This window comes from Streptomyces sp. NPDC090798 (genome assembly GCF_044768965.1).
GTDB lineage: Bacteria > Actinomycetota > Actinomycetes > Streptomycetales > Streptomycetaceae > Streptomyces.
In genome coordinates this window covers 111,494-166,772 of sequence record NZ_JBIVXA010000022.1, presented here as the reverse complement: position 1 = coordinate 166,772, position 55,279 = coordinate 111,494, and the positions used below count along the sequence as shown (strand labels likewise).

General features: G+C 69.4%; 52 protein-coding genes and 5 pseudogenes (2 of these 57 cut by a window edge). 26 read left to right on the top strand and 31 right to left on the bottom strand.

Annotation, left to right across the window (positions count from 1 at the left end; translation table 11 throughout):
• A protein-coding gene (locus tag ACIQTP_RS36465; protein ID WP_403408043.1) for a trimeric intracellular cation channel family protein crosses the window boundary here: on the bottom strand, positions 1-491 show its 5' portion. Its footprint begins 184 nt before the window's first position; the window shows 491 of its 675 coding nt (coding positions 1-491); its start codon is at positions 489-491; its stop codon lies off the left edge, out of view.
• A gap of 581 nt (positions 492-1,072) precedes the next feature.
• On the opposite strand from ACIQTP_RS36465, the gene ACIQTP_RS36460 reads away from it, so the two are divergent.
• Positions 1,073-1,273: a DUF6207 family protein gene (locus tag ACIQTP_RS36460; RefSeq protein ID WP_403408041.1), complete on the top strand. Its 201-nt coding sequence runs from the start codon at positions 1,073-1,075 to the stop codon at positions 1,271-1,273.
• A gap of 21 nt (positions 1,274-1,294) precedes the next feature.
• On the opposite strand, the gene ACIQTP_RS36455 is transcribed toward ACIQTP_RS36460, so the two are convergent.
• Positions 1,295-1,732, bottom strand: coding sequence for a hypothetical protein (locus ACIQTP_RS36455; protein ID WP_403408039.1), 438 nt, complete (start codon positions 1,730-1,732; stop codon positions 1,295-1,297).
• Positions 1,733-1,796: 64 nt separating this feature from the next.
• A complete protein-coding gene (locus tag ACIQTP_RS36450) occupies positions 1,797-2,804 on the bottom strand; it encodes a hypothetical protein (RefSeq protein ID WP_403408037.1) in 1,008 nt (335 codons plus the stop codon).
• Positions 2,805-2,895: 91 nt separating this feature from the next.
• Here ACIQTP_RS36450 and ACIQTP_RS36445 point away from each other — a divergent pair, with 91 nt between their 5' ends.
• Positions 2,896-3,234: a DUF6233 domain-containing protein gene (locus tag ACIQTP_RS36445; protein ID WP_403408035.1), complete on the top strand. Its 339-nt coding sequence runs from the start codon at positions 2,896-2,898 to the stop codon at positions 3,232-3,234.
• A 22-nt stretch (positions 3,235-3,256) separates the two neighbouring features.
• Here ACIQTP_RS36445 and ACIQTP_RS36440 read toward each other — a convergent pair.
• Positions 3,257-3,387, bottom strand: a pseudogene (locus tag ACIQTP_RS36440) (Ku protein); the annotation flags it as partial.
• A 131-nt stretch (positions 3,388-3,518) separates the two neighbouring features.
• On the opposite strand from ACIQTP_RS36440, the gene ACIQTP_RS36435 reads away from it, so the two are divergent.
• A complete protein-coding gene (locus ACIQTP_RS36435; protein WP_097224270.1) occupies positions 3,519-3,794 on the top strand; it encodes a hypothetical protein in 276 nt (91 codons plus the stop codon).
• 179 nt (positions 3,795-3,973) lie between these two features.
• Here ACIQTP_RS36435 and ACIQTP_RS36430 read toward each other — a convergent pair whose 3' ends face one another.
• Complete coding sequence (locus tag ACIQTP_RS36430) at positions 3,974-4,318, bottom strand: cytochrome C oxidase subunit I (RefSeq protein ID WP_403408033.1); 345 nt, start codon at positions 4,316-4,318, stop codon at positions 3,974-3,976.
• 16 nt (positions 4,319-4,334) lie between these two features.
• Complete coding sequence (gene ctaD / locus ACIQTP_RS36425; RefSeq protein ID WP_403408031.1) at positions 4,335-6,038, bottom strand: cytochrome c oxidase subunit I; 1,704 nt, start codon at positions 6,036-6,038, stop codon at positions 4,335-4,337.
• Between the two features lie 242 nt (positions 6,039-6,280).
• Here ctaD and ACIQTP_RS36420 point away from each other — a divergent pair, with 242 nt between their 5' ends.
• Positions 6,281-6,436, top strand: coding sequence for a hypothetical protein (locus tag ACIQTP_RS36420; RefSeq protein WP_403408030.1), 156 nt, complete (start codon positions 6,281-6,283; stop codon positions 6,434-6,436).
• Positions 6,437-6,906: 470 nt separating this feature from the next.
• Here the strand turns inward: ACIQTP_RS36420 and ACIQTP_RS36415 are convergent, their stop codons facing one another.
• Both ACIQTP_RS36415 and ACIQTP_RS36410 read right to left on the bottom strand, forming a co-directional pair.
• Complete coding sequence (locus ACIQTP_RS36415; protein WP_403408028.1) at positions 6,907-8,199, bottom strand: phosphatase PAP2 family protein; 1,293 nt, start codon at positions 8,197-8,199, stop codon at positions 6,907-6,909.
• A 787-nt stretch (positions 8,200-8,986) separates the two neighbouring features.
• On the bottom strand, positions 8,987-9,742 hold the full coding sequence (locus tag ACIQTP_RS36410; RefSeq protein ID WP_403408026.1) for a helix-turn-helix domain-containing protein: 756 nt from the start codon (positions 9,740-9,742) through the stop codon (positions 8,987-8,989).
• Between the two features lie 237 nt (positions 9,743-9,979).
• Between ACIQTP_RS36410 and ACIQTP_RS36405 the strand changes: the two genes are divergently transcribed.
• From ACIQTP_RS36405 to ACIQTP_RS36380, 6 genes are all read left to right on the top strand, one after another.
• Positions 9,980-10,645 carry a DUF4097 family beta strand repeat-containing protein gene (locus ACIQTP_RS36405; RefSeq protein ID WP_403408024.1) on the top strand — a complete coding sequence of 222 codons (666 nt, stop codon included), beginning with the start codon at positions 9,980-9,982 and terminating at the stop codon, positions 10,643-10,645.
• A gap of 156 nt (positions 10,646-10,801) precedes the next feature.
• Complete coding sequence (locus ACIQTP_RS36400) at positions 10,802-11,617, top strand: alpha/beta fold hydrolase (RefSeq protein WP_403408022.1); 816 nt, start codon at positions 10,802-10,804, stop codon at positions 11,615-11,617.
• A gap of 405 nt (positions 11,618-12,022) precedes the next feature.
• Positions 12,023-12,646, top strand: coding sequence for a LysE family translocator (locus tag ACIQTP_RS36395; RefSeq protein ID WP_403408020.1), 624 nt, complete (start codon positions 12,023-12,025; stop codon positions 12,644-12,646).
• A gap of 273 nt (positions 12,647-12,919) precedes the next feature.
• Positions 12,920-13,309 carry a glycine cleavage system protein GcvH gene (gene gcvH, locus ACIQTP_RS36390; protein WP_403408018.1) on the top strand — a complete coding sequence of 130 codons (390 nt, stop codon included), beginning with the start codon at positions 12,920-12,922 and terminating at the stop codon, positions 13,307-13,309.
• Positions 13,310-14,343: 1,034 nt separating this feature from the next.
• On the top strand, positions 14,344-16,200 hold the full coding sequence (locus ACIQTP_RS36385; RefSeq protein ID WP_403408016.1) for a glycosyltransferase family 39 protein: 1,857 nt from the start codon (positions 14,344-14,346) through the stop codon (positions 16,198-16,200).
• Positions 16,201-16,436: 236 nt separating this feature from the next.
• Complete coding sequence (locus ACIQTP_RS36380; protein ID WP_403408014.1) at positions 16,437-17,456, top strand: trypsin-like serine peptidase; 1,020 nt, start codon at positions 16,437-16,439, stop codon at positions 17,454-17,456.
• Between the two features lie 429 nt (positions 17,457-17,885).
• Here ACIQTP_RS36380 and ACIQTP_RS36375 read toward each other — a convergent pair whose 3' ends face one another.
• Positions 17,886-18,443 carry a TetR/AcrR family transcriptional regulator gene (locus ACIQTP_RS36375; RefSeq protein ID WP_403408012.1) on the bottom strand — a complete coding sequence of 186 codons (558 nt, stop codon included), beginning with the start codon at positions 18,441-18,443 and terminating at the stop codon, positions 17,886-17,888.
• Positions 18,444-18,535: 92 nt separating this feature from the next.
• On the opposite strand from ACIQTP_RS36375, the gene ACIQTP_RS36370 reads away from it, so the two are divergent.
• Entirely contained in the window at positions 18,536-19,585 is a 1,050-nt protein-coding gene (locus ACIQTP_RS36370; RefSeq protein ID WP_403408010.1) for a zinc-binding dehydrogenase, read from the top strand.
• A gap of 34 nt (positions 19,586-19,619) precedes the next feature.
• On the opposite strand, the pseudogene ACIQTP_RS36365 reads toward ACIQTP_RS36370, so the two are convergent.
• Both ACIQTP_RS36365 and ACIQTP_RS36360 read right to left on the bottom strand, forming a co-directional pair.
• A pseudogene (locus ACIQTP_RS36365) lies at positions 19,620-19,903 on the bottom strand (transposase); the annotation flags it as partial.
• A 122-nt stretch (positions 19,904-20,025) separates the two neighbouring features.
• A pseudogene (locus tag ACIQTP_RS36360) lies at positions 20,026-20,342 on the bottom strand (dihydrofolate reductase family protein); the annotation flags it as partial.
• Between the two features lie 133 nt (positions 20,343-20,475).
• Here ACIQTP_RS36360 and ACIQTP_RS36355 point away from each other — a divergent pair.
• Positions 20,476-21,216 (top strand): SDR family NAD(P)-dependent oxidoreductase, encoded by a 741-nt coding sequence (locus ACIQTP_RS36355; protein ID WP_403408066.1) that lies wholly within the window; start codon positions 20,476-20,478, stop codon positions 21,214-21,216.
• A gap of 332 nt (positions 21,217-21,548) precedes the next feature.
• On the opposite strand, the gene ACIQTP_RS36350 is transcribed toward ACIQTP_RS36355, so the two are convergent.
• Positions 21,549-21,962, bottom strand: a complete 414-nt coding sequence (locus ACIQTP_RS36350; protein WP_403408008.1) for an SRPBCC family protein — start codon at positions 21,960-21,962, stop codon at positions 21,549-21,551.
• A 29-nt stretch (positions 21,963-21,991) separates the two neighbouring features.
• The gene (locus ACIQTP_RS36345) at positions 21,992-23,002 is read right to left on the bottom strand and encodes an aldo/keto reductase (RefSeq protein WP_403408006.1); all 1,011 of its coding nucleotides are present in this window, start codon (positions 23,000-23,002) and stop codon (positions 21,992-21,994) included.
• A gap of 147 nt (positions 23,003-23,149) precedes the next feature.
• Here ACIQTP_RS36345 and ACIQTP_RS36340 point away from each other — a divergent pair, with 147 nt between their 5' ends.
• Positions 23,150-24,049: a LysR substrate-binding domain-containing protein gene (locus tag ACIQTP_RS36340; protein ID WP_403408004.1), complete on the top strand. Its 900-nt coding sequence runs from the start codon at positions 23,150-23,152 to the stop codon at positions 24,047-24,049.
• Positions 24,050-24,226: 177 nt separating this feature from the next.
• A complete protein-coding gene (locus ACIQTP_RS36335; protein WP_403408002.1) occupies positions 24,227-24,598 on the top strand; it encodes a hypothetical protein in 372 nt (123 codons plus the stop codon).
• A 149-nt stretch (positions 24,599-24,747) separates the two neighbouring features.
• On the opposite strand, the gene ACIQTP_RS36330 is transcribed toward ACIQTP_RS36335, so the two are convergent.
• Entirely contained in the window at positions 24,748-25,902 is a 1,155-nt protein-coding gene (locus ACIQTP_RS36330) for a Gfo/Idh/MocA family protein (RefSeq protein ID WP_403408000.1), read from the bottom strand.
• Positions 25,903-26,291: 389 nt separating this feature from the next.
• Between ACIQTP_RS36330 and ACIQTP_RS36325 the strand changes: the two genes are divergently transcribed.
• Together ACIQTP_RS36325 and ACIQTP_RS36320 are read left to right on the top strand one after the other, a co-directional pair.
• Complete coding sequence (locus tag ACIQTP_RS36325) at positions 26,292-26,708, top strand: Mu transposase domain-containing protein (protein ID WP_403407998.1); 417 nt, start codon at positions 26,292-26,294, stop codon at positions 26,706-26,708.
• A 145-nt stretch (positions 26,709-26,853) separates the two neighbouring features.
• Positions 26,854-27,168, top strand: a pseudogene (locus ACIQTP_RS36320) (ATP-binding protein); the annotation flags it as partial.
• 17 nt (positions 27,169-27,185) lie between these two features.
• Here the strand turns inward: ACIQTP_RS36320 and ACIQTP_RS36315 are convergent.
• Positions 27,186-27,851 (bottom strand): nitroreductase, encoded by a 666-nt coding sequence (locus ACIQTP_RS36315; protein ID WP_403407996.1) that lies wholly within the window; start codon positions 27,849-27,851, stop codon positions 27,186-27,188.
• 202 nt (positions 27,852-28,053) lie between these two features.
• Positions 28,054-29,028 carry an Lrp/AsnC family transcriptional regulator gene (locus ACIQTP_RS36310; protein ID WP_403407995.1) on the bottom strand — a complete coding sequence of 325 codons (975 nt, stop codon included), beginning with the start codon at positions 29,026-29,028 and terminating at the stop codon, positions 28,054-28,056.
• A 114-nt stretch (positions 29,029-29,142) separates the two neighbouring features.
• Between ACIQTP_RS36310 and ACIQTP_RS36305 the strand changes: the two genes are divergently transcribed.
• Positions 29,143-30,609, top strand: a complete 1,467-nt coding sequence (locus tag ACIQTP_RS36305; RefSeq protein WP_403407993.1) for a carboxylesterase/lipase family protein — start codon at positions 29,143-29,145, stop codon at positions 30,607-30,609.
• A gap of 168 nt (positions 30,610-30,777) precedes the next feature.
• Here ACIQTP_RS36305 and ACIQTP_RS36300 read toward each other — a convergent pair whose 3' ends face one another.
• The gene (locus ACIQTP_RS36300; protein ID WP_403407991.1) at positions 30,778-30,999 is read right to left on the bottom strand and encodes a hypothetical protein; all 222 of its coding nucleotides are present in this window, start codon (positions 30,997-30,999) and stop codon (positions 30,778-30,780) included.
• A gap of 350 nt (positions 31,000-31,349) precedes the next feature.
• On the bottom strand, positions 31,350-33,080 hold the full coding sequence (locus tag ACIQTP_RS36295) for a hypothetical protein (protein ID WP_403407989.1): 1,731 nt from the start codon (positions 33,078-33,080) through the stop codon (positions 31,350-31,352).
• Positions 33,081-33,359: 279 nt separating this feature from the next.
• On the opposite strand from ACIQTP_RS36295, the gene ACIQTP_RS36290 reads away from it, so the two are divergent.
• Positions 33,360-33,854 (top strand): GNAT family N-acetyltransferase, encoded by a 495-nt coding sequence (locus tag ACIQTP_RS36290; protein WP_403408064.1) that lies wholly within the window; start codon positions 33,360-33,362, stop codon positions 33,852-33,854.
• Positions 33,855-34,367: 513 nt separating this feature from the next.
• Here the strand turns inward: ACIQTP_RS36290 and ACIQTP_RS36285 are convergent.
• From ACIQTP_RS36285 to ACIQTP_RS36270, 4 genes are all read right to left on the bottom strand, one after another.
• Entirely contained in the window at positions 34,368-35,645 is a 1,278-nt protein-coding gene (locus tag ACIQTP_RS36285) for a TolB family protein (RefSeq protein ID WP_403407987.1), read from the bottom strand.
• A 69-nt stretch (positions 35,646-35,714) separates the two neighbouring features.
• Complete coding sequence (locus tag ACIQTP_RS36280) at positions 35,715-36,974, bottom strand: TolB family protein (RefSeq protein WP_403407985.1); 1,260 nt, start codon at positions 36,972-36,974, stop codon at positions 35,715-35,717.
• A 350-nt stretch (positions 36,975-37,324) separates the two neighbouring features.
• Entirely contained in the window at positions 37,325-38,188 is an 864-nt protein-coding gene (locus tag ACIQTP_RS36275; protein ID WP_403408063.1) for a hypothetical protein, read from the bottom strand.
• Positions 38,189-38,694: 506 nt separating this feature from the next.
• The gene (locus tag ACIQTP_RS36270) at positions 38,695-39,258 is read right to left on the bottom strand and encodes a hypothetical protein (protein ID WP_403407983.1); all 564 of its coding nucleotides are present in this window, start codon (positions 39,256-39,258) and stop codon (positions 38,695-38,697) included.
• 496 nt (positions 39,259-39,754) lie between these two features.
• Here ACIQTP_RS36270 and ACIQTP_RS36265 point away from each other — a divergent pair, with 496 nt between their 5' ends.
• Positions 39,755-40,177 (top strand): hypothetical protein, encoded by a 423-nt coding sequence (locus tag ACIQTP_RS36265; RefSeq protein WP_402032813.1) that lies wholly within the window; start codon positions 39,755-39,757, stop codon positions 40,175-40,177.
• 111 nt (positions 40,178-40,288) lie between these two features.
• On the opposite strand, the gene ACIQTP_RS36260 is transcribed toward ACIQTP_RS36265, so the two are convergent.
• Positions 40,289-41,209 carry a helix-turn-helix domain-containing protein gene (locus ACIQTP_RS36260; protein WP_403407981.1) on the bottom strand — a complete coding sequence of 307 codons (921 nt, stop codon included), beginning with the start codon at positions 41,207-41,209 and terminating at the stop codon, positions 40,289-40,291.
• A gap of 222 nt (positions 41,210-41,431) precedes the next feature.
• Between ACIQTP_RS36260 and ACIQTP_RS36255 the strand changes: the two genes are divergently transcribed.
• Positions 41,432-41,929, top strand: coding sequence for a peptidoglycan-binding protein (locus ACIQTP_RS36255; RefSeq protein ID WP_403407979.1), 498 nt, complete (start codon positions 41,432-41,434; stop codon positions 41,927-41,929).
• On the opposite strand, the gene ACIQTP_RS36250 is transcribed toward ACIQTP_RS36255, so the two are convergent.
• Both ACIQTP_RS36250 and ACIQTP_RS36245 read right to left on the bottom strand, forming a co-directional pair.
• Complete coding sequence (locus ACIQTP_RS36250) at positions 41,904-42,875, bottom strand: helix-turn-helix domain-containing protein (protein WP_403407977.1); 972 nt, start codon at positions 42,873-42,875, stop codon at positions 41,904-41,906. The genes ACIQTP_RS36255 and ACIQTP_RS36250 overlap by 26 nt on opposite strands.
• Positions 42,876-43,471: 596 nt before the next feature.
• Positions 43,472-44,065 carry a TetR/AcrR family transcriptional regulator gene (locus ACIQTP_RS36245; protein WP_403407975.1) on the bottom strand — a complete coding sequence of 198 codons (594 nt, stop codon included), beginning with the start codon at positions 44,063-44,065 and terminating at the stop codon, positions 43,472-43,474.
• A gap of 118 nt (positions 44,066-44,183) precedes the next feature.
• Here ACIQTP_RS36245 and ACIQTP_RS36240 point away from each other — a divergent pair, with 118 nt between their 5' ends.
• Both ACIQTP_RS36240 and ACIQTP_RS36235 read left to right on the top strand, forming a co-directional pair.
• Complete coding sequence (locus ACIQTP_RS36240) at positions 44,184-45,194, top strand: NADP-dependent oxidoreductase (protein ID WP_403408062.1); 1,011 nt, start codon at positions 44,184-44,186, stop codon at positions 45,192-45,194.
• Positions 45,195-45,655: 461 nt separating this feature from the next.
• Positions 45,656-46,468: an acyl carrier protein gene (locus ACIQTP_RS36235; protein ID WP_403407973.1), complete on the top strand. Its 813-nt coding sequence runs from the start codon at positions 45,656-45,658 to the stop codon at positions 46,466-46,468.
• Positions 46,469-46,585: 117 nt separating this feature from the next.
• Here ACIQTP_RS36235 and ACIQTP_RS36230 read toward each other — a convergent pair whose 3' ends face one another.
• A complete protein-coding gene (locus ACIQTP_RS36230; RefSeq protein ID WP_403407971.1) occupies positions 46,586-46,990 on the bottom strand; it encodes an actin-binding ADF family protein in 405 nt (134 codons plus the stop codon).
• A 452-nt stretch (positions 46,991-47,442) separates the two neighbouring features.
• Positions 47,443-48,114: an oxygenase MpaB family protein gene (locus tag ACIQTP_RS36225; protein WP_403407969.1), complete on the bottom strand. Its 672-nt coding sequence runs from the start codon at positions 48,112-48,114 to the stop codon at positions 47,443-47,445.
• Between the two features lie 123 nt (positions 48,115-48,237).
• Between ACIQTP_RS36225 and ACIQTP_RS36220 the strand changes: the two genes are divergently transcribed.
• Positions 48,238-48,993 carry an alpha/beta hydrolase gene (locus ACIQTP_RS36220; RefSeq protein ID WP_403407967.1) on the top strand — a complete coding sequence of 252 codons (756 nt, stop codon included), beginning with the start codon at positions 48,238-48,240 and terminating at the stop codon, positions 48,991-48,993.
• Entirely contained in the window at positions 48,990-49,844 is an 855-nt protein-coding gene (locus ACIQTP_RS36215; RefSeq protein ID WP_403407965.1) for an alpha/beta fold hydrolase, read from the top strand. The genes ACIQTP_RS36220 and ACIQTP_RS36215 overlap by 4 nt, the downstream gene beginning before the upstream one ends.
• Positions 49,845-49,869: 25 nt before the next feature.
• Here the strand turns inward: ACIQTP_RS36215 and ACIQTP_RS36210 are convergent, their stop codons facing one another.
• The gene (locus ACIQTP_RS36210; RefSeq protein ID WP_403407963.1) at positions 49,870-50,628 is read right to left on the bottom strand and encodes a peptidoglycan-binding protein; all 759 of its coding nucleotides are present in this window, start codon (positions 50,626-50,628) and stop codon (positions 49,870-49,872) included.
• A gap of 219 nt (positions 50,629-50,847) precedes the next feature.
• Here ACIQTP_RS36210 and ACIQTP_RS36205 point away from each other — a divergent pair, with 219 nt between their 5' ends.
• Positions 50,848-53,265: a SpoIIE family protein phosphatase gene (locus ACIQTP_RS36205; RefSeq protein ID WP_403408060.1), complete on the top strand. Its 2,418-nt coding sequence runs from the start codon at positions 50,848-50,850 to the stop codon at positions 53,263-53,265.
• A 24-nt stretch (positions 53,266-53,289) separates the two neighbouring features.
• Here ACIQTP_RS36205 and ACIQTP_RS36200 read toward each other — a convergent pair whose 3' ends face one another.
• From ACIQTP_RS36200 to rpmF, 3 genes and pseudogenes are all read right to left on the bottom strand, one after another.
• A complete protein-coding gene (locus tag ACIQTP_RS36200) occupies positions 53,290-53,682 on the bottom strand; it encodes an SCO5389 family protein (protein WP_403407961.1) in 393 nt (130 codons plus the stop codon).
• 67 nt (positions 53,683-53,749) lie between these two features.
• Positions 53,750-54,711: pseudogene (locus ACIQTP_RS36195) on the bottom strand (ATP-binding protein).
• Between the two features lies 1 nt (position 54,712).
• Complete coding sequence (gene rpmF / locus ACIQTP_RS36190; protein WP_403407959.1) at positions 54,713-54,883, bottom strand: 50S ribosomal protein L32; 171 nt, start codon at positions 54,881-54,883, stop codon at positions 54,713-54,715.
• A gap of 208 nt (positions 54,884-55,091) precedes the next feature.
• On the opposite strand from rpmF, the gene ACIQTP_RS36185 reads away from it, so the two are divergent.
• Positions 55,092-55,279 carry the 5' portion of a DUF6445 family protein gene (locus ACIQTP_RS36185; RefSeq protein ID WP_403407957.1) on the top strand. It continues 493 nt past the right edge of the window, so only the first 188 of its 681 coding nucleotides appear in the window; the start codon lies at positions 55,092-55,094; its stop codon lies off the right edge, out of view.

The window sequence follows — 55,279 nt, the reverse complement described above, 5'->3', positions numbered from 1 at the left end:
GAGCAGAGCACCGTGACCGCGGCGACCAACAGGGCGACGGTGGCGTACAGGCCGTTGCCGCCGAACACGGCGGGCACCCGGCCAAGGATGACGTCACGCAGGGCGCCGCCGCCGACGGCGGTGAGGGTGCCCAGCAGGATGGCCGGGAGCCAGCCCAGACCGACCGCCAAGGTCTTGTTGGCGCCCGCGACTGCCCAGAACCCGATCACCGCGGCGTCGAGAGCGGTGAACAGCCGCGTCCAGGACTGTTCACTGACCTGGATGAGGAAAGCGACCGCGGCACCGGCGAAGGAGACCGCCAGGTAGGCGTAATCGGTCAGCGCGACCGGCGTGCCGTGCTGCAGCGGCACATCCCTGATCATGCCCCCGCCCAGGCCGGAGACGATGCCGACCACCAAGAACCCGAACAGGTCCAGGCCCGCCCTGCGAGCCACAGCACCGCCCAGCAGCGCGCACGAGCAGACGCCGGCAAGGTCGAGGTATCGCGTCACTGCATCGATCCCGGCAGGGATCAAAGAAGCTGACATAACGGACGCAGTGGACACGAGGCGAGCATAGTTGAGGCATCACTCTCAGTCATCGCAACGAACGCAAAGTGTGACGGACGTTGACAGCGTGCCGAATTAACCGCGACCCGTGGGGCGAACGATGCCCCCGCAGGCCCCCGACCACGTCCGTGCAGGCCCCCGACCACGTCCGCACGGGGTGGCGACCTGCGCACACAGATCGAACAACAGTGCCAGTCGGGCCGATATTCTGTGGGTGAGGTGACCGGAAATCGTCACCCAGAACAGGATCCATGATGACAACGCCCATACCTCCGATCACGGAGCCCGACCCGTCTGCGCTGACCTGCCCTGGGGACCGGGTCGGCCTCTGCGCCGGGTGCCAGCGCAAGACACACAAGTACGGCAGTGGCGGCAGTCCGCTGTGCCAGTGGTGCATGGCGCCCGTGATGGAACGGTGGGGTCCGACCGTGCGCTACGTCAGCACGCGCACGTAGCTGCACACCGGTCGGGTGAAGCCGCTCGGGCAGGCGAACCTCCGGGGGCGTCGGCACGTCGTGCCAGACATGAGGCAGATCAATGACGTGCATGTGGCGGAGCCGGGGCTGGCCGTCGTGGAAGTCGCGGCCGCCGACGACCAGACAGCTTTTGCCCTGCAGGAAGTACTCGCCACGCGATGGGCGACCGCGACGGCGGACCGTACGACACGCGTGCCCGGCGTACGGCTGCGCTGCTACCTGGACCTGCGACAGGAGCTCGGCACGTAGAGGTACCCGCCCCCGAAGGGGTCAATGCCGCGGCGTCGCAGGCCTCTTCGCCTGCTCAGCGCGGACGGCACGCGTCGATCGCGGCCGTACCGCGTCCGCCTGCGGCCACTCCTCTTCGTGTACTTCGGCAGGCGGCCGTCCGGTGTGTACGAGGGAGTCGGCCGCGGCGGCGACCGCCTTGGGTGTCGCGTAGACGCGCCGGAGTGAGGTGACCGGGCCGCGGGGGATGGAGTATCCAGGGCCGACGTAGGCGTACGCCCAGCCCGTCTCCTCGTCCCAGAGGAGACGGATTCCGCCCGGGCCGACGCAGCGGCTCACATCCCACCGCAGCCGGATGCGCATCCGCTCGTCCGGACGGCCGCCCAGGCCGACGCGGACGGTGCCCGGCGGGACACCGCGGTCGACGAGCGCCTGGTCGACCGCGGTGGCGTACGGCCAGTGCGGCAAGGTGTGGGGCAACAGGCCTGGAAGCCCTGGCGGTTGGAGCAGCACGGCTCTCGCCTCCACGGTGGGGTCGGACGGGTCAGGAGACGCGCAGAAGTGTGGTGGCGGGGCGGATCGCGCCGGGCCCGAACCTGGCGCGGATGCGGTCGCTGACCTCTTCGGCGACCAGCCGGGCCTCGCGCGCACCGTCGAAGCTGATCTGCTCGGCAACCTGGCCGGCGCCGACCAGGTCCTCGCCCTTCAGCGTGATCCCGGTGAGGCGGCCTCGCTGAAGTCCTGCCGCATCGATCAACCGGTAGGCCAGCGTGCGCAGATCGTCATCGTGTGCGGAGGCCTCCGGGAGCCGACGGGTCATCTCCCACGTGGTACCTCCGGCGAAGCGCAGCGCCAGTGTCAGGCCGCGGGCCGCCTGGCCACGACCACGGAGCTGGGCGGCGAGGGTGACGACCAGGTCGAGCAGGGCCGCGCGGACGGCGGCGCCATCCAGGGTGTGCCGGGGGAAGGCGCGGCTCACGCTCGCGGAGGCGGGCAGAGCGCGCGGTGCTACGGGGCGGGGGTCGATGCCGCGGGCCCGGTCGGCCGCCTGGCGTCCGGCCCGGCCGCCCAGGAGGCGCTGCACGGTAGCGGGCGGGATCGCGGCGAGCAGGCCGACGCAGTGCACGCCGTAGTCGCGCAGGGTCTGGGCCTGGCGGGGGCCGATGCCGTGGAGGGCTTCGACGGGCAGCGGTCCGAGCCAGTCGGTGACCTGGCCGGGGTCGACGGCGAGGACACCGCCCGGCCCGGTGATCTGGCCGGAGGCGGTGGCCGCGACCGTGACGGTCGGGCCGATCCCGACCCGCACGTCGACACCCAGCCGGGAGATGGTCCGCACCCGCAGCACCTCCCCCAGCCGCCGCGCATCCACGCCGTGGTAGCGCAGCGCTCCCTTCAGCTCCACCAGGGCCGCCGTCGGGGGCAGCGCCTGGACGACCGGGGACAGCTCCGCCAACTGCTCCAGGACCTGCCGGTAGACGTCCTCCGGCAGCCGGTCCGGGCAGCGCACATGCATCACACTCGCCACCCGCCGTGCCTCCGTCCCTGCCTCCATGACACCCACCTCCTCCACCCCACATTATCGAACTAGAATTCGAACACGCGAGATGGCGAACCCTATCGCCCGCGGATCTAGAATCGGAAACATGTTCGATGACCTGCCGCCTGACCTGGCACGACTGCTCACCCTGCGGGTGTGGCACGCCATGTGGCTACAGCGCATCGACACCAAGATCGCCGCCCTCCAGGAGCGGAACGCCGAACAGGAACAGGGCCGGAACAACCGGCCGCAGGAGCCGGACTGGATCGTCGAACTCGGCATCGGCAACGGACGCCCGCCCATCGAGGTCCACGTGGGCGACTGCTACGCCGCGGGCAAACGACGGCGCCCCGCCCCGCGCGACGAAGCACGTCGGCTCCTCACCTCGGGCGTGCGCGCCTGCACCCACTGCAAGCCCGACGCCCAGCTCCGCATCCTCGACTGACAGCCACAGACGACACCGCGCCGCGGACCCTGGCCATGTCGTCGAGGTGCACCTAATGGAGCGGATGGAGCGATCTTCGGTGGCACTCACGACGTGAATCGGCACCGTGACCAGGCCAAAGCTGATGGCGCCACTCCAGACGGTTCGAGGCATAGCGCCGCGATAAGCCCCGAGAAGGCCAACGAGCCCGCACAGAAAGCGGCATACACGGCAAAAAGTCTGAATAGGGCATGTCGGTCTGGGAACTTCGTCCAGGGAAAGCCATCCATCGAACGGAGCACGTCATGATCATCAAATCAATGCACGACATGGGCATCCGCAGCGAACACGCCTACCTGGCTGGTATGGCATCCATCGGCCTCAGTGTCGCCGCCTGGGCCACCTCGCTTCAACTCGAACCCGGCCTCGGCCTCGCCCGCGCCGACCGGTGGGGACTCTTCGTCGGCGAATGGGCCCCCACCTTCTTCGGCCTCGGACTCGCCCTCTCCCACTACGAACAGCAGGATGGCACCCTCAACGCCACCGTCCACGAAATCCGCGAACAGCACAAAGCCGGCTGAGGACACGCGACCGGTACCGCCGCAGCACAGCCGCGTGGCCTCCGTGGGGAGCGGCTGGCCCCGCCACCGTGGGCGTGTCCGTGGACGGCGAGGTCGGCACACGCTGTGTCGGCCACTTCCGTGAAAACGTCGGCTGTGACCACTTTCAGTTGATCCCGTCGGAGCAGCCAGCCGGTCCGTCAAAGGGCCGACAACAAGGTAGCCACCGTGGTGAGCACAGCGCAGACAGTCAGCGTCAGCGCCAGGCAGCGGCGCCGCAGCTGCTGGTAGCGGCGTTCGTACTCAACACGCAGGGACAGACTTCGGGCCGCGATGCGCTCAAGGTCCCGTCGGGCGCGCTGAAGACTGTCGGCCACATAGTGGCGCTCGATCTCCGTGCGCTGCGACGTTGTCAGCCACTCCATCGGCCGGACGAACATTTGCGCCCGCCGCTCCGCCTCCGCGATCCGGGCCTGCCACAGCAGGTAACCCTCCACCGTGTTGCCGAGCTCGCCGTCGGCTCTCCGCTTCGGCAGACCATTCAACGCGTGCCTCGGCCGGTCACACGCGGCCGCCGTGGGTGACCTCGGCCGCCGCGATCTCGGGGTGGTGCAGGTCGAACGCCGGGGACTCGCTGCGGATCCGCGGCAGGGTGAGGAAGTTGTGGCGCGGCGGCGGGCAGGACGTGGCCCACTCCAGCGAGCGGCCGTAGCCCCACGGGTCATCGGCCTCGACCTTCTTGCCGTACCTGGCGGTCTTCCACACGTTGTAGAAGAACGGCAGGATCGACAGGCCGAGCAGGAACGAGCTGATCGTCGAGATCGTGTTCAGCGTGGTGAAGCCGTCGGCGGCGAGGTAATCGGCGTAGCGACGCGGCATGCCCTCGGCACCGAGCCAGTGCTGGACCAGGAACGTGCCGTGGAAGCCCACGAACAGCGTCCAGAAGGTGATCTTTCCGAGGCGTTCGTCGAGCATCTTGCCGGTGAACTTCGGCCACCAGAAGTGGAATCCGGAGAACATCGCGAACACGACCGTACCGAAGACCACGTAGTGGAAGTGCGCCACCACGAAGTACGAGTCCGAGACGTGGAAGTCCATCGGCGGCGAGGCCAGGATGACACCGGTCAGACCACCGAAGGCGAAGGTGACCAGGAAGCCGATCGCCCAGAGCATCGGCGTCTCGAAACTCAGGGACCCCTTCCACATCGTTCCGATCCAGTTGAAGAACTTCACGCCCGTCGGTACGGCGATGAGGAACGTCATGAAGGAGAAGAACGGGAGCAGTACGCCGCCGGTGACGAACATGTGGTGCGCCCACACCGTCGCGGAGAGGCCGGCGATCGACATGGTCGCGGCGATCAGGCCCATGTAACCGAAGATCGGCTTGCGCGAGAAGACCGGGATGACCTCGGTGACGATGCCGAAGAACGGCAGCGCGATGATGTACACCTCCGGGTGGCCGAAAAACCAGAAGAGGTGCTGCCACAGCAGTGGGCCACCGTTGGCCGCGTCAAAGACATGGGCGCCGAACTTACGGTCCGCCTCCAGGGCGAACAGCGCGGCCGCCAGGACCGGGAAAGCCAGCAGCACCAGGACGGCGGTCAGCAGGACGTTCCAGGTGAAGATCGGCATCCGGAACATCGTCATGCCGGGAGCGCGCATGCAGATGATGGTCGTGATGAAGTTGACCGCACCGAGGATCGTGCCGAAGCCGGAGAAGGCCAGACCCATGATCCACATGTCGGCGCCGACACCCGGCGAGCGGACCGCGTCCGACAGCGGACTGTAGGCGAACCAGCCGAAGTCGGCCGCGCCCTGCGGGGTGAGAAAGCCACCGACCGCGATGAGCGAGCCGAACAGGTAGAGCCAGTAGGCGAACATGTTCAGCCGCGGGAACGCCACGTCGGGCGCGCCGATCTGCAGCGGCATGATCCAGTTCGTGAAACCGGCGAACAGCGGCGTCGCGAACATCAGCAGCATCACCGTGCCGTGCATCGTGAACGCCTGGTTGTACTGCTCGTTCGAGATCATTTGCAGACCAGGCCGGGCGAGTTCGGCACGCATGAGCAGCGCCATCACGCCACCGATCAAAAAGAACCCGAACGACGTGGTCAGGTACAGCGTGCCGATCGTCTTATGGTCCGTGGTCGTCAGCCACGTCACCACCAGATTGCCGGGCCGCCTGCTCCTCACCGGCAGTTCGTTCTGGTACGAGTCCTCGGCTGCCGCAGCACCGTGGGGTTGCGGTTCGTTAAGGATGCTCACAGATCGTCCGTCTCCCGATGCTCGCGGTCCGCTCACGCCATGCCGACAGTCACCGGCCATCCTCGCTGTGCGAGGACGGCGCCCAAGCCCGGAGCGGTCGACGCGCGGCTGATCGGGTGACGAGTACACCCAGGCGGAGCAGCGAGTGAGGACGGCGAAGCCGGGCTGGGCCAGGACCACGCCGGCCAGCAGCCACGCGGCGGTGAAGACCTCGAGGTCTGGACGCGTAGGCGATGGCCCGCATGGCGACAACGCCCAGGACGGAGCCGGTGGTCATCACGGCCCGCGGACCGCCGCAGTCGAGGATGCGCCCGACAAGGATGCCGGTGAGGGCGGCGACCAACAGCGCGCCCGAGAAGGCGGCGGTGGCGGTCGCCGACCACCCCTGGCCGCCGTGATCTGCGGGTTCAGCATGGGAAGGCGTACTAGACCATCCCCAACTGGTGATCTGTGAGCATTGCTCTGTCCATTGCACCGAACAATGTCGGGACGCCTGCGCGGGTGGGATGCCGTCGGCCAGGGCCAGAGTCAGCATGACGCCGTTGGCGCTGACGGCGGTGGTGACGACCTCGAGCGGTGTGCCGGTCGGCCGAGACCGTGAGGAAATGCCACGTTCGTGAGACTGAGGCGGCTGCGCCACCGGCCTGAGCAGCGGACGAGCAGCTGGTCAGCGAGCACGGCCTGTGCCACGGAGCGGCGGCACCGTACAAATCGACCGCTTCGCTCGATCTGTTGGGCACCGCCGCTCCGTGGCGGACGTTCCGCCGATACAAGGGTCGCAAGGCGTTGCTCGAGGACCTCCTGATCGGCGACGACGCAAAGTCACGTGATCTACGAGTCGCGCCTGGAGCCCGCACGCCTCCAGATGTCACAGGCCTCGAACTAGCTCGGGTTGCGGTTCCGGATGCCGCGCTGGTGCGGCCTTCGGTTCCCACACTTTGGTGGTCCGTACGTAGCCGTGGACCACTGAGGTCATCGCCAGAATGAGAAGTGGCCCAGACACCAACGGGTGTTTGGCCATCTCCATCGGCAGATAGCGATACGACATCAAGAGCGCAGCGAAGACCGCGGCCCCGTGGGTGACCAGCTGGATTCCTGACCGATCCCAGCCCCGGTCGAGCGAGCGCAGCGCTGACTCGATCGTGAGCGCGAACACCACGCCGGCAACGAGATCCACGCCGTAGTGGTAGCCGAATCCCAGCGTTGCGCCGAGCGTGGCAATGAGCCAGAACGCGCCTGCGAATCGCAGAATCCAGGGGCCTTTGCGGGAGTGAAGGAAGATCGCGGTAGCCCACGCTGTGTGCAGGCTGGGCATGCAGTTGCGTGGGGTGATCTCGTCGAATGGCATCTTGTGCGGGGTATTGAGCGGCGGCGGCGTGTCCGGCCACAGGTTGGCGGCTGCCCAGTGCCCGCCGTCGGCGCCGTAGGCAAAGATCGGTCCGACCACCGGGAAGATCATGTAGATTGCCGGCCCGACGAGGCCTATGACCAGAAAGGTGCGCACCAGATGATGGCCCGGGAAGCGGCGCTCGACCGCCACGTTACGCAGCTGGTACAGCGCGACGATGACCGCGGCCACCGCAAGCTGAATGTAGACGTAGTCGAGAACATGGGCGCCGATCGGGCCGGTGGCCTTGACAATCCGACCCACCAGCCACGACGGGTTGCCCAGCGCGTGATCGGCGGTTGCCACGTACTGGTCGAGCACCGCCGGGCGGGTCTTCGACGTGATGAGTAGCCAGGTATCGCCAGTCTTGCGACCGGACACGAGCAGCAGGCCCAGCCCGACACCCTTCAGCAGCAGGACACGTTCCCGGCCGGTGCGGCGCGTGACAGCGATGACCGCGTAGCCCAAAATCACCCACAACGCGCCGTTGCCGAAGGAGTGGCCGTTGGTCACCTCGGCGTCGATCGCCCACCGCACCAGCGAGAAGGCGACGTCGATGCCGATCGCGGCACCAGCCGCGATCAACCGTTGCCGCCAGGTGAGCACCACCATCATCAACGCCATACCGGCGTACAACAACGGACCCGATTTGGGGGCGAATATCACTTCTCGCGTCTGGTTGGTGATCGGCCCCGGCATGCTGTAGCGACGCGCGGCGATCTCCAGCATGATCAGGAATCCGAGGACAGCCACACCTGCCATGGCCCACAGCATCGCTCGCGGTTGACGCCACGCGGCGAACGTAGTCCTGCCATTTATTCGCGAAAACACCCGCGATGCTCTAGGTATCAATTTTTTGGCCGATTTGTTAGGCGTTGGTTAAATAGATCACTATTCGCACCGGATAGCGTGACTTTCCGGTGAAGGGCGGTCGATCAGGGCACTCGTCGTGAGTTCGATCATGTTAGCGGAGCGGTGCGGGTGGATTTGGCGAGTCACGGGTGATGCGAAGGTCACTCGATCCTGCGCTCGTTGGTCCGGTATCACGGGAATGACCACGAAACTCCCCATGCCTGGCGGGCATCGAGGACGTCACGGTTTGCCCAGTGGCTCTAAAGCGTGTGCACGGGGCCATGAACTGGTAAGCCCGCGCGGGGATGTTGGTAGTCCGCCAACACGCCCAATACAGCGACCAGTCCCCCTGACGACGCAGCCTGGAACAACGGGCACCTCGGCTGGGCCGTCACCAGGTTCGTCCCTCGGCCACAACTCCCAGCCGCCCGGACCCGACGCCTGCTCCAGGGGCAGTTGGGCGGCGTCCGCGACCAGGGAACAGGCGTAGCACAGCGCTCCGTGGACGTAACCGACGCGCAGTCGCTCGAACTTTCGCCGGGCCGGCTGCGCCACGTCACCGGGCAGGACGAGGCCGGCGATCAAGTGCTGCTGATAGTCCTTCCGACGCGAAGACTCACCGAGCCTCATCGCCGCTGGCCGCACTCCGCCGTCCGACACCCGCTGGTCAGCCAGTGGACCGCGCGCTGTCGCGGACGGCCGCCGCTGTCTATCCGTGGTCGGGACTTGGTCGGGCGGTGTCGTTCGAGGTTGTCTCGGGTTTGGTGTGGAGGACTTCACGGGCCTGTTCGGCGGCGCGGGTGATGCTTTCGCTGATGAAGTCGAGGAAGCGGGCGATGTTCTCCAGACGGGTGGCGGCGGGGGTGTGGGGGCCGAGGATGGCGACGCCTTGGCGTGCGGTTTCGACGAGCTGATCGTTGGATCGGGCGCTGGCGATCGTCGCCTGGTAGAAGAGTTCGTCGTCGACGACGTAGCGGTCGCGGCGGCGCTCGTCGCGTTCTCGGCGGACGAGGCTCTGGCTCTCCAGGAAGGCGATCGCTTTGGAGATGGACGCCGGGCTGACCTGGAGGCGCTGGGCGAGCTGGGACGCGGTGAGGCTGCCCGCGTCGGTGGTGAACAGGCAGGTCAGCACCCGGGCCGTCATCTTGGTCAGGCCCGAAGCCATGAGGACGGTGGTGAACGTCTCCTCATACTCGGCCACGGCCTCGGCGTCGCGTCCGTGCGGCTGGGGGACCGACTCCGGCCCTTGGGAGGAGGCGGGCCTGCGCCGGTGGGCGCGGCGTTCGGTGGCACGGTGGGCCAGGTCGGCGCGGTAGGCGGTGGGCCCACCGTTGCGCATCACCTCACGCGTGATCGTCGAGGTCGGACGGTCGAGGCGTCGCGCGATCTCGGCGTAGGGGAGGCTGTCGACCAGCCCCAGCGCGATCTGCTGGCGTTCCTGCTGAGTGAGTCTGCCTCCCGGCATCGCGATCTCCTTGGTGATCCCTCATGGCGGTCCCTGATCCCCCCACCATAGCGTTCACTTCTCATCCATTGCAACGACAGAGCAACCGTCGTTGCGTTACCCTCAAGACCATTGCAATAGTTATATGGCATCTAGCTGCACAGATGTCATTTCTATGCAACGAGTACGTTGTCGAATCATGGAAAGCAACGTAGCGTTTCCGGTGTCAGAAACAACGAGCGAGCACAGGAGAGCACGATGCAGAAGTTCGACACCCCCGCCCCGATCTCCGCCGTTCTGGACATCCCCGCCGGACGCGTCCAGTTCATCGCCGCGGACCGCTCCGACACCACCGTCGAGGTCCTGCCCGCCGACCCCTCCAAGAGCCGCGACACCAAGGCCGCTGAGCAGGCAGAAGTCGCCTACGCCGACGGCGTCCTGCGGATCACGGCCTCGGCCCCCAACAACCAGCTCTTCGGCCCCTCCGGATCCCTGGAGGTCACCGTCCAGCTGCCCGCCGGCTCCCGCATCGAGGCCAGGGCCGCCAGCGCCGAGTTCCGCGGCGTCGGACGTCTCGGCGACATCGCCTTCGAAGGCGCGTACCGCCAGATCAAGATCGACGAGGCCGCGAGCGTCCGCCTCACCGCGATCGACGGCGACGTCGAGATCGGCCGGCTGGGCGGCCCCGCGGAGATCAGCACCGCGAGGGGCGACATCCGGATCGCCGAGGCCGTGCGCGGCACGGTCGTGCTCCGCACCCAGTCCGGCGACATTTCGGTCGCCGCCGCCGCCGGCGTCTCGGCCGCCCTGGACGCCGGCACCGACTACGGCCGCGTCAGCAACGCCCTCAAGAACGATGGCGCCGCCGAACTCGACATCCGCGCCACCACCTCCCGCGGCGACATCACCGCCCGCAGCCTCTGAAAGCAGCAGGACCAGGACTATGCGGCCGGGTCCACCGCGATCGGGATCCTCTCGGTCGTCGCCGAGGACCCGGCCGTCCGTCCCGAGGGGCCTGCGACCCACGTGCAGGGCCTGGACAAGTCGCACAAGACGCTCTCACTCGACCAGGGGGAACACATGACGAAGAACAGCACTTCCTCGACCAGTTCGAAGTGGACCGGCATGGTGCCGGTCGACGATACGGCCCTTGCCGTCACCGACACCGGCGGTCCCGGTATCCCTGTGGTCTACCTCAATGGCCAGTTCGCCACTCAGGGGTACTGGCGGCGGGTCATCGCCGAACTGGGGACGGGGTGGCGGCACATCACCTACGACGAGCGGGCCCGCGGCAAATCGAAGCGTTCGGCGGACTATTCCTTCGAGGCAGCCGTCCGGGATGTCGATGCCGTGCTCGCGGCCCGGGGTGTGGACCGGGCGCTGGTGGTGGGCTGGTCCTACGGGTCGGTCGTCGGGGCGCACTGGGCCGGCCGGAATCCGGAGCGTGCCTTGGGCGCGGTCCTGGTCGACGGCGCGTTCCCGTACGACTGGCTCGACGAGGCCATGGAGCAGCGGATCCGGAAGCTGTTCGGGCGGATGAGCTGGTTCCTGCCGCTGCTGCGCCCGACGGGCCTGGCCCCGCGGATGACCGCCGAACAGCAGGCGAACAGCAACATCGAGCTCGGCAGGCTCTCCCGCGAGCGCGAGTTGGGCCCCGTGCTGGACAGCATCACCGTCCCGGTGCGGTACGTGGTCGCTTCGGGAACGTCCTTCGGCAGCCGCGGCGACGAGCAGGAACGGATACGCGCCAGCCTCGATGCGGTGACCGCCCACAACCCGAACATCCAGATCGGCGCGAAGGTCGCCAGCAACCACGGTGCGATCCTCAAGAAGGACTTCCCGGCCGTCGCCGGGGCCGTACGCGATGTCGCCGCCCTCGCCCGCGGGGGGCGCTGAAGTCACGATCAGCGGACTCACGACAACTACACGTCCTCGCCACCATCGTCATCGTCGTCCGGCTCGATTGCGTCCGGGTCGCGCGGGCACCGCAGTCCCTCGCGCGGGACGGACGCCGTGTCCAGCCTCGTCGGCAAGGCCTCCACCTCCCGCATCGTTCAGTTCTGACTGCCGCACACGCCTGGTAGGGGGTGCCCCCGTCTCGCGTTCCGGTGGCCGGTGAGCGCCCTCGCCTGCCGGCCCCCGCACCACCGTGCGCAGCCGCTCCGGCCGTTGGCGGACAAAGGTCCCTCGGCTGAGGGCCGAACCGGGCTGTGCACGACGCCGCGCTGAATCCTGGAGCCAGGTCACGGCCACAACCCGTAGGGGGTTGTGAGGCAGCCGAACGCTCGTCAGGCTGACCCAATGTTGAGTTCCGCAATCGCGTTCGCCGGTGCGGCTTTTCTGATTGCGATGGTCCCGGGGCCGAGTACGGCCGTGATCCTGCGCCGTGCGGTGATGAACGGGCGCGGAAGCGGTATCGCCACGGTCCTGGGCAATGAGTGCGGGGTGCTGCTGTGGGGCCTCGCGGCGGCGTTGGGGCTCTCCGCCCTCCTGCTGGCTTCGCAGGTCGCCTACGACGCGATGCGGATCTTCGGCGCCGCGCTACTGGTGTGGATGGGGGCGCGCGCGTTGTGGCGGGCGCGGCGGCCCGGCGGGCCGGACGAGGAACCTGCGGAAACGACGGCGGTGTCGCACCGACGGGCGTACTGGCAGGGACTGGTCACCAACTTCGCCAATCCCAAGGCGGGCGTGTTCGCCGTGTCCTTCCTGCCGCAGTTCGCGCCGCAGGGAGTTCCCGTACTGCCGACCCTGCTCGCCTTCTCGGTGATCTGGGCCGTGATCGACCTGCTCTGGTACCTTCCGCTGATCTGGCTGGCCGGACGGGTCCGCGGTGTGCTCCAGCGGCGGTCGATTCAGCGCCGGATGGAGCAGATCGCCGGGGCTGTCCTGGTCGGGCTGGGGCTGCGCCTGGCGATCGAGTCGTAGCAGTCGTAGGCAATCGGAGCAGCTCGGACAGCGACGCCCGGCCTGCGACGAGAGCGCCGAAGCAGTGCGGCAGTGACGGCTGGTGACTCCCGCCAGTCGGCGATCCGTCGGCATCGCATGGGTACACGCCGGCCGCGAGGCACTTCTGCCGGTCCTCTGCCAGACGTGCCGGCGCAAGGGACTCGAAGCCGGTGGGAGGAATTCTCCAGCCGACACCTCTCCGACATGTCGAATTTATTACCTTATGCGCGCATTCTGTAGCAGCCTTGGGGCGTGACGAACATCCCCAAAGACCTCAAGTACACGAAGGACCACGAATGGGTCCTCACCATGAGCGGCGGCAAGGCCCGCGTCGGCATCACCGACCACGCCCAGAAGCAGCTCGGTGACCTCGTCTATGTGGAGCAACCCAACGTCGGCGCGCAGTTCGAGGCCTACGAGCCGTTCGGCACTGCGGAGTCGGTGAAGGCTGTCACCGAGCTCTACATGCCGGCCGCCGGTCAGGTGACCGCACGCAACGACCGGCTGAACGACGAGCCCGAGCTGGTCAACACGGATCCGTACGGCGACGGATGGTTGATCGAGATCAGCCTCAAGGACCCGAGCTCCGACGGCCTGCTGAGCGCGAAGGAGTACGACGCCTACATCACGTCCGAGGATTAGCCCCCACGCGTGGCGGGGCCCGGCCAGGCCCCGCCACGTCCCTCGCGGTCAAGGGCGGCATCCGGGCGGCGAGGACGTGCCACAACTGTGGGTGTATTCCAGCCATAACTCTGTTGTCTGGCCGATTCCAGTGCCATGCTGTGACGGCGGTGATCCTCTCGTCTGAGGCGGAGGCCCCCGCCCCTGGCCTCGTCCGTGTGCTGTCACCGTGGCGGGCCCGCGCCGTCCCTCCCGGCCTCCCCACGGGAGGGCCGACGGCTGCGCACACGCCTCGTTGCGGCACGGGCTCCGGCCAGAAGGGGACGGGCAGCCAGATTGACGGACGGGCGGACGGGCGGTCCCGACAGCGGTCGGTGCGTGACCGCTGTCCTCGACGCTCATCCAGTACCCCTGCGCCGCGAGAACCGCATGAAGCGCGTCACGCATGACGTCCTGCCGCGTGCGCCGCACATCACCCAGCATGGGGAGGGGCCGATACCGTAGCCACTCGGCCCGCTGACCTGCTCGACGAACGTCTTCCTGCAGCAGGAGGAGCGGTCGCGGCAGGAGATGGGCCGCACTTGCAGTCCGACCTGCACCTTGCAGTCCGACCTGCAACTTGATTCCCCGTCAGTGGCCGCTCGGCAGCCGGGACACTGCGGGGCCGGCCCGCATGCCACAGCAGCCACGACCAGAGCCTCCGCGGTGAAGTCCTCCCGCTCCAACCGCACATCGTTTTCCGGGAACAGCACGACTTCCGGCGAACAGACCCCCACAGCCGAGAGGTGCCCTGCCGACGCGTTCCCGCACACACCTCGCTGCCCTGGGAGTTCACGGAACTCCGGTCAGAGCCGTTTTCGCAGGGCCCCGACAACAGCCGCGCCGCCTCGGTGACGCCCGCCGCCTGACACGCCCCTGCGGTTCCCGGCGGCCCTGGCACTGGAGGACTACGTCCAACGGCCGCATCCGGGTCCGCCGTAGTTCCCGCGGCGGACCCCCTGGGTCGTCATCGCAGGTGACGACCCCGATCCCTCCCGCCGCCTAGCGTGCTGCACATGATCGGGATCGTCCGGCGACTGCCTGGCGTTCCGCTCGCCTCCTCCTTCACGCCGATCCAGGAATTTGTCATGCCCACAATAAAAACCGATGCGGTCGGTCCGGCAGCCCTCACCCTTCTCCTTGGTCTGTGGGGGATCAGGCGCGAGAACAGCATGTGGCGCGACGAGGCGGCGACATGGCAGGTGGCCCACAGGACCGTTCCCGAGATCTGGCACCTGCTGGACCGGGTCGATGTCGTCCACGGCCTCTACTACCTGTTCATGCACGGCGTTTTCGCCGTCTTCGGAGACAGCCTCCTCGCCCTGCGACTGCCCTCCGTTCTGGCCATGGCCGGCACCGCCGCCCTGGTCACCCTCCTGGGTACCCGACTGGCCGACCGGTGCACGGGGCTGGCCGCGGGCCTGGCTTTCGCCCTGATCCCCGCGGTCCAGCAGTATGCGCAGGAGGGACGTCCGTATGCTCTGGTCGCGGCTTGTGTGGCGCTGGCCTGCGGGCTGCTGGTCGCGGCGGTCGACAGCCCCGACGCCGGCCGCTGGGTCGCGTACGGCCTGGCTGTGCTGGCGGGTGCACTGCTCAACTTGTTCTCGCTCCTGGTGCTGTTCGCTCACGCGGTGACGATCGCCCTGGCCCGGCCGCCCCGCGCGACCGTCCTGCGATGGGCGGTCGCCTCGTCCGCCGCCGTGATCGGCACGCTGCCCCTCGTCGTGGCCAGCAAGGCACAGTCGGCGCAGGTCGCCTGGATCCCCCCGATCAGCCAGAGCACACTGCTCGGCCTCCTACTGACACTCCTCGCGGGCGCGCTCTGCGCATGGCTCGCACGCCCGAGGGGGGACCACCGCACGCCCTGCGGCGCCCGACTCCCGCTCACCGCGGTTGCCCTGCCATTACTTGTCCTTCCTCCACTTCTCCTGCTCGCCGTCTCTCTTGCCCATCCCCTCTACCTGGCCCGCTACGTCCTGTTCAGCCACCTTGGGCTCGCCCTCCTCATCGGCGCGGCGTGCCGCGCACTCGCGTTCCGCCTCCGCATACCACCTCGCCGACTGATCGTCGTAGTCATGGCTCTCGCCTTCCTCGGGCTGCTTCCCGTCGAGCTGTCACTGCGCAGTGCGGCCGGCCGAGTCGACGACGTGCTGTCCACGGCCGAGAACGTCGCTGCGGTCCGTGCGGCGGGTGACGGGGTGCTGTACATCCCCGCGGCACGTCGTGACACCGCCCTTGTCTCCCCCGCCGAATTCACCGGGATCAGAGATCTGGCGCTGGTCCGCGGCCCGCTGGAATCCGGCACCTTGAACGGCGTGGAGGGCACCCCGGAACAGATAGCGGACGCCATGCTGGCCGTACACCGCATTGTCGTCGTCGGCGACGAGAACGCGCCATCCGCCACCACAGATCGCGACCGGGCCAAACAACGTGTCCTGCGGGCGCACTTCGTCCGCTACTCCGAAACCAACGAACGCGGCCGCCGGGTCACGGTCTACCAGCGGCGCCACAGTCGGCACGATGAACTGGGGGTGCCCGACGCCAGGTATCGCGCTCCCCGAAAACAAGCTGCTGTCAGAATCTGCGAACCCGTGGGCTTCCGCGTTCGATCTGCTGCGGCTGTCCGGGACCGACACGACCGCCTGGTCGCACCGGTCGCCGCCACCCCGCTCCTTCCAGAGCAGGCCGCCGATCATCTCGGGGTGCGGCGAGTCGAGTTCGGCCACATGCGGACCCTGGGGTGGATCAAGCCCAGTGAGCGGCTGGAGGTGCGGTTCGGCACGTCTCTGGCCGGGGCGGTCGACGTGCCGATGTTCACCACGGTGTGCTGCTGGCCGTTCGGCCCTCTCCAAGACGGAAAGACACCTCGTTGAGTTCCAGTTCCAGTTCCAGATGGATTCCGGTCCTAGCGCTCGGTCTGTGCGCGGGCATGCTCGGTACGGGCCAGGCGCTTGCCTCGACCGGTACTCCGGTGCCGTCGGCGGTGTCGCCTGCCCCCTCGGTGACGCCGACACCCACGCAGCCCAGCCGCCCGCCTGTCTCCCCGGCCTCCTCCGGCAGCCCGAGCCCGAGCCTGAGTGAGGAAGAGAAGTACTGGACAGCCAACCGCATGGACAACGCGGTCCCGCTCGACAGCCCACCGGGCCGGGCTCCCGCAGCCTCGGCGCCCGCCATCGGCGCGCGCACCACGCCGCCGGCCGGCACGCCTCATCCCGAGCACTTCGGCGGCCACCCGATGGTGGGCACGTTCTTCTATGACGGCAAACCCTTGGGCGGCAAGAACACGTACTGCACGGGCAGCGTGGTGCACACGGCTGCCCATGACATCGTCCTGACCGCCGGGCACTGCGGCCGCGGTCTGGAGAAGGCTACCCATCGCATCTTCGTGCCGCAGTACCGCGACGGCCTGTCCGCCGCGAACCAGCCGCGCGGCGTCTTTCCGGTGTCGCGGATGTACATCGATCCGCGCTACGCGGCTAACACCAAGGAGCCCACCTCCGACCTGGACCTGTCCTTCGCACAGGTCGATCCCAACAGCCGGGGGGAAGTGGAGGATGTGACGGGTGCTCTGACGTTCACGTCCACCACCAACTACACCCACAACGTCACGGTCATCGGGTATCCCAGCTCCAAGAGCGTCAATGCGAAGCACCAGGCGATCCGCTGCCCCGTCACCACCTCGCGCCTGCCCGGTTATCGGCAGGTGCGCATGACCTGCACCGGCTTCTACGGAGGGGTCTCCGGCGGCCCGTGGATCGAGAACTACGACCGCACCACCGGCACCGGCAAGGTCATCGGCAACACCGGCGGGTACAACGGAGGCGGCAACGACGCCAACGACGACTGGGTGACGTACGCACCCATCTATGGCAAGGAAGCCCAGGCCCTGTTCAACGACGCCGCCGCCCATCGCACAGTGGGCGCGAGACCGCCCTACCATCCTCGACGGACAGCCCGGTCCTGCCCGACTCGGCGGGCCCTCCCATCGATCAGGTCGTCTCCCCTTTCGCGGTCACGGTCCGTTCTCCGCGCGGCCCTGCCGTGCCAGGACAAAGCCGATGACCTCTACGGCATTGAACGCTCCCAAGGGCACCGCGACCAGGCACCACCACGGGGAGACGGCGCCTGAGGCGCCCGCGATCAGCAGCCCCACGCACCCCACACCTGAGGAACCCGCCACGAACAGCTCCAGCCATCCGTTCGCGCGGAGCCCGTACAGCAGGCTCGGGGGCTTCGACCTCATGCTCACTCCGTCAGTGCGGGGCCGGTGTGTCTGGTCGAGCCTCGGCGCAGTGCGTTCTGAACCGGGCCCGATACCCAACAACCGTACGGTTCCCGCGAGATCACGGCATCCGGGAAACTACGCAGCGGGACACCCAGGGCCTGTCTTCAGCCGTGATCACATCCGGATTTGGCGGCCCCGGCGGGCACACGCACCTCGCCGTGTTGTCGCAATTGCCCCCGTACACCCCGTACGAGGACGATCCTCCGCCGTTCGATCGCAGGCACCGGGCGCCGTCCTGCCTGGCCGAACGGGCAACACCTTGCCGAAAACGCTCTAGTGGCGGGGCGATGCGCTGGCCTGAACCAGGGCTCGTGCCAGGTCAGTGATCTCCGGAAGGCTGTCGAGCGAGAGGGGCTGCGTGGCGACGGCACCCTCATGCAGCACGAGGAGTTGGGTGGCGAGGGTGGCCGGGCGCGAGCAGCCCGCCGTGACGGCGAGTTCCTTGAACAGGTTCAGCAGCCAGAGCTTCTGGTTCGCGGCGATGCGGTGTGCTGGATGCGAGGGGTCCGGGAGTTCGGCGAGTGCGTTGATGAAGGCGCATCCGCGGGTGTTGGTCTCGCTCCAGGTCCGCAGCGCCTCGAAGGGTGCGGTGACGGCCTCGGCAGGAGTGTCGCTGGCGTCGACGGCGGCACGGACGAGTGACCGCCAGCGCTGGTCGCGGCCCGTGAGATAAGTCGCCACGAGGTGATCTTTCGAACCGAACTGGTTGTACAGGGTCCGCTTGGTCACCCCTGAGTGCTCAGCGATCAGATCCACGCCGACCCCTGTGATTCCGCGGTTGTAGAACAGCTCCTCTGCGGCTGCCACGATGCGGCGGCCGGCCGGCGTCATAGGCCGCGATTCCTGCACTGCGAGCCCCTTCACTGATCGGTGTACTGTGAGCGATGTTCACAGATCAGTATACCTGCGAGGAGGTTCAAGCGATGAGTGCGTCCCAGTTCATGCGAGCGGTGCGAATCACAGGGCACGGAGGACCGGAGGTTCTTGAGCTGACGGAGGTCGCCGTCCCTGCCCCGCGGGCTGGAGAGGTGCTGGTCCAGGTCAGCGCGGTAGCCCTGAACAACACCGACCTGTGGACTCGGCAGGGCGCTTACGGCCGTCCGGGAGACCCGAAGGCGATGTCGGGCTGGCGCGGCCCGATCGGCTTCCCGCGTATCCAGGGCGCCGACGTGGCCGGCCGCGTCGTGGCCGTAGGGTCCGGAGTGGAGGGGAGCCTCGTCGGACGCCGAGTGGTCGTCGACCCCGCGATCTACGACACCGAAGGGCCGGACGCCAACCCGGTGGGCCTGATGGGGAGCGAACGCGACGGCGGATACGCCGAGTACGTGACGGCGCCGGTGGAGCGTGCGCACGACGTGACGGAATCCCCGCTCACGGACGACCAGCTCGCGGCGTTGCCGACCGCCTATGGCACGGCACTGGGCATGATCGAGCGAGGCCGGCTACGGAAGGGGGAAACCGCCCTGGTCTCGGGAGCGTCCGGCGGCGTCGGGCTCGCGCTGGTGCAGATCGCCCGTGCGCGCGGCGCAAGGGTGCTCGCCATCAGTAGCGGACCCAAGACCGATGCGGTGCGCGAAGCAGGCGCGCACGAAGTCATCGACCGCGCAGGAGACGTCGCCGAGCAGATCCGCGCTGCCGCCCCGGAGGGCATCGACGTCACACTCGACGTCGTGGCCGGCGAGCTGGTGGGTGAGGGGCTGCCGCTGCTGCGCGAAGGGGGCCGGTGGGTCATCGCCGGCGCGCTCGGTGGATACGACGTGACCTTCGATGTGCGCCGTCTCTACCTGCACAACGCCCAGGTCATCGGGTCCTCGATGCACACGCCCACACACTTCGACCTCCTCATGGACCTGGCGCGTCGGGCCGAGGTCCAGCCCGTCGTCGCCGCGACCTTCCCACTGGACCAGGCCGCTCGGGCGCAGGAAGAACTCTCCCGCAGGGGGCACGTGGGAAAGATCGTCATGCACCCCTGAGCTCCATCTGACGGATCGCGGGCGGAGCCACAGGCGGACCGCCGTGACGGCGACGGTTCCCTGGAAGACGCAGGCCCTCTTCTGGGGCCCCGGCCGCGTGCTGACGGGCACGGCAAGACGTCGAATCGACACTGACCATGCTCCAGTCGATCCGGCCGGCCAGATCGGCACCGCCTGCACCGCCTGCACCGCACGCAGGATCCGGTCCCACGTGCCGTCCGTGGCCCAACGCCGGTGCCGCTCGTAGATGGTCTTCCAGCTGCCGAAACGCTCCGCGAGATCTCGCAAGGGCATGCCCGTTCGCACCCGGAACAAGATCATCCGCCGGACACGGTCTAGACCGCCGAAGGACTTCGGTCCCGGTAGCAGTAGCGGGCCACCGGGACCGAGCTCCATCCGTGCCGCCGGTTCACTTCACGAAGCGCTACTTCAGGTGGGGGGGCGAGGGGTGTGTCGACCACCCTGACCGGCTCAAGGTTCCGTCGCCCGGCGCCCAGTCCTCGAAGAGCCGTAGCCCCTCGCCGAGGAGCACGGGCACCACGTGCAGCCGCAGCTCGTCGATGAGCCCCTCCCTGAGGTACTGCTGCACCGTGCTCGCCCCGCCCGCGATGTCGACGTGTCTGTACCCAGCGGCGGCCTTCGCCTGGTCGAGCGCACTGTGGATGCCGTCGGTGACGAAGGTGAAGGTGGTGCCGCCCTCCTTGACCAGGGCCGGCCGGGGGCGGTGGGTGAGCACGAAGACCGGGGCCCTGAAGGGCGTCATGCCGGTGTGTTCGACATCCCGGCGACACTCGACAGTCCCCGCCCGCCAGAGGGTGCCTTCCCGGCGGTTGAACGCGAGGTCGGATTCCCGCCAGCTTCCGGCACTGGCGTCGGCAATGCTCAACGTCATGAACCGACTTGAAGGAAACGTGGCCTTGATCACGGGCGGAAGCCGGGGTATCGGTGCCGCTGTGGCGTTACGACTGGCCGAAGAAGGCGCCGACCTCGTCCTGACCTATGAGAACAGCGCGGAGCGCGCCGGCGAGGTCGTGGAGCAGATCAAGGCCCGAGGGCGCCGGGCCCTTGCCATCCAAGCCGACAGCGCGGCTCCTGAGGCACTCACCGCCGCGGTGGACGAGGCCGCCGCGATGTTCGGCAGACTCGACATCCTGGTCAATAACGCCGGTGTCTTCCTCGTTGGCCCACTTGAAGACCTGGGGTCGGCAGAGATCGATCGCACTCTGGCGGTGAACGTCCGGGCGCCGTTCGCGGCGTCCCAGGCGGCAGTGCGTCATATGGACCAGGGCGGCCGCATCATCAGCATCGGCAGCAACGTGGCCGAGCGTGCCGTCTTCCCCGGACTGGCGCTGTACTCGATGAGCAAGACGGCTCTGGTCGGGATGACGAAAGGCCTGGCCCGAGAACTCGGCCCACGTGGAATCACCGTCAATCTGGTGCACCCCGGCCCCACCGACACGGACGCCAACCCCGCCGACGGGCCGAACGCCGAGACGATCGCCGGCTTCACCGCCATCGGCCGCTACGCGGAAGCCGCCGAGATCGCGGCCACAGTCGCCCATCTGGCAAGTGCGGACGGCGCGTACATCACCGGAGCCTCGATCCATGTCGACGGCGGCTTCACCGCCTGACGCGCGAGCTCGGCTTCGCAACCAAGCTGAAGGCCCAGCCCATCACTGGGGGTGATGCCGCATTTCGGTCAGCGCAGGTGCGCGAGATGTGTGCCGGATCGACGTGCACCACCGACAACTCGGCTCAGTGTGTGAGCCGTTGTATGCGCGCAGGTAGACCTTGGCAGGTCCGCTCATGTTGCTTCGCCTTCCAGGAGTCCGGCCGGCTGGGGCTGGGCTGGGATGACGGGCAGCGGGACGGAACCTGCAAGGTCCCGCCCCGTGGGGTCAGTTGACGCCCATCGGGCACCATGCGACGCCGGACGGAGCCACCGAACAACCCGTGTCAGTGTTCACGCGTCGAGTGTCTTCTTCAGTGCGGCCAGACCCTCGGTGTAGATGCCGTGGAACAGGGTGATCGCTTCTTCGTCGCTTGTCCCTGCCGGTGTGAAGGTGCCGGACCACTCCACACGGCTCTGCCCGCCGGACACTTCGTGCACGGCGAGGGTGGAGCGGTAGCCGGTGACAGGGAACGGGGCCTGGAGAATGGAGTAGCTGTACGTGCGCGCCTGGTTGTCGAACGCTTCGAGGCGTTCGACGATGACGCCGCCGTCCTCGTTCGTGAGGCTGCGGACGCGGCCGCCCTCGCTGAGCTTGCTCGTGGGAATGTAGGACAGCCAGTCAGGCAGGGAGTCGAAGCCGCCGATGAGCTGCCAGACCCGCGCGGCGGACACGGGGATGTCGATGGTTGCGGTCGTAGTTGCCATAGTCGTCTCCTGAACAGGTGCGATGGAGGTCAGGCGCCGGGTACGGGCGCGTCCTGAGCGATCAGCCCCTCCGCGCGCAGAGCCGTCCAGAAGGCCGCCGGGACCCTCTCCCCGAGTGCGGCGGCGTCCTCCACGATCCGGCTCGGCCGGGAGGCGCCGGGGATGGCCGCGGCAACCGCGGGGTGAGCAAGGGAGAACTGCAGCGCCGCCGCCTTGATGCCGACGCCGCGCTGCCCTGCGAGTGCCTTGATGCGCTCGACCTTGGTGATGACCGAGGCGGGGGCCTTCTGGTACTCGAAGTGCTGCCCGCCGGCCAGAATGCCGGAGCTGTACGGTCCGCCGACGACGACGTCGACGTCCTGCGCCTGCGCGGCCGGCAGCAGCCGCTGCAGGGCGCGCTCGTGGTCGAGAAGCGTGTAGCGGCCGGCGAGGAGGAACGCGTCCGGCTTCGGCTCGTCGAGGTCCAGCGTCAGCTCCAGGGGCTCGACCCGGTTGACCCCAAGGCCCCAGGCCCTGATGACACCTTCGTCGCGCAGCTTCTGCAGCACCCGGAATGCGCCGGTACGGGCGGTCTCGTATGCGGCGAGCCACTCGTCGCCGTAGAAGTCCTGCGCGACGTCGTGCACCCACACGATGTCGAGGCGGTCTGTCTTCAGTCGCTTGAGGCTGTCCTCGATGGAGCGCAGCGTGGCGTCGGCCGAGTAGTCGTTGACCATCTTGTTGGGGCGTCCGTGTTCGAACAGTCCGCCCTTCTCGCCCAGGTCGCGGGCGGAGGGGTCCTCGATCTCGTCGAGGATGACGCGGCCGACCTTCGTACTCAGAACGAACTCGTCGCGGGGGCGGTCGGCCAGGGCCTCACCGAGCCGGATCTCCGACAGGCCGGCTCCGTAGAAGGGCGCGGTGTCGAAGTAGCGGATGCCGTTGTCCCAGGCAGCGTCCACGGTGGCCGCGGCCTCCTCGTCGGGTATGGCCCGGAACATGTTGCCCAGCGGTGCGGTGCCGAAGCCCAGGCGGCCGGGCAGGAAGGACGTGATGGACATGATGCGGATCCTTGCTGTGCGAGTTGCGACGGATGTGCCTTATGCGCCGTTCGCGCGGTCCGTCGGTCTGACACGTTCGAGGCTAGGATCTAGACTTGAGACTGTCCAAGACTTACTTGGACACACTTGAGTCCCTAGAGGTCTAACATGCTTGACCTGCGGCAACTCCGCTACTTCGTCGCCGTCGCCGAGACCGAACACGTCGGCCAGGCCGCCGAGCGGCTGCACATGTCCCAGTCACCGCTCAGCCGGCAGATCGCGCAACTCGAGCAGAATCTGGGCCTTGCCTTGTTCGAACGCGGCCAGCAACGCATCCGGCTCACCCGGGACGGCCAGGTGTTCCTGGCCGAAGCCCGCGCGCTGCTGCGGCATGCGGATCGTCTGGAGAACCTGGGTCGTCGGCTGGGCCGTGGCGAAGAGGGCGGCCTGTGCATCGGCTACGTCGCAGACGCCATGCACACCGGTATCCTGCCCGGCGCACTACGCGCTCTGCACAACGAACGCCCCGGCATCCACATCGCTCTGTACAACCTTCCGCCCACCGAGCAGTTCGAAGGTCTGCGGCAGCGCAGCCTCGACATCGCGCTCGTCCATGAACCTCCGACCGCGGATGACCCTGACCTACTGGCCGCGCTGCTGCTCGAGGACCCGCTGCTCCTCGCCCTGCCCGCCGGGCATCCACTCGCCGGCCAGGAAAAGGTGAATCCCGGGGACCTCGATGGTCAGCCGTGGATCGCAGTCGAGAATGCCCAGGACCCCGCCTGGCGGGACACGTTCGTCGCCGCCTGCACGGCAGCCGGCTTCACGCCCGACATCCGCCTCGACGCCGCCGAACCACTGACCGCGCTCGGCCTGGTCGCCTCCGGGCTCGGACTCGCACTCGTGCAAAAGAGCATGGTGCGCGCCACCACCGAGGATGTCGCGGTGCGCGAGCTTCCCTGGCACGACACATGTATCCAGCTGTGGGCCGCATGGCACCGAGTCGACCTGCGGCCCCTGGTGACGTCGTTCCGCGCCACAGTCCTGCGTACGAGCAGCACCGCCTAGAGCCTGTCCGACAGGTCCATGTCCTACCTGAAGGTGACCCCTCCGACTCCTCGGTCACTCGGAGCGGCCTGCTCAAGCACCTGGCCGTGGTCGAGGACGGCACGTGGGCCATGCCGACGTCATCCGGGAGTCGGTGGACGGGATTGTCGGGGACGACCCGCCGGGCTGAGGGCGGCGGTGAGCCTCACGCAGGTTGTACGTGATCCGGCCTCGTGCCAGGTGCCCGCCGCCCGGCCGGGGAACGCGACCGCGGTCCAGGAGTTCGATCATCCGCGGGCATCGCCCCATCGCGCTGGTGTCACGAACCGCTGCGGCACGGCCGAGGACCTGGAGTCGGCGGACCGCCCGGAGCCCGAGATGACTCCGGGCGCGGCCCTCGTGCGCGTGATCGCCACGGGCGTCGATCCCGTGGATCAAAAGCTCACGCAAGGCGACCTCGACTCCCTCATGGGTGTCGGCTTCCCGCTGATCCGGGGCTGGGGCTTGGCCAGGCTCGTCGAACGCTCTTCGAGTGGGCGAGCCGCGCAGCGTGATGCCTGTGTGTGGTGACCGTCGAAGGAGTGCTGACCGCCCGGCCGGAGCTGGCCGGGTTCTACGACCTGACCGTCTTCGTCGCCCCCCGAGCGAGTTGTGTCCGCGCCGCGTGGACGCCCGCCCCAACCGGCGGCCGCAGCGCGAGGCGTTGTTCACTCCGGGGCCTACGAGCCTTGCTCTGTGAGGGTGACCTTCCGGCCGACGTGTGCCGCCTCTCGGATCCGATCCAGCAGGCCGTGCAGCCGCACGGCGTGCCGGAAGTCGGGAACGCCGCGCGTGTCGGGGGCAAGGCTCCCGGTGATCTGGTCGCGCAGAAGCGCGTACTCATGGGCGACGCCGCAGGCGGGGTCGGCGGATCGCTCGGTCCATCGCGTCAGCGAGCGCTGATAGCGGGCGGGAACCGGAAGTTCGGTCAACGCGCCTTCTTCTCCCCGGGCGCCGTACAGCTGTGTCCCCCCATACCACCACTGAGCCCGGTCGGCCTTGACGACGAGATCACCCTCCGTGCCGTTGATCTCCCAATGAAACGCGGTGGCGCGGGACGTCCCACCGCGGAAGTGCATCGCAGCCACGGCCCCCGACTCCAGCACACCGGTGACGGCGATCTGGTCCTCTGCGCTCTTGGCCGCGACCTCCCCGCTCGTGATGTTCGTGACCTCCGGGCGCAGGTTCTCGATGAGAGCCGACACCTCGCGGAACTCCCCGAGCACCATGGTCAGCGCGTCGACCGAGTGCCCGAAGGGGATCGCCAGCAGCGTGGCGCCGCTCGCGATGTCCAGCACGTACGCATAGTTGTCGTCGTAAGTGGCGCCCCCGATCCAGCCCGATCCGAGCATGCTGGTCGACAGCACCCGCCCTACGTACCCCTCAGCGACCAGGTCCCGCAGATACCGAAGCGGCGGAGCCGACCGGGCCTGCAGCCCGACAGCCGTAAGCACACCCCTGCGATGCGCGAGATCGGCCAGTTCCTCGGCCTGCGCGAGGTCGGCACCGAGCGGCCACTCGCTGAACACCATCTTCCCCGCTTCCAGCGCGGGTCGGATGAGCTCCAGGTGATGCGGAACCTTCACCGTCACCACCACGAGATCGACTTCCTCACTGCGGGCCAGCTCCTCTGCACTGGCGAAGACGAGCGGCACCGCATACTTCTCGCCGGCCGCGCGCGCGGATTCGGCGCTGCTGGCGCTCAGCGCCCGCAACTCGTATCCGTCGAGCCCGGCCAGCGCCGGCACATGGGCGGTGGCCGCCCATCCGCCGCTCGCGCTCAGACCTACGACACCGACGCGAATCGGCTCCCGGTCAGGGGAAGTGGACGTCATGTGCACCCCAGCGTTCGCGGCGGGTCTGCTCTCTCACCTCAAAACGGCCAACAGCCATGAAGGACACGGTCTGAGCCATGTCATGGTGGTCTCTCGCCCGGTGGGCCGCAGCTCGTTTTCGTCGGACCCCGCCGAAGCTCACGGCGGTCACACGCCGTCATAGATTCAGAAGTGTCGGCGTACACCTTTGGCTGCTCCCCGGCGCACAGGTGAACGTGCTCAGGGGTGAATGGGTTGGCCGGGAGGCCGGGTGGGGTCGTAGTGCGTGCGGGCGAAGGTGTCGTTCGCGTGGTGGACAGTGTCGGGTTGCGGCGGTGCAGGCCAGACGCTCAGAAAGTGCTCTTCCGCAGGGGTGTCGCCTTCGTGTGCATCGCCTTCATCGCGTCCGCGTGCCTGAACGCGGACGCGATAGAATTCGCCGGGGAACAGTCGTTGCTGAGGCCGCTGCCGACACGACCGTTCGAGACGGCCGGCTGTGCGCACCGCGGGTGGGCCGCTACAGCCAGATCAGCGTCCGCACCAACCACTGCTCCGTGCCGATACGGCTGATCGGAAGGCGGGTATGGGTGATGCCGCACGCCTCTGAGCTGGTGGTCCATGACGACCGCGTCGAAATCGCCCGGCACGAACGGCTGATGACCAAAGCCGACTCGCGTCTGGTGCCGGACCACTGTCTCGAGGCGCTGGTCCGCGAACCAGAAGCTCTGCCCGGGTCGACCGCGCTGGAACAGGCCCGCTCGGCGGGGAAGTTCACACCGGGCCTTTCGAGCCGGACCCGTTCCGGCAGCCGAGTGTCGCGTCCCTGACCGAGCGGAGGCCGGCACACCTGCCGCCGGACACCCGGCCGCTGCCCTCGGTGGCCGTCTACGACCCGTTACCACGACGACGCCGACCGGGCGGCCGGGCCAGCCCCGAGGGAGAAGAGCCGTACCCGTCAATCGCCACCGTGGCCTGACCGAGCAGGCCGCCGACGTGGCCATCGAAGCATCCAGCATGGCCCTGCGACTGCCCCCGATCCGGGGCCGGTTCGCCGGCATCGCCACCGAAGCGGCCAAGGGCCAGACGATCTACCGCGGCTTCCTGGCGGAACTTCTGCTCGCCGAATGCGACGACCGGGCCTGCCGCTCCGCCTCACAGGAGACTCTGGCACCGGGAAGTCTCACCTGCTGATCGCGCTGGGCACCGAGGCCGCGACGGCGGGGCTACCGGGTGAAGTACGTCCTGGCCATCATGCTGGTCAACGCGCTGGTCGAGGCCGCCGACGAGACTCACTGGTCAGCGGGTCATACTCCGATGAATCTCACCGTTTCTGTCATGTCCGCTCGCCCAGTACGCAGCCGTGGCACGCCTTTCTTCTCGAATCCCACAGCGACACCACAGAACAGCATGAGCCCGTCATCGGCTCCGACCATCTGGCTGACGGTCTTGCGAAACATCGTCCACATCACCTGGGGGCAGCTGTGCAACCCTTCCGCCCTCAGCAACAGCATGACCGTCTGCAAATACATCCCCGCGTCCCCCCACTGCCCTGGCCCCATCGTCCGGTCGAGGTAGCAGAACAGCACGACCGGCGCCCCGAACGCCTCCGAGTTCAAGGCGGCGATCCTCTTGGGCCTGTCGAGGTCATCGCGCTTGATTCCCAGCGCCTCGTACCGCTGGGCAGCCGCGGCGGAAAAGCGGTCCAGATACGGTGAGGTCAGCTCGGCCGGGTACATCGGATACTCCCGCTCATCACCCGGGTCTCCCGCCAGTGCCCTGGCCGTCGCGCGTTTCTTCAGTTCGGCCAAGGGCTCGCCGGTGACGACGTACACATGCCACGGCTGGAGGTTCCCACTCGACGGCGCCCGCGTTGCCGCAGCCAGCACACGTTCGAGTACCTCTTTGGGTATCGGCTCGTCACTGAACGCCCGCACGGCCCTGCGACTGTCCACGGCTTCATACACATCCACGTCTTCTCGTCCTCTCATTCCACACTGGAAGACCCAAGCCCTCGTCCAAGCTGTGGCCGGACGCCCGTTCATCTGGCTCGACGACTCGATCACCGATCTCGATCGGGCTCCACCCTGTTTCGGCGTCGCCGCGCCCGGTACCCCGATCCGAGGGTGTGCGTGCGGCCCCCGCCGGTATCGTCGGATTACCTGGTTCACGGATTCAGATACTGCCCGGGCGGACCAGTCCGGTCCGCTTGACGGTGGTCAGGATGGGGGTGACCTCGATGCCGGTGATGTGCTCGAGAGCGCCGATCGAATCGGTGAGGAAGGTGTAGAGAGCGTCGAGGTCGGCTGCGGCGGCGGCCACCAGGAGGTTGCTGGACCCGGTGGTGGCGGCGGTGAAGCGGACCTGGGGGTGACGGCCAAGTTCCTGTCCGGCCTGTTCGAGGCCGCCGGGCGCGACGGTGATCCACAGCAGTGCTTCCGCGTGAACGCCGAGCAGGGCAAGGTCGATCTCGGTTGCGAGCCTGAGGACTTGGCCACCTGTCAGTGTGTCCAGCCGGCGGCGGGCGGTAAGGGCCGTGGTGCCCGTCCGGTGCGCCAGTTCGGTGTACGTGGCGCGCCCGTCCTCGATCAACCCGTCGATGAGCGGACGATCGATGGGCAGCGGCTCGGGAGCAAGGGCGAGCGGCTGCGCGTCGTCCATGAGGCTCACGAATTCCTTCGGCAGCAGGCCGGCGTTCCAGGCGAACCCGGCCGGGAAGACGCGCAGCAGCGCATGTGAGGTCCAGCTCTGAACAGCGGCTGTTGCGGGCAGGTCACGCAGCAGGAGGGCGTTGCGTGCGGCGGCCCCGTCGAGGAAGAGGACGGTGCAGATTTCGTCTCCGCCGCCCAGCACGTCCACCCAGAGCGTGTCGGGGCGGCGTGCCAGAGTCGTGGCCACAGCGGCGATGCGGTGGGGGCGGCAGCGGATGCGCAGCGCCATCGGCACCATGTCGGGGAAGCAGGCCGGATTGCGTACGGCCGTGGCACGCAGTGTGCCGTCGTGGTACAGCGGGGCGGCGCGGCGCACGACGGTGCGTTCGGAGATGCCGAGGGCTTCGCCCACCGCACGCCAGGACGCTCGCGGCGAGGACATCAGGACCGCGGCGATCTTCCGGTCCGTTTCGTCGAGAGAATGGCGGTCTTTCTGCACTTTGGACTCGCCTACTGTCCTGTTTCCGTGTCCGCATGTGCCATTTCTGGCTGCTTGTTGCTATCTCACCGTACAACGGTTGCAGAGCACGTCGCAGGATGAGAGGTAGGAGCGATGACGCAGCGGAACCGACCGATCGTGGCCACGGACAAGGGCAGAGTGCACGGTGTCATCGAGGGCGCGGTGGCATCCTTCCGCGGTATCCCCTACGCCGCCTCTCCCGTCGGGAAGCTGCGCTTTGCGCCGCCGCGGCCGCACCCCGCGTGGAGTGAAGCGCGGGAAGCCGTGCGGGCGGGCCCGGCCGTGCCCCAGGGGCCGTCCAGGCTCGAGCTGGTCATGGGCAACCGGAAACAGAACGGGGATGAAGACGGTTCGCTCACAGTGAATGTCTGGAGTCCGCAGCACGCGCTGGGCAGCAACGCTTGCCTACCGGTCCTGGTCTGGTTTCACGGCGGCGGATTCAGCAGTGGTTCGGGCGGCTGGGACTGGTACGACGGGGCCCGACTGGCCGCGCTGGGCAACATGGTGGTGGTCACCGCCAACTACCGGGTCGGTCCGCTCGGCAACCTCCGGCTGCCGGAGATCGGTGCCGACAACCTTGGCGTCCAGGACCAGGGCGCGGTGCTGCGCTGGGTGAGGGACAACATCGCGGCCTTCGGCGGCGACCCCGGGACCGTGACGGTCGGCGGCCAGTCGGCCGGTGCCTTCTCCGCCTTTCAGCTCGCGGTCGACCCGGGGACCGGCAAGATGATCCGCCGGGTGATCGCCGAGAGTGGTCCGTGGGGCCTTGAACCGCAGGACCCCGAGCTGGCGGCCGAGAACACCGAGGCCTACCTGCGCATCTTGGGTCTTGAAGACACGGCTGACCTCGCCCGGGCGCTGCGCGAGGTGCGTGTCGAGGAACTGCTGGCCGCCTACGCGAAGCTCATGGTGGACAAGGCCGAGTTCGGCCGCGTCGCGCCGCCGATGTACCCGGTGCTCGGCGGATCGGGCATCCCTTACGCGTGGAGGCAGGCACTCGAGGCAGGCGCCCTGGCCGGCAAGGACCTGCTCATCGGATCGACGCGGGACGAGATGACCGCCTTCTTCGGGTTCAACGAGCGGATTCAGGCCTTCACGCCTGAGGAAGCACTGAACTTGCTTGTCAGCCTGCACGGTGGTGACGCCCGGGCACTCTACGAGCGGCACGAGGCACAGCGTCCCGGAGCAACTCCCGCACAGGTCGTGACGGACGTGGAGACCGAGGCGGTCTTCCATGGGGGCGTGACCGAGGTCGCCGCGCGCCACGCCGCCGACGGCAACAACGTGTACGTCTACCAGTGGGACTTTCGTCCCGAGCCCGACGTGGCCGACCTGGGTGCCACCCACTGCGGGGAACTCCCCTTCCTCTTCGGCACGTTCGACAGCTACCCGGACAGCCCCATGCTCGGCCGCATCGGTGTTGAGACCGAGGCGCTCTGGCGGTCCTTCGCGGGTGCACTGGCTTCATTCGTGACCACCGGCTCCCCCGATGGGGAGAGCCTGACCGACTGGCAACCGTACGTCGCTGGATCGAACTCGCGGGTCCTGCACTTCGGCTGACCCGGGCGCGGAGCGGCCACAGCACGTCCACGGCACGGCCGCCTGGCTGTAAGAGAGCCGTTCGGATCGCCCTCACCGTGACGCCGATCCGAACGGCTTTCAGAGCGGGGAGACCCCTGACGGCCGGGCCTCGCCCATCACTTGACGTGAGACGTCACGCGCAGCCGTTCAGAGGGTGACGCAGATGTTGTCCTCGATGGTGCGGCCGTCGCGCTCCAGGCCGCCGCAGACGAGACGGTTGGACTGCTCGTAGCCCACCGTCCACTTGTGGGATGCGGCGCTGACTCGAGGGGAGCGGAATTCGCCCCAGTAGGCACGCAGAATCCCAGGCAGGCCGTCCTTGGTGTAGACGGTGATGTCCTGGACGAACTTGTTCTGATGTGCAGTCATGACGCAGATGTACCTGCCGCAGTGGGAATCGACTCCGCGCGTCGCCGCGCTGGCCGGCACTGCGGCTGCAAGGGAAGCGACGGAGAGCGACGCTGCAAGGATGAGGCCGGAGCGAGTGATCTTCATGCCCGGCCCAACGCCCGAAGTGGTCGGCGGTCACGCACACGTCACCCTCCGGTTCACTGTGGCGCCGCCGGCTGTGGCCGCTCCCACAGCTGGCCACAGCGTTCCCGCGCGTCGGGTCCACCCCGGCCGACGCGGGCGGCAACCTTGCGGGGCAGCAGCAGGTCCGTCCCTTCAAAAGGCCGGCGAACCTCAACGGCATCTCTCGATACAGGGCCCCTGTCCTCTCACCCCTCCAGGTCCGCCGCCAACTCCGTCCTCCAGTGCGCGGACATCCGCCGACTCAGGATCGTCGCGGCAGCCGCCGGCGCCCCCGCATGGACGAACTCGCGCAGTGCGCGGGCCGCCTCCACGCGCAGGGCCCACGCGCTGAAATCGGGCTGCGTCACGGGGCCGTTGTCGTCGCGCCAGGCGCGCTGCCCGCTCACCATCTGCCGGGCCGCCCACGCCTCGGCGGTGAGTGTGCGGATACGCGCGTCCAGGGGGCTGTCCGGGGTGAGGTCGACCGCCTCGCCGCGGGCGGTGCGGGCCAGCGCGTCGCTCACCTCGTCGTACATGTCGAACCGGGTCTCCGCCGCCAGTCGCCCCAACTGAGCGGCCATCGCCGTACGCAGCCGGGCCGGCGGTGTCCTTTCGATCAGTGCGGCCAGGTCGAAGTTCCGGACCTCGCCGACGTACCGGTTCGCGGCCCGGTCGACGTCCTCCAGCACGGGCAGGAGGAGAGCGCTGGTCAGCTCCGCGCCGGTGTCGTCGTCCGGCCGGTAGGTGATACCGAACTCCCCCTCCAGTTCGGCCAGGAAGCGGGCGTACGCCGCCGTCGACCCGGGCCAGAAGTCACCGCCGCCCTCACGCGGTGACAGGACATGACGCACGTCCTCCGGCCCCGGTACGCCGTCCTCCGCGACGGTGACCTGGACCTCCGGCCCCCGTCTGGTCAGGGCGACCGCGCGCGTGTCCGCGGACACCCTGCGCAGCACCTCCGGGCGGGTGAACTGGGCGGCGCCACCCTCCTGGGTCGCGTAGGCCCATCCGCCGGCGCTGCCCGCGCGGACCATCGGACGGTGCGCCGCCCACGGCGAGTCCGCCGCCTTCTGGGCCCGGGCACGCGTGCGTGGGTCGATGGTGTCGGGGATCGCGCCCAGCCTGCGCAGCAGTTCGGCCGGGGTGAGGTGCTCCGCGAAGACGACGTCGGGCTGGGTCGGCGGGGGCGGTGGAGCGGTCCTGTGCCGGACCATGACCAGGTACGCGCCGTTCGGCCGGCCTACCGGAACGAAGGGCGGCTCCGAGGGAGCCGGCGGCTCCGGCTCCGGTTCGGCAGTCTCGGCGGCCAGCGCGAGCGGGGAGACCGGGTCGGGGACGGCGGTCGTCTCGTGCTCCCACAGCAGGGCACCCTCGTACGCCAGCGGTGTCCGGCCGTTGAACGGGCGGCCCCTTTCCAGGGCGTCCGCGAGGTCGGCCAGTGCGTGGCGCAGGGACGCCCATCCCGTGAAGGAGGGAGTGTCCTCGTCGAAGTAGCGGCCGAGGCGGCCCCAGTTGCGGCCGGGGTGGCAGGAGAGGAACAGGCCGTCGGAGGACTGCCAGCCGATGCCAAGGGTGATGAGCAGCCAGTCGTGATGCCAGTACGTGGCGAGTTCGTCGTCGTCCCCGTCGAGTTCGTCGTCGTCCTGGACGTCCGCGCCGATGCCGCGCAGGAACGAGGTGCTCTTGCCGATGTCCGCGACGCAGGACGGCGGACCGTAGTACGCCAACACGGGTGCCCCCGGCTGGAGTTCCACACCGTCGTGGCAGCTCAGCGAGGCCACCAGGTCGGAGTGGAAGCGGACCCCGAGCGCGCGCTCGGCGGCCCTGATGGCCGACGGCGGCGCCGGCGGGCGCAGCAGGGCGTGGCTGACGGGCGCGTGCCGCAGCAGCCACGCGTCGATACGGCCCCACGAGTCCTCAACGGCGGCAATACTCATGATCGGACCATACGTGCCGCCACTGACAACGGGCCCGGGCGAGGCACTGGCGGCCTTCCAACGGGGCGTGACGGCCCTCGCGAACCGGTGTCCGGGGAGCTGGGGTGTGGGTCTCGAAAGCACGGCGATGGCAGAACGGTCGCAAGGCGACATGGGCCGGACACGGGTGGCGTGAGGTGAGAACGCCGGGCCGCTTATGATCAGTTGGTGACTGCCCCCGTCGTACTCAAGGTGGCCGCGACGCCGGTCTCTCCCGCTCTCGTTCTTCGCCCCTGGTGCATGGAGGACGTTCCCGCTTTGGTCGAGGCGTACCGGGATCCCGGAATGCGCCGATGGACGAGCCATGTCGTGGACAGCGATGCTGACGGGGCGCGGTGGGTGCAGGCCCAGCAGCGGAGCTGGACAGCGGAAGACCGGTTCAGTTTCGCCGTCCTTGAAGCACAGTCCGGTCCCGTGCGCGAACAGTTGCTGGGCAACGTCGTCCTCAAGGAAGTCGCCTCCGGCAAACCGGCGGCCGAGGTGGGCTACTGGACCGCGGCGCACGCTCGCGGGCGGGGAGTGGCACCCCGCGCTCTGGAGGCGCTCACCAGCTGGGCCTTCGGCACCTTCGAAGCCGACGGGCTGGAGCGTCTCGAACTCCTGCACCGGGTGGACAACCTGGCATCGTGCCGGGTCGCGCAGAAGAGCCGGTACGACTTCGACAGCGTCCTGCCCGCGGCGCCCCCCACCTTCCCTCGCGATGGCCACCTGCACATACGGCGCACGGATGCCTGAGGTCCCTGCGTCTTCTCCACGGTGCCGACCGCGACGGTGACCTTCCCCGGCTGATGAAAGCCGTTGCGCACCACCAGTCCCCGTCCGCTCTCGTCCCACTGGCCGGCTGGCCTCCGCCGCCAACCCGCCACCCTCACCAGGGGGTTGGAATATCGACTCGTGGGAGGATGCTCGAATGCGTGCGTGGATGCTTCGCTCTGTCGCGAGCCTGGTCTTCTTTTTTCTCGGGCTTGGCGGACTGTTCCTCGCGACGTGGGCGGACAGTCTCCGTATGACCTGGCTTGGCATCGTTTGCTCCGTGCCGAGCTGCTGCGCCATTGGCGTAGCGGCTGTCCTTGCGAGCGCGGACGGACTCCCGGCTGCTTGGCGACGGATGCTCTTCCCGAACTGGCCTTCGATACTGCCCTGGCGCAGTTCGGGTCACCAACGACGCCTGTAGGGCTTCCGCTCGTCGGGTGCCGGGACTGACGGGGCCTCAGGCCTGACTCACTCATGGGCCGGTCTGACTCTGTCTCATGATCTCGGCCCCACAAAGACATCGACGGAGTCGTTGGTGTCGCCGCGGACGAGGTTCGTCGCCGCTGAGGAGAAGGCGATCCGGTGGTCGCTCAGCGACGTGGAACCCACTGCGGGCCGGTCCGACTCGGTGCCGTCGGCCGCCACGCTCACCCGCTCGACGGCTCCGGTCCTCAGGTCCTTGACGAAGACGTCGGCGACGCCGTTGGTGTCGCCGCTGACGAGGTTGGTGGCCGCCGAGACGAAGGCGACGCGACGGCCGTCCCCGCTCAGGCTCGCGGCGGAGCTCACCCCGTCGGCCTGGGTGCCGTCGGCCGCGGTGCTGACGCGCACGGTCGTCCGCGTCTTCCGGTCGAAGGCGAACACGTCGGTGACCTTGTTGGTGTCGTCGGGCACCAGGGAGGCGACGTTGGAGGAGAAGGCGAACATCCGGCCGTTCGCGCTGATCGACGAGTCGAACGAGCTCTCCTTGTAGACGAAGCGGGTGGGCCGGCTGATCTGCTCCGTCGTGCCCTTCAGCCGGTCGCGGACATAGACGTTCCTGGCGTGCGTCCAGTCGTGGTTCGAGTCCAGCTGATCCGCCGTCTCGAAGGCGACATAGCGACCGTCGGCGCTGAGCGACGCGAAGAGGGCGTCGCCTTCGCCGAGGGTGCCGTCGGTGCGGTACTGGACCAGTTCGTTCTTCCCCGTGCGCCGGTCGTGGACGATCACGTCGTCCCGGCCGTTGGTGTCGCCGGGCGCGGCGTCCGGGGTCGCGGTGGTGTACGCGACTATCCGGCCGTTCGCGCTGATGGCGGGTGCGGAGTTCAGCTCGCTGCGGGGCGGGGCGTCCTGGTGACCGTGGCTGATGCGCTCGGTCCGGTGGGTGCGGCGGTCGTAGAGGTAGATGTCGTCGAGGCCGTTGTCGTCGTCCTCGGTGAGCGCGGCCGTGGTGGCGAGGACCACGTGACGGCCGTCGCCGCTGAGCGCCACGCCCGTCGCCGGGCCCTCGGCGACGCGCTGGGTGCGGCCGGTGCGCAGGTCGTGCACGAAGACGTCGGCGACGCCGTTCGTGTCCCCCCGGACGAGGTTGGCGGCGGTCGAGACGAAGGCGACGTAGCGACCGTTCGCGCTGAGCGCGGGTTCGGCGGAGGCGCCGTCGGCCTGTCGCCCGTCGGTGGCCACGCTGGCCCGGGCGGGGCCGGGCGAGGAGTGCTGGGCGGCGGCCGGCAACGCGGTGCCGGCGAGCGCGGCCACCACGGCGGCGCCCAGAGTGGTGCGGCGTGCGAAATGCATGGAAGGCCCCCTGTTGTTCCGTGCGAGTTCCTTGCTGCTCCCCGCAAGTTCCGTGAAAGACAGGGGAGTTCAGCGGAGGCGACGCATGAAGCCGTCGTAGTGACCGTTGGTGTCGTCCGGGACGAGCTGGGCCGATTCGCTGCCGAGGCCGATGCGCCGGGCCCCCGCGCTCACCGAGTACACCGCCACGGAGATGTCCGTGACGGGGTCACCGGTGACGGACTTGCTGACCAGACGAGTGGTGCCGGTGCGCAGGTCGCGGAGGTAGACGTTGGCCGGCCCGAGCCGCCCGTCCGCCAGACGGGGATCCGCCTGATAGGCCAGGTACCGGCCGTCCGGGCTGAGCTGGGGCTCGCGCACCCGGTTCTCGTCGGCGGGACCGGCGTTCACGCGCCGGGTGACGTCCTCGCGCAGGTCGCGGACGTAGACGGTGGAGCCGGCACTGGGGGTTTCACCCGGGACCAACTCCTCATCGCCCCAGTAGTCGAACGCGATGGTCCGGCCGTCCGCGGACAACGAGGCGGGCATCGCGTACCGCTGTGCCGGGGTGCCGTCCGGTTTGACGTTGACCTGTTTCTCGGTGCCGGTGCGACGGTCGTGCACCCATGTGCGACCGTATGAGCTGCGCGGCACCAGCTGCGTGTACGCCACGTAGCGGCCGTCGGCGCTCAGACCCTGCAGGATCGCGGGGTTGTCCGGGCGGTTCCGGTTGGTGATCCGCTCCACGACGCCGGTGCGGCGGTCGAGGACGTACACGACTCCGAAGAGGTCGCCGGGGTCGGTCTCCATCCGGTCGGCCTTGGCGTTGAAGGCGATGTAGCGGGCGTCCGCCGACATGGTGGCGCCGGCCGCGAAGGCGGAACCTCCGTCGAGGGCGACGCTGATCCGCTCCGTGGTGCCGGCGCGTCGGTCGTGCAGGTAGATGTCGTCCGCCGCGGCGTTCGTGGGCAGGTTGTCCCAGCGGACAAGGTTCCTGGCATTGGAGCGGAACAGTATGTACCGCCCATCGGCACTGACGGCCTGAGCGGACGACTCGCTGTCGGCCTGTGCGCTGTCGGAACTGACGCTGACCCGCTCCACTGTCCCCTTGCGCAGATCGCGCACGAACACGTCACCGAAGCCGTTGGTGTCGCCGGGCACCAGGTTGGACGCGTACGCCGTGAAGACCGCGAAACGGCCGTCGGCACTGAATTGCGGTCCGTACGAGTCGTCGTTGCCCTGCTCTCCCGTCGCCGACAGTGTGATCCGCTCGGTCTCCGGCTTCGGCGCCGGCGTGGCCGACGTCGCCGACAGCGCGACCATCGCCCCCGCGAGCATCGCGACGGACACCCCACGCATGGTTCTGAACACGAGTCCCCCTGTGTTTCCCCGTTGACGCATCTCCCCCGGCCCCGCGCCGAGGGCTCTCTTCGAGGCAAGCGCACCACCATGCACAGGGTCAATCCCTAGAATTGAGTACAACTCGGGCACAACTTCAGGCGTCCGCGAGGAGACCCTCGTACCGGACGTCCCGTACATGGCCGAAAACCCACGCCCGGTCCGTTGTCATGGGGCGCCGGCCGGGGACCGCGCGGGTGAGCTGCCGGCGGATCACCGGCCGGCCTGGACGCTGCCCCCGTAGCCAAGGGTGCCGTTCTGTGGGTCCACGGCAAACTGCGGACGCGCAAGTCCGGCGTTGGTCAGTCGGATTGTTCGGGCCCCGTGGACGGGGTGCTTTCGGCAGGCCCCCCGAAGTCCGGGCTCGTGAAGTCCGGGCTGGTGAAGCTCGGGCGCGAGCCCGGGGTGGTGCCGTCGCCGGGGCTGCTGAACCCGGGCCGGTTGTAGCCGAGGTGCGGCATGCGGCCGGTGGCCGACATCGGTGACGGACGGGTCAGTGCCGTGGCCGGATCGGCGAGAGCCTCCCGGAGGAACGGCATGATGCCGCGTTCCAGCAGGGCCTCGCGCCAGGCTTCCCTGGCCCGGGCCACCTCCGCGTTGAGCTCGCCGGGCGCTCCGGCCTGGAGCGAGGACGAGCCGTTGCGCAGGGCGGTCAGCAAAAGCCCGGCCCCGGCGACCAGGAGGGCAGCGCCTGTGACCGCACTGAAGATCCACCCCATGGTCAGGAGGGTCTGGGCGAAGGCCGGCTGGGGGGTGAGGACCTTCAGGATGAACCCCATGAGCAGGAAGATCGCCGCGGCTGTTCCGGCGAGGACGGGGGCGAGCACCGCGACGACGGCAATGGCGCCGGCGCCGGCGGTCTCGGTGACCTCGTCCAGGGTGGCGGCGAGCCCCATCGCGCCCGTGCCGCGCTCCCCGGAGGCGGACGCGTCGGTGGACGACGGGGCGGACGGCCCCGGGTGGCTCGGTTCCCTGCGGACATGGGCGTAGTGCTGGTACTCGGTCGCGGCGGCCGCCGTGATGAGTGCGGTGGCGTTGAGCGCCATGGTGCGCAGCTGTTCGGCGTTGAGCCGCTGGCCGACAGCGGCGAGTTCCGGGCGGTATGGAGCGGAGCGCAGCGCCTCATCGAGGATCCGCTCGTATTCCTGGCGGTCCTCGCTCAGCAGGTACTGCGAGGCCGGGACCTCCCACCGCGAGCCGTGTTCCGGGCGATCCCCGCCCGGCTCGCGGTGCGGCACGCCGCCGCCTTTGTGCCCGGGGCGTCCCTCCTCTTGCGTCCGTGGTCGCGCGCTCGGTGTGTGCGGCGCCGCGGCGGGGCCGCTCGTGCGTTCGGTCAGCTGTGCTTCCGTCTGCCCTGCCGACTCCTTCCGCGCGGAGGCGTCGGACGCCTTCGCCGGGTGCACCCGGATGCCCAGGGCTGAAGTCAGCAGGCGGCGCGCGAGGGGAGGTCGGCTCGGACTCGCGACGCCACTCGGCTCCGCCTCCGCGCGGTTCGTGCCGGTTCGGGTTCCTTCGGACGGTTCGGAAGTGCTGGAGGGCGGAGGAGTTGGCGAGATGACAGTCTGCGCCCGAGAGTCGACCTGCCTGGAGGACACGGTGGGCGGCCGAAAGCCTGGTGACCGGCGCGAGATGACGGCCAAGACACGGCCGGCGAAGGATTCAGCGGCCGGCGTCATACCTGCCCCCCTGCGTCCGAGGATCCCTGTGGCGCGGTGATGCCTGTGTCCGGCTGCGGACTGTGTGCCGGAGGACCTGCTGCTTGTGACCGGAGAGGAACACCGTTGGCCTGGCCGTAACCGTATGCCTGCTGCGCTTGCCCCTGAAGGGCTTGCTGCTGTGCCTCCTCAGCCACACCGCCCAAGGCGGCCCGGCCGGCGCTCTTGACGGCTAGCGGCACCAGCGTGGCGAGTTGTTGAACGGCTGACAGTGCCCCTAAGCCGACCATGTAGGCGACGAGCGGATTCACACTGTGCGGGTAGGTCGCGGCAAGGGCGCCCGTCGGGGCCCCGCTCACGAACAACCGCAGCGCTGCGGCAACGCAATAACCCGGCCAGCCGGGCGCGGGCAACTGCTCCTCGCCGGGCCGCACATCGGGCCGGCGCCGAGGAGGCTCGATCGTGTCCGGCTGCACGTTCCATGGCATCTTGCGGTGCCACTTGACGGACTTGATGACGTCGACGGCCTCCATGGTGGCGCCACCAGCCACCCCCACCCACGCGGCCATCAACCAGTCCATGAGCTGAGATTAGAAGGTCGCACAGTGTCAGGGAACGACCTCGCGGTATTCGCCCCAGACACACGGGATCTTCACCCTGTGCGATCACGACGGTCAGCGCCACACCTGGATCGAGGCCCGGTTCACCGCCCCGCGGTACTCCACCCTCGACAGTACCGACCACGCCGGCCACACCGAGTAGGGCAGCATGATCCGCCGCTCCCTCACACGTCCGACGTGTCCACCTCGGCACGCGCCGCCAAGGAACATCGGGCTCAGGTGTCTCTCAGCCGTGTGTCCGCCCGGTCCGCTCGATCGCCCACCGTCCCAGCCGTCCCTCCGTGCTGTCTTCGCGAATGGAGTTCCCGCAGGTCAGCATCTGATGCTTCCCGGGAGGCGGTCACTTCCCGGCTGCCCCTCGCGGCCTCAGGGGCGGGGCCGCCACCGTCGGAGGAGCAAAGGGCGGCACGCAAGGACTCGCTGCCCCGGACCCAGGACGAAGGAATCCGAAACGATCATGAACGTACGCATCCGCATCGCGGTCTCCTGCGCGACGATCGCCGCGGTCACCGGGATCGCCGCGACCTCCGCCGTAGCGGTCACCGCCTCGCCGCACTCCGCTGCCGCCGCCGTCACCTGCTCCAAGTGGAAGTCCATCTCCGCGGACCACAACTCCGTCGGCGTGCGGTACATGGAGTGCGACCGGAAGGTCGGCGGAAAGCAGCAGACCAGCGCTGCCCTCTACATCTGGGACAACAAGACGGACGGTAAGTACGCCCGGGTGAACGTGGCCACGGGGTACGCGCACTGGAACGGCCTCGACCAGACGTGGTACCGCTACTACTCCTGGACGAGCACCCGCCACCACAGCCCCAAGTACGAGACGGGCTGGCACTCCGGGAACGACGTCGAGGTACTGCTCAAGGCGGTCCGCGGCTGATCGCACCGCAGCGGCGGCGCCCCGGCCCCGGGAATGGGTCGGGCCGCCGTCGGACGCACGGCTCACGAATGGCGTTCTCCCGGGGAAGTGCCCTCGGACGGCGCCTGGTTGTCAACCGCGTCCCGGTGACGGGGTCGTCGGGGTCGTCGGGGGGTTCGGGGGTTCCGTGAGCCGCTCGCTGCCACCTGGCTGCGTGCAGCCGTGGCCGCCGGCGGTCAGGGTGATGCAGGCCCTGGCTGCGGACGGAGTCATCGCCACCGTCATCGCTGTGTAGACGTCGGTGTCGTAGTGGACCTTCGCCTGCAAGGTTCTGCCGTGGTCGGCGATGACCTGGGCGGCGTCGCCGGGGCGTCCCCAGCTGATCCGGGCCCACGCCGCTTTACAGGCGTCGCTGTACCGCAGCTCCACGTACACACCCTGGAACCTGGTGAGGGCCGCAGTCCACGCGTCACCGGCGCAGCCGGTCTGCTTGGGGTCCTTCGCAGTGCAGCTGTCGCTGAAACAGCTGGTCTCCAGCTGCCGCGTCGGTGAACTCGCCGCAATCTCCCGCCCCGTACGGTCCTGGGGGCTTGAGCCTTGGTCCAGGGCGATGAACACACCTGCGCCCGCGCAGGCGAGCAGTGACGCCGCGGCGATCGCGACCCGTCCCGGACGGTGGGACGCGGGCCGGGGCGGGGACGCGGCCGGCGCCGGTGTGCTGCGGGGTTCATCCACCACGGAGCCGGCCGGCGCCGTGACGGCGGCGGGCCGTTCCGCGGCACCGCGGTCCTTCCACGCGATCGTGGCGTCTTCCCACAAGGCGGTCAGCCGTGCCGGCTCGGCTCCGACGAGTTCGCCCAGGGCCAGGACGGCCTGCCGGGGCGGCAGCGCCTTGCCGTTGAAGTAGCGCTCCCAGGAGGACTTGCTGTACGAGGTCTGCCCGGCCAGGGCGGTCAGGCTCAGGCCGCTGCGGTCCTTGAGGCGCCTGAGCTCCGCGGCCAGACGCCGGGCATCCGGTCTCAGAGCGTCAGGTAACGGAATCCATTCCCTCATCGATGTCCCCCGGCGGCTTGCGCACCGTCCGGCACGCGGCACGGTACATACAGGCGAATATGCTGCTGGAGCAGCCGTTGGGCAGAAGATTAGACCGCCCGGCGGCGGGCATCTGCGGCGTCGCTGTAATTTTCACCCGGTCCGCGGTCGGTATTCGGTCAATGCCGTACGAGGTCCGCCGGGGGCGTGCGCCAACCTGCCGCGGGCCGCTAAGACTCAGGGATGGGCTTTGTCGAGGCGGCCAGGGCGGTCGTGTGCGCGGTGGCGCTCGCGGCGGTGTGCGCCGGCGGAAACCCGTCGGCGGGCGGGAGCCGGCTGCACGGGGAGGGACCTCCGGCCGACGACTGGCAGGCAGCTCCGCGTCTGGAGGAGGGGCACACTCCGCGCAGTGATCTGGTGGGGCTGTGGCAGGGAATCTTGTGGGCGGACGGCTACCAGCCACGTACCGGCGTCAGTTGCTCCTACGATGCCACAACGGTGGCGGCGACCCGCGTCTGGCAGAGCAACCACCATCTCTCCGCGGACGGCATCGTCGGCCCGGCCACGTACGGCGCGGCAAGCCGACGTCTCACCGTCGTCCCGCCCTGGACGGTGTACCACGGAGACCGCTTCGATCTGCCGCTGCGCCGCAACAGGGACGGCGTCTACGAGGTCTGGGACGTCGGGCGGTTCCGTGAACTGCGCCTGGACAAGGTCACCTTGGCCCAGTGCCGCCGGTGACGGCGTCGGCCCAGCTGTCGGACTCCGACACCCCCAGCTGGTAGCGGGCCACGACCACGGCGGCTCGCGTCGCATCGGGTCCGCCGGGGATCATCGCCGTCCACGCAGCACCTGCGGGCGCCGTCTGCCGGGCTCCGTCGTCCCCTGCGACCAGCAGCCCCGAGGTTCCCTCGGCCGGCTGGACCTCAGCCCAGCCGGCGTGACAGGCCGGGCTCCAGCGCAGCGTCAGGGTCCGCCCGAGCGCCCGGAGACGGTGCACCGTGACCGCATCCTGATCGCACCCCTCCCGAAACGGATCGAGTCCCTGGCAGCCGACCGGCCCGCACGGCGTACCGGACCGGGGCGCCGTCGGGTGCAGCGGCCAGGGCCAGGCCGGTGCGCCGGCCGGGGCACCCTGCGGAACCGGCACATGGTCTCCGCCCCAGTGATGCCATGCCAAAACGGCCGCCACCGCACACGCCCCGGCTGCCACGGACACCACGGACACCACGGACGCCGCATGCCGATGGACGCGTGAGCGCGCCGTCGGATGCGGCGCCGCTTCCTGCCCCGCCGGGCCGGTCGCCACCTCCGCCGCCGGTCCGGTCGCCTCCTCCGCCGCCGGTCCGGTCGCCTCCTGCCCCACTCCGGCCTCCGGCGACGGGCCCCGTTCCCGTGCCGTACGGGGCCGGTCGGCATCCGCCCAGACGCCGGCAGCCGCTTCCCAGACCACCCGTAACCTGCCGCGTTCCGCTTGGCCCAGCCGGCCCAACGCGTCCACGGCTTCCCAGGGAGGCAGCGAGCGACCGCCGAGGTAGCGCTGCCAGGAGCTGACGCTGAATCCGGTCTTGGCGGCGAGCGACGTCAGGCTCAGCTCACACCGGTCCTTGCACTGCCGCAGCTCCCCCACCAGCCGCTGCAACTCCACCGGTACGTCGTCGCGCCTGCGCCGCCGACGGGCTGCCATCCGCTCCACCCACCCCGAAAGGGCAGCGGGCCTGCCCCACGGCGCCATCGTACGAGCCCGCCGAGCCGCTGCCGTCCGGCCAGCGACGGACCACGGGCAGCGGGGCGGACGAGGCGGGCGCTACCGAAATGGAGGTGCGCGCACACCTGTGCGGTGACTCACCCCAGCTGTGTCCGCCCCCCATGCCAACGGTCGGGCCGATGTGCCCGTATCCCACCCGTCGCTCCCCCGTGCACAGCAGCTCCCTCAGTCGCCGCAGGCTGCGTTCCCCCTCGCGCCCAACGGGCGGTGCCCTCCCGCACAGCGGTGCCCTTCTGAAGGTGGTCTCCTTTCGCCGGGCGATTCTGAGCGCGGCCGCACACAGCACCGCGCACATGGGGGTGCAGAACCCGAGGTTGAGCCAGCAGAAGGCGGACCCGAGGCCCTGCGCGAGGAGCCAGTGCCGCGGCCTTCGTCAGCCGCTTCGCGGCGGTCGCGGTCCGCTCGGGGAGGGCGCGGCTCGATGCCGGTGCCCTTGACCGCCTTCGCGAACTCGGCGTCGAAACGCTCCTTGCCGAGCGCGCGGCAGCGTTCGCTGGTCCGCGTGCGCGACGATTTCAGCTACGGGCCCCAGGGCGGCGTTCCCCCTCGGCATCGCTGCTCCCCGCGTTCGTCAGAATCGCGCTCACTACGACATCGAAGAGGTGATCGGCGCGCGGGCTGAGCGAGGGTTGATCGCCGAGCCACGCGAGCGCCGCTACCAGTGCGAACAGATCGGTGCCATCAATGTCGGTCCGCGCTACACCCGCGGCCTGGGCACGGGCGAGGATCCGCGCACCGGCTGCGCGCAGGGTGACGCACGAAGCGTGGAGTGCGGATTCGGCGTCCTCGATGGCGGCTGCCATCAGCACTGTCACGCCCCGATAGTCGGTTGTCCACGCGACGCAGTCGCGTAGCCACGAAACGAGAGCATCTTCGGGCGAGCTCGACGTCTCGAGCTCGCCGGCCCTTGCCGTCTGCTCGGCGAAGCTCGTGCGGAGCAGGGCATCGAGCAGCGCCTCGCGCGTCGGGAAGTGACGCAGCAGCGTCGCGAGCCCGACGTCGGCCCTGCGTGCGATGTCGCGCAGTGATACGTCGACGCCCTGCTCGGTGATGGCGGTGGCCGCCACTGCGAGCAGGTGGTCGCGGTTCTTCCTGGCGTCGGCCCGCATCTGTCCCTCTTGCCTCTTGACTATCCGGATCAGTGATCCATATATTCGGATCAGTGGTCCGTTTATGTGGAGCGCTGATCCGAATAAGCCTATCCCGCAGCGCGGGCAGGAGAAAACGATGCCGATACGCACGATGAGGGCGATCCGGGTGCATGAGCACGGCGGCCCTGAGGTTCTGCGTGACGACGAGGTGCCGATTCCGGAGCCGAGGCCGGGTGAGGTGCTCGTGCGCGTCCAGGCGGTCGGCATCAACCCTCCCGACTGGTATCTGCGCGACGGGATGTCCAACCTGCCTCCGGAGACGAGGCCGAAGTTCAGCTTGCCCGTGATTCCGGGGACGGACCTGTCGGGCGTCGTCGAGGCCGTCGCCGCGGACGTGGACGGCCTCTCCGTTGGCGATGAGGTCTTCGGTCTCCTCCGCTTCCCCAGCTTCGACGCCAGCACGTACGCCGAGTACGTGGCCGCGCCCGCGTCCGACCTCGCACGCAAGCCGGCCGGCATCGACCACGTGCACGCCGCCGGGGTGCCCATGGCCGGGCTCACCGCGTGGCAGTACCTGATCGAGGTCGGACACGATCACCCGTCGCCCTTCCGGCTGGCGAAACACCGCCCGGTGCCGCTCGACGCCGGCACGACGGTGCTCATCAACGGAGCGGCGGGCGGCGTGGGCCACTTCGCACTACAACTGGCGAAATGGAGGGGCGCACGGGTGATCGCGGTGGCATCGGGCGCGCATGAATCGTTCCTGCGCGAACTCGGCGCCGACCAGTTCATCGACTACACCAAGAGTCGTCCCGAGGAACTCGTGCACGACATCGACCTCGTTCTCGACACCGTCGGTGGCCCTGCCAGCAGCCGCTTCCTGCGCACGCTCAAGCGCGGCGGCTCCCAGTTCCCCGTGTTCTTCGGCGAATTCGACGAAGAGGAGACCGCGAAGCTGGGCGTCACGGTCTCGGGTACCCAGGTCCGCTCGAACGGCGCGCAGCTCGCCGAACTGGGACGCCTGCTCGACGCGGGCACGGTTCGCGTCGCGATAGACAGCACGTTTCCGCTCGCGGATGCCCGAGCGGCGCACGAACGCGCCGCCCGAGGGCATATCCAAGGCAAGATCGTGCTCACGGTCGCTTGAGGGACGAGCCGTTTCCTGGACGCGTCCGGCGCTCGTCCTCGGGGCGCCGGCGGCCATCGAGGCACCGATGCGGAAAGCTTGGGGCACGTCTCCCGACCAGGTGGCCGACAGTGCCGCGTACGTCACCGGCCAGTACATCGCCATCGCCGGCGGCAGTGGTCCGGCGTCCTGACGGTGAAGCGGCCGGTCGCGGGACGGCGCGCCGCTCACGTCACGCGCTCCGCCCCTCCCAGCGCACGCCGCGCCGAGGACAATGCGGGGCGGCCTGCGGCCGACGTCCAGGTGAACCCGCAACCCGGACAAACCCACCTCCTGCCACAGCCGCGTAACAGCGGTCGCACTGGGGACAACTCCCGCCCCACCCCGCCGGTCGAACCTGGTGCGTCGCACACCTGCGCCGCGGCGGAACCGGTGCCGCCCGGCGCAACTCCGCCAGTCCCGACCGAAGTTGGAGTTGACCCGTGCCCAGAAAGTCCCGGCCGACGCGGCTTGCCGCCACCGCCGCGTTCCTGCTCGCCGCAGGCGCCCTGTCCGCGCCCGCCGCCTCGGCGAAGCCTTCGGACGCCTCCCCCGGCGACGCCTATGTGCTCACCGTGAGCACCAACCCGACCAGCACCGACTACGACAACCGCACCGTCGACGTCACCGGCACCGTCACCAAGGCCGACGGCACCCCGGCGCCCAACATCCCCGTCACTGTCCAGGAGGTCGTCCGCTTCACCACCTGGAATCCGTGGGGCGACCCGATCGACCCCACCTATTACGAGCCTCGCGACCTGGGCAAGCCGGTCACCGACGCCAACGGGAAGTTCACCATCCCCGGCGTCGACATCGACCACGTGACCGGCAGCAGCCTGCTCAACGTCCAGCACGGGGTGCAGATCACGGCCCTCTACGACAAGGACGGCGACCTCAACACCCCGCAGGACGGTTACTACGCGGACACCACCGTGGCCGCCAACGCCAAGTCCAGCTCCGTCAGTTACCAGGTCAACAAGAAGAAGGTGAAGGCAGGCGACATCCTCACCATCCTGGGCAAGGTCACCCTCCCCAAGGGGGTCGAGCCCGGGGGCACCGAGGTCTTCCTGCAGACCTACTGGGAGAACGAGTACCACGTGAAGACGACCGCCGAGAACCACGGCTTCTTCGTACTGTCCGTGCGCGTCTCGCGCGACGACGACACGTTCGAGCTGCGCACGGCTCCGACGGACCTCTACGTGGCGGGCGTGGACCAGCCGCTCCCGATCACCAACACCTCACTCCCCCGCACGTAGCCCTCCGGACCGCGGGACTTCGGCCCCAAGGGGGCCGTAGCAACCCGCGCACCAACGGCGGGAGGACCTGGACTCCACCCGGCGCGCCACCCGCCATCGCCAAGGCGGAGGGGTGGGTCAACAGGCCGAGGATACGAGCTTCTTGTACTCCATGTCGGACAGGTCTGTGGCCTGTACGTGGACCTGGACACCGTCGAGCAGGTTCCGGAGTGTGCTGCGGCCGGCGGAGTGCGCGATCCTCTCCTCGGCCTTCGTCCCCGGCGGGCACCAGGAGATCAGCACGATCTTCTCCTGCCGGGTCCCGTCCGCTGTTGCGAAGAGCAGGTCGTGGACGACGTACCGGGACTCGTCGGCCGGCAGGGTCTTCAGTAGTTCGTCGTGTGTCAGGTTCCCCTTGAGGTCGGGGATGACGGTCTCCAGGTTGGCGCTGAGCCGGTAGATCACTGTATTGATGTCCCGCCTGCTTTTCAGCTCCTGGAAGGCGCTGATGCAGCTGTCGTCCACTGGGATACCACCGCTCACGACGAGTCCTTCTGATCATTGGGAGAGCAGGCCAAGAGGCTCAACGAACCGGCTCCCCGAGAGGTTCTGGGCCACTTGCCGTCAGCACCTGTTCTGGCGGGCCAGGGGCGTCCCGAACGGTCCGCGAGGACAGGCCCGGCGTCCCTTGTCCTCGCATTCACCGATGGGTGCGGTTCCTTTCGAGGGAAGACCGCGATCAAGCGGTCAGGCCGATTCCCTGGCGATCGGGCGATCACGGCTCGGAGCCGGAGGACGGCCTCGGCGCCGTGAAGTCCCCAGCGGCACCGGCGACATGGCCGCCCTCGCGGGGGCGGCCACCGTGAACTCGCTCCTTCTCCCCCGGTCGCCCGCCGGGCTCGCGCCACGGTGGCGGCACTGAGCGGGCGCGGCCGTGTGAGGCCGCCGCCCGGCGCATGCCTCGCCGGGCGGCGAGCGGCGAGGCCCCGCGGTCCTCAGCCCTCAACCTTCAGCCCTCGACTCTCAACCCTTGCCGAAGTGCACCGCGGGGAAGGCGCCCGCCGCCCTGAGGGTTCCGGTGAAGCCGCCGGCCAGCTCGGTGAGACGCGCGGTGGCGGCAGTGCCGAGGTGCTCTCCAGCACCTCGGCACACATCCGGTCGAAGTAGGCGCAGAAGCCGCGCCAGTCCGCCGGGGCCGGGCGGTCACTCACCCCGTACAGCCGGTACCACTGCAGGCTCTCCGCAGAGAGCCGCTCCTTCTGCTCCTCCGTCAGCGCACGGCCGAAGTGCCGGCAGACGAGCACCGGAACCATGACGAAGGTCGCGTGGGCCCAGAAGAAGGTGTCCGGGTCGAGCGCGTGGTAGGGGCGTCCGTGGCGGTCCGTGCCCTTGATGCCGAGGTGGTAGTCGCGCACCGCGCGTGCCGTACGGGACGCGTCGGAGCCGTCGTACACCACTCCGGCTATCGGATAGAGCGAGCGGAACAGCCACTCCCAGCGCTCGTCGAAGAACGTCGAGTGCTCCTCCACCCAGGCGCCGAGACCGGGGTGCATGTTCTGCGTCGACCCGGCCCACAGGCCCACCAGCATGCCCCGCCCGTCGCTGAAGTACCGCCAGGCCAGTGACGAGGGGCCGAGCGGTTCGGACGCCGACCGACCTCTGTCCATGGAGCGTCATTCAACCAGCGAGACCACTCGGGGTGTCGCGGCGATGTCACACCGAGGCCCTCATGAGCCCTCTTGGATGCAGACGCTCGGCAAAGACGCGGCAGACGCACACGGGAGGCTCTGATGAAAGACGTGACCGATCCGGTGTCCGGGGAGCGGGAGAAGGTCCGTTTCAGCAGGGGCGGCAGCGAGTGTGCCGCCTGGCACTGTCCGGGGAGCGACGGATCCTGTGTGATCACGGCGGGCGGGTTCGCCGTGACGAAGGAACCGGGCACCGACCTGTTCGCGCGGCGGTTCCACGACGCCGGGTTCGGCGTGCCGGCCTTCGACTGTCGCGGATTCGGTGAGAGCGGTGGCCGGCCGCGCCAAGCCGCCTCGGTCAGCGGGCGGTCGGCGCACTGGCGAGCCGCCGTCGCGTTCGCCGCGACCCTGCCGGAAGTCGACCGGAGCGGGCTGGCGCTCTGGGGGTTCTGCGCATCCGCCGATCACCTCCTCCGGGTCGCGGCACGCACCCCGCACCTCGCCGCGGTGATCGCCCGGACGCCGAACGTCGGAGGTCCGGCCGCCGCACGCCTCGCGGAGCGCCACCAGAAGCCACTCTCCCTGCTGCGCCTGCTCGGCAGGGGTGTCCGTGACGCGCCCCGCGTACGGTGTCCGCTGCACGTCGTCGTACGCGAGCAGGACCAGTCCGCTTCGCCCACGGCGGCCGTGCACGCGACGCGGCGGGCGCCCCGCGCGGAGCTGGTGCGACCGCCCGGCGGACACCACGCACCGTTCCCGGAGGCGCGCGAACGGGCCGTCGACGCCGAGGTGTCGTTCCTGCGCCGACATGTGCTCGATTCCCCGGTGGCCCCCGTCGCCTCCGTGGAGCGCCGATGACGACGAGGGAGATCGCACTGTCGGCGGGGACGGTCGCGTACCGGGACACGGGTGGCGACGGTCCGGTGCTGGTGCTGCTGCACGGGCTGATGATGGACGCCTCACTGTGGGACGAGACGATCACCGAGCTCGCCGCCGATCACCGGTGCGTGGCTCCGACCCTGCCGCTCGGGGCGCATCGGCACGGAATGCGGGCCGACGCCGACCTGTCGCTGCCCGGGGTGGCCCGGCTGGTCGCGGAGTTCCTCGAACGCCTCGATCTGCGGGACGTCGTCCTGGTCGGCAATGACACCGGCGGTGCGCTCGTTCAGCTCATGATGGGCGACGGTGCGGCACGGGTGGCGGGGGTGGTGCTCGTGTCGTGCGACGCCTTCGACAACTTCCCGCCCGGGCTGACGGGCCGGACGCTCGTCCTCAGCGGCAGGCTCCCACCTCGGCTGTTCGGGATGTTCATGCAACAGATGCGGCTGCGGCCGCTGCGCCGCCTGCCGGTCGCCTTCGGGTGGCTGACCCTCCGGGGAGACGCCGCCACCGCGCGGTGGATCAGGCCGGTCCTCGAACGGCAGGAGATCCGCCGCGACGCCGTGCGCACACTGCGCGCGGCGGCGGCGGACACCGGTCTGCTGCTCGCCGCTGCCGAACGGCTGCCGGGCTTCGACCGCCCCGCCCTCGTCGTCTGGGCGCGCGGCGACCGCGTGATGCCGCCCGAGCACGGCCGGCGCCTCGCCGCGCTGCTCCCGCGGGGACGGCTGGTCGAGATCGACGACAGCTACACCCTCGTCCCCCTGGACCGGCCGACAGAACTCGCCCGGGCCATAAGGGAGTTCACCCGGACGTCGGCAACCGCCTGACGGCGCGCCCGGCCGCCGTACGGGGTCACGACGTCGTACGGGATTCGAGGTCCGCGCGGGTGTCATTGCCGTAGACACCCGTCTCGTCGCCCCGGATCCCGTACCAGAGCTGGAAGCGCGCGACCGCGGCCGTGAGCGTGGCGTCGTAGCTGCCGTTCGTGGAGCCGTGGTCGTACACGTTCGGGATCCGGAGCAGCCGTTGCTGCAGGTCCTTGACCGCGGGCCCGCTGTCCCCCTCGCGGAGGGTGCCCGCGCCGTCCGGGTCGGCGCTCGCGGACGGGGCCTGGACGGCGGCCGTCGTGGGTGCGCCGGTCGGGGCCCGCCCGGCCTGTGCTCCGGCCTCCTGATCACCGCCGGGCAGCAGCAGCGCGAGGGCGAAGCCGACGAGGGCCGCCCCCGTGACCCCGATGACGACCGCCGCGCGGCGCTGCCCGGTGCCCCACCTGGCCGTCCGCTCGCCCGCGGGCCCGCGCCCGTGGCGGACGCCGGGAGCGGCGGAGGACCCGCGCGCCCCCACCGGTCTCGCGCCCCGGGTGCAGTCCTCGCCCACCAGGACGGGTGGCAGCTCCTCGGTCGCGTCCTCCACCACCGGCGGCATGACGCCGACCGTCGCGGCCGGTACGGCGATGACCTCGTAGTTCTCGTCCGGATCGGGCCCGTTCTGCTCGTCGCGCACCTCCTTCAGAAGTTGCGCGAGTGCCTCCGTCCGGCGGCGCCGCTGAACATAGGTGGGTTCGATCGCCCGTCGCCCCCCGGGCTGCCCTGGTTCGGGCGGTGTCGGCACACTGCTCTCCTTCCGTGCGCGCGGTTTCACGCCATCCCCGTGGAGTGATACGCGGCCACCGGCCCCGGGGTTCAACGGCGCCCGAGGCCCCCGAGCCCACCTGGTCCTACAACGTGAAGAATGGGCACATAGCGGGTAGGACCACCTCGGGGAGCCGAGAGGGTCGCCGTGGCTGCGAGCGAGGAACGAGACGTGCCGGCCGCCCGCCGACGTTTCAACATGGCGGACGCCGCGCCGCTGCTGCTCGACGCCCGGATGACGGTGACCAGCTGGACCGCGGACGCCGAGCGGCTGCTGGGGTACGCGCCCTCCGAGGTCCTGGGCCGCCGCGCCGCCGACCTGCTGCTTCCGGAGGACGCGGCGCGGATCCCCGACCTTGCGGCGCGGTGCCACGACGGCAGCGGCTGGGCGGGACTGCTGTCCGCGCTGCACCGGGACGGGCACGCGGTCCGGGTGATGGTCCGGGTCGTCCCGATCCGGGAGAGCGGCGGGCCGACCCGCTGGGTGGTGCTGCTCGCCGATCTGGCCGGCGGCCCCGGCTGGGACATGAGCCGGTCGGTGCTGGAGCGCATGAACGCCCGCTCGCCGGTGGGCATCGCCATCGTGGACACGGACCTGCGCTATGTGTGGTCGAACGCCGCGCTGGAGCAGTTCGGCGGGGGCCCGCCGCACCGGCGGCTGGGGCGCAGGCTCGCCGACATCCAGCCGGGCCTGGACGCCGAGGCGCTCGAGACGCAGATGCGCCGGGTGCTGGAGAGCGGCCGGCCGGTCGTCGGGTACGAGCACGTGGGCCGCATTCGGTCCGCGCCGCATCGCGAGACCGCGCACTCCTTGTCGTTCATCCGGCTGGAGGACGACCACGGCCATCCGATCGGGGTGTACTACACCGTCGTCGACGTCACCGATCACTACCGTGCGCGACGACGGCTGGCGCTGCTCGACCGGGCCGGCGAGCACATCGGGCGCAGTCTGGACGTCCTGCACACCGCGCAGGAGCTGGCCGATGTCGCCGTACCGGGGCTGGCCGACTTCGTCACCGTGGACCTGCTGGAGTCCGTGCTCAGGGGAGCCGAGCCGGTGCCCGGCCGGCTGAGCGACACGGACGTGGTGTCCCTGCGGCGTGCCGGACAGCAGTCGGTCCGGGCCGGGGTCCCCGAAACCGCCGTCGAGGTGGGTGAGGCCGCGACCTACCAGGCGACCTCTCCCCCGGTGCGCGCTCTGGCCGAGGGCCGGTCCTGGTGTGAGGCGCGGCTGGATCCGCTGGCCAGGAAGTGGAGCACGAGCGCCCGCGAGGGCCCGGCCGCCTCCTTCCTCGACCTCGGGCTGCACAGCGCGATGATCGTGCCCGTCCGGGCCCGTGGTGTCACACTGGGGATCACCACGTTCTTCCGGCGCGAGCGCGGGGACCCCTTCGACGAGGACGATCTGGGCCTGGCGGAGGAGTTCGTCGGCCGGGCGGCCCTGTGCCTCGACAACGCCCGTCGTTACACCCGTGAGCGCGACGCGGCGCTCGTCCTCCAGCGCAATCTGCTCCCGCACCGCTTCCCCGAGCAGAACGCGGTGGAGGTCTCGGCCTGCTACCGGCCCGCGGACGAGCTGACGGGCCTCGCCGGGGACTGGTTCGACGTCATTCCGCTGTCCGGGGCCCGGGTGGCACTGGTCGTGGGCGAGGTGACCGGTCACGGCATCGACGGCGCCGCCGCCATGGGACGGCTCCGGGCCGCCGTACAGACCCTCGCCGATCTGGACCTGTCGCCCGAGGAGGTGCTCGCGCACCTGGACGACCTGGTCAGCCGGGCCGCCCGCGAGGAGGGCAGCGGCGCGGACACCCTCACCAGCGGGATGCAGGCCGTCGGAGCCAGCTGTCTGTACGTGGTGTACGACCCGGTGAGCGGGCGGTGCGCGATGGCGGGCGCGGGGCATCCCGCACCCGCGGTCATCGCTCCCGACGGCACCGTCACGTTCGCGGACCTTCCCCGCGGTCCCGCGCTGGGTGTCGCCGGACTGCCCTTCGAATCGGTGGAGTTCACCCTGGAGGAAGGCAGTGTGCTCGCCCTGCACACCGACGGGCTGATCGCCACACCCCGCACGGGACGGGATCCGGATGCGGGCCGGGAGCGGCTGCGGGGCGCGTTGGCCTCGCACCGTCAGCCGTTGGACGGCGTGTGCCGCACGATCGTGGACGATCTCGTGCCGTCGCGGCCGTACGACGACGTCGCGCTGCTGATGGCGCGCACCCGTCGGCTCGGCGCCGACCAGGTCGCGACCTGGGAGCTGTCCACGGACCCGGCCATGGTCGCCGAGGCCAGGAAGGTGGCGACGCAGCAACTGAGCGCGTGGGGCCTGGACGAGCTGGCCTTCACCACCGAGCTGGTCGTGAGCGAGCTCGTCACCAACGCGATCCGGTACGCCTCGGGGCCGATCCGGCTGCGTCTGATCACCGAGCGGGCGCTGATCTGCGAGGTCTCCGACGGCGGCGCGACCGCCCCGCATCTGCGGCACCCGAAGACCACCGACGAGGGCGGCCGCGGGCTGTTCCTGATCTCCCAGTTCACCCGGCGCTGGGGCACCCGCTACACCCCCGAGGGGAAGGTCATCTGGGCCGAGCAGTCGCTGACCACCCAGCCCGTGACGTGACGGACGGACCCGCGGCCGCGGGGTTCAGCAGTCGCGGAACTCGGGTGACTGGTTGAGGATCTGTGAACGCTGCGAGGTGAACCTGGCGTAGGTGGCGCCGCCCCGGTCCTCGGGGCGGAAGACGGCGACGCGGTGGCAGTTCATGAAGGCGAGGGTGACGTCGAAGTGCCGTTCCAGGCTGCCGCGGATCGCGTCGCTGGCGAGCGCCCGCAGCAGCTGGCCGCGTTCCTTCTCGGAGGGCGGCGGAGTGTGGTTGTCGGCGAACTCCGCTGTCCCGCCCCGGAGTTGACGTGCCAGGTCGGCGACGAGGTCGTACGCGTAAGGCAGCGACGCACGGACGGTGTCCACGAAGTCCGCTTCGCGGACCGGACCGCGTTCGGCTTCGGCGAGCAGCTTCGGGGAGACGTCGAGTGACATGAGAGTGGCAGTCCTGTCGGTAGGTGGTTCGTGGTGCAGATCGTGTCGGGTCGTGCGTGGGGGGGGATCAGTCGGCGGACGGGGCGAGGGCGGTGGGGCCGTGCCGGAAGCCGGGGTCGATCTGTGCGGAAAGGTCGGTCCCGGTGGCCCGGTCGGCCCAGGCCGCGGCGTTGCGGAGGTGGAGGGCGACGGCGTGTTCCTGGAAGGCCGTCCAGTCCTTGGTACGGGCGTCCAGGGCCGTCCGCATGTGGCTCAGCGCGTGGATGTTGTGCGGTTCGAGGTCACCGTGGGGTCGGCCCTGCTCCTGGGCGCGCACCCAGGAGGAGTGCCGGACGTACGTCAGCAGGTCGTCGCCGACGTGTTCCTTGAGGAAGAGCAGGTCGTCCTCGCCGGTGATCTTGTTCCCGATCACGGCGATCGGAATGCCGAACTCCTCGGCGTGGTCGCGGTACTGGCGGTAGACGGAGACGCCCTGCGGGTGGGCTCGGCGACCAGGAAGGTCATGTCGAAGCGGGTGAACAGTCCGGAGGCGAAGGCGTCGGCACCGGCGGTCATGTCGACGACGACGTACTCGCCGGGCCCGTCGACGAGATGGTTGAGGTACAGCTCCACCGCTCCGAGTTTGGAGTGGTAGCAGGCCACACCGAGATCGCTCTCGTCGAACTCACCGGTGACCATCAGCGGTACGCCGCCGACCCGTTGGAGATGCGGGGTGTGCACCGGGTCGTCGCCGAGGAGGCGCAGCAGGCGTGAGCCGCGCCCCGGCGGGGTGGTCTTGATCATGGCCTCGGGTGAGGTGATGCGCGGGTTGCTGCCGCGCAGGTGGGCCTTGATCTCGCCGAGTCGCGCGCTGAGGGGCGGGGCGGCGAAGGTCTCGTCGTCGCCGAGGCCGAGGGCGTGTGCCAGGTGCTGGTTGATGTCGCCGTCGATGGCGACGACGGGCGCGCCGCAGTGCGCCAGCCGGCGGGCGAAGAGGGCCGACAGCGTGGTCTTGCCGCTGCCGCCCTTTCCGACGAAGGCCGCGCGCATGTCAGCCCTCCGGGCGCAGCAGGCCGCGCTCGTACGCCCTGGCCAGTCGCCGCGGTACGAGGTGGGAGGCGCCGTCGACGGTGATCGGGGCGAGTTGCGCCGTGGCGGCCTTCCACTGGGCGCGGCGGTGGCGCGTGTTGCTGCGGGACATTCTGCGTTTGGGAACGGCCATGTCGGTCTCCAAGGTAGGTGGACACGGCTCACGCTATCTGAAAATGGATCTCATTTCCAAGCTGGCGCGCGGGGTGTGCGTGAGATGCGCATGGAGCGTGCACGGGGCACAGAAGGCGTGCCGACAGCCTTGTGACCAAGTGAAGTTGACAGATTGTTGACCAATTCCAAGGCGAGTGGTGACCAACGCCGCCACTATGGTCGGCCGCATGTCCTCACACCCCCCACGGACTCCGGCCCTCCCTGTCCTCCCGTATCGGAAACCGACCCGTGACCGGGACTACTGGGTCTTCGACGATGTGCTGCCCGACGTGGACGCCGTCCGGGCGCGCTGTCTCGCCAAGGACGACTGGGCCAAGGGGTACCCGTACACCTCGGAGAGCTGGCCGGGCCTGCG

Excerpts from the sequence above, each read along its gene's own strand:
- ACIQTP_RS36370 (WP_403408010.1), top strand. The coding sequence starts at position 18,536 with ATGAGTGCGTCCCAGTTCATGCGAGCGGTGCGAATCACAGGGCACGGA.
- ACIQTP_RS36420 (WP_403408030.1), top strand. The coding sequence starts at position 6,281 with ATGGCGACAACGCCCAGGACGGAGCCGGTGGTCATCACGGCCCGCGGA.
- ACIQTP_RS36255 (WP_403407979.1), top strand. The coding sequence starts at position 41,432 with ATGGGCTTTGTCGAGGCGGCCAGGGCGGTCGTGTGCGCGGTGGCGCTC.
- ACIQTP_RS36450 (WP_403408037.1), bottom strand. The coding sequence starts at position 2,804 with ATGGAGGCAGGGACGGAGGCACGGCGGGTGGCGAGTGTGATGCATGTG.
- ACIQTP_RS36460 (WP_403408041.1), top strand. The coding sequence starts at position 1,073 with ATGAGGCAGATCAATGACGTGCATGTGGCGGAGCCGGGGCTGGCCGTC.
- ACIQTP_RS36345 (WP_403408006.1), bottom strand. The coding sequence starts at position 23,002 with ATGTCCATCACGTCCTTCCTGCCCGGCCGCCTGGGCTTCGGCACCGCA.
- ACIQTP_RS36380 (WP_403408014.1), top strand. The coding sequence starts at position 16,437 with ATGGACAACGCGGTCCCGCTCGACAGCCCACCGGGCCGGGCTCCCGCA.
- ACIQTP_RS36295 (WP_403407989.1), bottom strand. The coding sequence starts at position 33,080 with ATGAGTATTGCCGCCGTTGAGGACTCGTGGGGCCGTATCGACGCGTGG.
- ACIQTP_RS36400 (WP_403408022.1), top strand. The coding sequence starts at position 10,802 with ATGACGAAGAACAGCACTTCCTCGACCAGTTCGAAGTGGACCGGCATG.
- ACIQTP_RS36350 (WP_403408008.1), bottom strand. The coding sequence starts at position 21,962 with ATGGCAACTACGACCGCAACCATCGACATCCCCGTGTCCGCCGCGCGG.
- ACIQTP_RS36415 (WP_403408028.1), bottom strand. The coding sequence starts at position 8,199 with ATGCTGTGGGCCATGGCAGGTGTGGCTGTCCTCGGATTCCTGATCATG.
- ACIQTP_RS36330 (WP_403408000.1), bottom strand. The coding sequence starts at position 25,902 with ATGACGTCCACTTCCCCTGACCGGGAGCCGATTCGCGTCGGTGTCGTA.
- rpmF (WP_403407959.1), bottom strand. The coding sequence starts at position 54,883 with ATGGCCGTTCCCAAACGCAGAATGTCCCGCAGCAACACGCGCCACCGC.
- ACIQTP_RS36240 (WP_403408062.1), top strand. The coding sequence starts at position 44,184 with ATGCCGATACGCACGATGAGGGCGATCCGGGTGCATGAGCACGGCGGC.
- ACIQTP_RS36215 (WP_403407965.1), top strand. The coding sequence starts at position 48,990 with ATGACGACGAGGGAGATCGCACTGTCGGCGGGGACGGTCGCGTACCGG.
- ACIQTP_RS36410 (WP_403408026.1), bottom strand. The coding sequence starts at position 9,742 with ATGCCGGGAGGCAGACTCACTCAGCAGGAACGCCAGCAGATCGCGCTG.
- ACIQTP_RS36250 (WP_403407977.1), bottom strand. The coding sequence starts at position 42,875 with ATGGCAGCCCGTCGGCGGCGCAGGCGCGACGACGTACCGGTGGAGTTG.
- ACIQTP_RS36205 (WP_403408060.1), top strand. The coding sequence starts at position 50,848 with ATGGCGGACGCCGCGCCGCTGCTGCTCGACGCCCGGATGACGGTGACC.
- ACIQTP_RS36200 (WP_403407961.1), bottom strand. The coding sequence starts at position 53,682 with ATGTCACTCGACGTCTCCCCGAAGCTGCTCGCCGAAGCCGAACGCGGT.
- ACIQTP_RS36270 (WP_403407983.1), bottom strand. The coding sequence starts at position 39,258 with ATGGACTGGTTGATGGCCGCGTGGGTGGGGGTGGCTGGTGGCGCCACC.
- ACIQTP_RS36405 (WP_403408024.1), top strand. The coding sequence starts at position 9,980 with ATGCAGAAGTTCGACACCCCCGCCCCGATCTCCGCCGTTCTGGACATC.
- ACIQTP_RS36445 (WP_403408035.1), top strand. The coding sequence starts at position 2,896 with ATGTTCGATGACCTGCCGCCTGACCTGGCACGACTGCTCACCCTGCGG.
- ACIQTP_RS36305 (WP_403407993.1), top strand. The coding sequence starts at position 29,143 with ATGACGCAGCGGAACCGACCGATCGTGGCCACGGACAAGGGCAGAGTG.
- ACIQTP_RS36285 (WP_403407987.1), bottom strand. The coding sequence starts at position 35,645 with ATGCATTTCGCACGCCGCACCACTCTGGGCGCCGCCGTGGTGGCCGCG.
- ACIQTP_RS36260 (WP_403407981.1), bottom strand. The coding sequence starts at position 41,209 with ATGAGGGAATGGATTCCGTTACCTGACGCTCTGAGACCGGATGCCCGG.
- ACIQTP_RS36290 (WP_403408064.1), top strand. The coding sequence starts at position 33,360 with ATGGAGGACGTTCCCGCTTTGGTCGAGGCGTACCGGGATCCCGGAATG.
- ACIQTP_RS36435 (WP_097224270.1), top strand. The coding sequence starts at position 3,519 with ATGATCATCAAATCAATGCACGACATGGGCATCCGCAGCGAACACGCC.
- ACIQTP_RS36225 (WP_403407969.1), bottom strand. The coding sequence starts at position 48,114 with ATGGACAGAGGTCGGTCGGCGTCCGAACCGCTCGGCCCCTCGTCACTG.
- ACIQTP_RS36220 (WP_403407967.1), top strand. The coding sequence starts at position 48,238 with ATGAAAGACGTGACCGATCCGGTGTCCGGGGAGCGGGAGAAGGTCCGT.
- ACIQTP_RS36375 (WP_403408012.1), bottom strand. The coding sequence starts at position 18,443 with ATGACGCCGGCCGGCCGCCGCATCGTGGCAGCCGCAGAGGAGCTGTTC.
- ACIQTP_RS36300 (WP_403407991.1), bottom strand. The coding sequence starts at position 30,999 with ATGACTGCACATCAGAACAAGTTCGTCCAGGACATCACCGTCTACACC.
- ACIQTP_RS36245 (WP_403407975.1), bottom strand. The coding sequence starts at position 44,065 with ATGCGGGCCGACGCCAGGAAGAACCGCGACCACCTGCTCGCAGTGGCG.
- ACIQTP_RS36395 (WP_403408020.1), top strand. The coding sequence starts at position 12,023 with ATGTTGAGTTCCGCAATCGCGTTCGCCGGTGCGGCTTTTCTGATTGCG.
- ACIQTP_RS36340 (WP_403408004.1), top strand. The coding sequence starts at position 23,150 with ATGCTTGACCTGCGGCAACTCCGCTACTTCGTCGCCGTCGCCGAGACC.
- ACIQTP_RS36265 (WP_402032813.1), top strand. The coding sequence starts at position 39,755 with ATGAACGTACGCATCCGCATCGCGGTCTCCTGCGCGACGATCGCCGCG.
- ACIQTP_RS36355 (WP_403408066.1), top strand. The coding sequence starts at position 20,476 with ATGAACCGACTTGAAGGAAACGTGGCCTTGATCACGGGCGGAAGCCGG.
- ACIQTP_RS36385 (WP_403408016.1), top strand. The coding sequence starts at position 14,344 with ATGATCGGGATCGTCCGGCGACTGCCTGGCGTTCCGCTCGCCTCCTCC.